The sequence below is a fragment of the Caulobacter sp. 1776 genome (assembly GCF_040545685.1).
Lineage (GTDB): Bacteria > Pseudomonadota > Alphaproteobacteria > Caulobacterales > Caulobacteraceae > Caulobacter.
The window spans coordinates 57,672-114,664 of sequence record NZ_JBEPMI010000003.1; the positions used below are offsets into that span (position 1 = coordinate 57,672).

General features: G+C 68.8%; 48 protein-coding genes and 1 tRNA gene (2 of these 49 cut by a window edge). 31 read left to right on the top strand and 18 right to left on the bottom strand.

All coding sequences use genetic code 11. The features are described 5' to 3' along the window. Positions 1-92 carry the 3' portion of an indolepyruvate ferredoxin oxidoreductase family protein gene (locus tag ABIC66_RS08800; protein WP_354069479.1) on the top strand. It extends 3,352 nt beyond the left edge of the window, so 92 of the gene's 3,444 nt are visible here — the last part of the coding sequence; the start codon falls outside the window, past its left edge; its stop codon occupies positions 90-92. Between the two features lie 6 nt (positions 93-98). Here ABIC66_RS08800 and ABIC66_RS08805 read toward each other — a convergent pair whose 3' ends face one another. Further along, positions 99-1,022: a hypothetical protein gene (locus tag ABIC66_RS08805; RefSeq protein ID WP_354069481.1), complete on the bottom strand. Its 924-nt coding sequence runs from the start codon at positions 1,020-1,022 to the stop codon at positions 99-101. Between ABIC66_RS08805 and ABIC66_RS08810 the strand changes: the two genes are divergently transcribed. The 6 genes from ABIC66_RS08810 to ABIC66_RS08835 all read left to right on the top strand — a co-directional run bounded on the left by ABIC66_RS08810 (position 1,021) and on the right by ABIC66_RS08835 (position 7,920). Then, entirely contained in the window at positions 1,021-1,317 is a 297-nt protein-coding gene (locus tag ABIC66_RS08810; RefSeq protein ID WP_354069482.1) for a hypothetical protein, read from the top strand. The genes ABIC66_RS08805 and ABIC66_RS08810 overlap by 2 nt on opposite strands. 7 nt (positions 1,318-1,324) lie before the next feature. Next, positions 1,325-2,437 (top strand): NAD(P)/FAD-dependent oxidoreductase, encoded by a 1,113-nt coding sequence (locus tag ABIC66_RS08815; RefSeq protein ID WP_354069484.1) that lies wholly within the window; start codon positions 1,325-1,327, stop codon positions 2,435-2,437. A gap of 244 nt (positions 2,438-2,681) precedes the next feature. Further along, positions 2,682-5,927 (top strand): S41 family peptidase, encoded by a 3,246-nt coding sequence (locus tag ABIC66_RS08820; protein WP_354069486.1) that lies wholly within the window; start codon positions 2,682-2,684, stop codon positions 5,925-5,927. 205 nt (positions 5,928-6,132) lie between these two features. Beyond that, positions 6,133-7,194, top strand: coding sequence for a glycosyltransferase (locus ABIC66_RS08825; RefSeq protein WP_354069487.1), 1,062 nt, complete (start codon positions 6,133-6,135; stop codon positions 7,192-7,194). A 106-nt stretch (positions 7,195-7,300) separates the two neighbouring features. Continuing rightward, a tRNA-Met gene (locus ABIC66_RS08830) sits at positions 7,301-7,377 on the top strand. 81 nt (positions 7,378-7,458) lie between these two features. Next, the gene (locus tag ABIC66_RS08835; protein ID WP_354069489.1) at positions 7,459-7,920 is read left to right on the top strand and encodes a hypothetical protein; all 462 of its coding nucleotides are present in this window, start codon (positions 7,459-7,461) and stop codon (positions 7,918-7,920) included. Here ABIC66_RS08835 and ABIC66_RS08840 read toward each other — a convergent pair. The 4 genes from ABIC66_RS08840 to ABIC66_RS08855 form a co-directional block, all read right to left on the bottom strand. After that, complete coding sequence (locus tag ABIC66_RS08840) at positions 7,853-8,857, bottom strand: glycerophosphodiester phosphodiesterase family protein (RefSeq protein ID WP_354069490.1); 1,005 nt, start codon at positions 8,855-8,857, stop codon at positions 7,853-7,855. The two genes, ABIC66_RS08835 and ABIC66_RS08840, sit on opposite strands and share 68 nt — an antisense overlap. Before the next feature lie 138 nt (positions 8,858-8,995). Then, positions 8,996-10,393 carry a glycoside hydrolase family 47 protein gene (locus ABIC66_RS08845; protein WP_354069492.1) on the bottom strand — a complete coding sequence of 466 codons (1,398 nt, stop codon included), beginning with the start codon at positions 10,391-10,393 and terminating at the stop codon, positions 8,996-8,998. Positions 10,394-10,583: 190 nt separating this feature from the next. Further along, complete coding sequence (locus ABIC66_RS08850) at positions 10,584-12,011, bottom strand: sensor histidine kinase (RefSeq protein WP_354069493.1); 1,428 nt, start codon at positions 12,009-12,011, stop codon at positions 10,584-10,586. A gap of 104 nt (positions 12,012-12,115) precedes the next feature. Beyond that, complete coding sequence (locus tag ABIC66_RS08855) at positions 12,116-12,574, bottom strand: Lrp/AsnC family transcriptional regulator (RefSeq protein ID WP_354069495.1); 459 nt, start codon at positions 12,572-12,574, stop codon at positions 12,116-12,118. 120 nt (positions 12,575-12,694) lie between these two features. On the opposite strand from ABIC66_RS08855, the gene ABIC66_RS08860 reads away from it, so the two are divergent. Beyond that, positions 12,695-13,900 carry a methionine gamma-lyase gene (locus ABIC66_RS08860; protein ID WP_354069496.1) on the top strand — a complete coding sequence of 402 codons (1,206 nt, stop codon included), beginning with the start codon at positions 12,695-12,697 and terminating at the stop codon, positions 13,898-13,900. A gap of 124 nt (positions 13,901-14,024) precedes the next feature. Here the strand turns inward: ABIC66_RS08860 and ABIC66_RS08865 are convergent, their stop codons facing one another. Further along, positions 14,025-14,996 (bottom strand): glucokinase, encoded by a 972-nt coding sequence (locus ABIC66_RS08865; RefSeq protein WP_354069497.1) that lies wholly within the window; start codon positions 14,994-14,996, stop codon positions 14,025-14,027. 217 nt (positions 14,997-15,213) lie between these two features. On the opposite strand from ABIC66_RS08865, the gene ABIC66_RS08870 reads away from it, so the two are divergent. Then, on the top strand, positions 15,214-15,567 hold the full coding sequence (locus ABIC66_RS08870) for a PilZ domain-containing protein (RefSeq protein WP_354069499.1): 354 nt from the start codon (positions 15,214-15,216) through the stop codon (positions 15,565-15,567). Positions 15,568-15,650: 83 nt separating this feature from the next. On the opposite strand, the gene ABIC66_RS08875 is transcribed toward ABIC66_RS08870, so the two are convergent. The 3 genes from ABIC66_RS08875 to ABIC66_RS08885 all read right to left on the bottom strand — a co-directional run bounded on the left by ABIC66_RS08875 (position 15,651) and on the right by ABIC66_RS08885 (position 20,948). Continuing rightward, on the bottom strand, positions 15,651-16,085 hold the full coding sequence (locus ABIC66_RS08875; protein ID WP_354069500.1) for a helix-turn-helix domain-containing protein: 435 nt from the start codon (positions 16,083-16,085) through the stop codon (positions 15,651-15,653). A 304-nt stretch (positions 16,086-16,389) separates the two neighbouring features. Next, entirely contained in the window at positions 16,390-17,916 is a 1,527-nt protein-coding gene (locus ABIC66_RS08880; protein WP_354069502.1) for a response regulator, read from the bottom strand. A 197-nt stretch (positions 17,917-18,113) separates the two neighbouring features. Further along, on the bottom strand, positions 18,114-20,948 hold the full coding sequence (locus tag ABIC66_RS08885) for a TonB-dependent receptor (RefSeq protein ID WP_354069503.1): 2,835 nt from the start codon (positions 20,946-20,948) through the stop codon (positions 18,114-18,116). A 483-nt stretch (positions 20,949-21,431) separates the two neighbouring features. Between ABIC66_RS08885 and queC the strand changes: the two genes are divergently transcribed. From queC to ABIC66_RS08900, 3 genes are all read left to right on the top strand, one after another. After that, positions 21,432-22,160: a 7-cyano-7-deazaguanine synthase QueC gene (queC, locus tag ABIC66_RS08890; RefSeq protein WP_354069505.1), complete on the top strand. Its 729-nt coding sequence runs from the start codon at positions 21,432-21,434 to the stop codon at positions 22,158-22,160. Between the two features lie 116 nt (positions 22,161-22,276). Next, positions 22,277-22,909 (top strand): 7-carboxy-7-deazaguanine synthase, encoded by a 633-nt coding sequence (queE, locus tag ABIC66_RS08895; protein WP_354069507.1) that lies wholly within the window; start codon positions 22,277-22,279, stop codon positions 22,907-22,909. A gap of 75 nt (positions 22,910-22,984) precedes the next feature. After that, positions 22,985-23,350 carry a 6-pyruvoyl trahydropterin synthase family protein gene (locus tag ABIC66_RS08900; protein ID WP_354069509.1) on the top strand — a complete coding sequence of 122 codons (366 nt, stop codon included), beginning with the start codon at positions 22,985-22,987 and terminating at the stop codon, positions 23,348-23,350. 39 nt (positions 23,351-23,389) lie between these two features. Here ABIC66_RS08900 and ABIC66_RS08905 read toward each other — a convergent pair whose 3' ends face one another. The 7 genes from ABIC66_RS08905 to ABIC66_RS08935 form a co-directional block, all read right to left on the bottom strand. Further along, positions 23,390-23,617, bottom strand: coding sequence for a hypothetical protein (locus ABIC66_RS08905; protein ID WP_354069510.1), 228 nt, complete (start codon positions 23,615-23,617; stop codon positions 23,390-23,392). Positions 23,618-23,665: 48 nt separating this feature from the next. Then, a complete protein-coding gene (locus tag ABIC66_RS08910) occupies positions 23,666-24,211 on the bottom strand; it encodes a response regulator (protein ID WP_354069512.1) in 546 nt (181 codons plus the stop codon). Between the two features lie 179 nt (positions 24,212-24,390). Next, on the bottom strand, positions 24,391-25,506 hold the full coding sequence (aroC, locus tag ABIC66_RS08915; RefSeq protein WP_354069514.1) for a chorismate synthase: 1,116 nt from the start codon (positions 25,504-25,506) through the stop codon (positions 24,391-24,393). 164 nt (positions 25,507-25,670) lie between these two features. Then, a complete protein-coding gene (locus ABIC66_RS08920) occupies positions 25,671-27,026 on the bottom strand; it encodes a pectate lyase family protein (protein WP_354069516.1) in 1,356 nt (451 codons plus the stop codon). Positions 27,027-27,245: 219 nt separating this feature from the next. Continuing rightward, a complete protein-coding gene (locus tag ABIC66_RS08925; protein WP_354069518.1) occupies positions 27,246-28,592 on the bottom strand; it encodes a M56 family metallopeptidase in 1,347 nt (448 codons plus the stop codon). Positions 28,593-28,604: 12 nt separating this feature from the next. After that, positions 28,605-30,230: a M56 family metallopeptidase gene (locus ABIC66_RS08930; protein WP_354069519.1), complete on the bottom strand. Its 1,626-nt coding sequence runs from the start codon at positions 30,228-30,230 to the stop codon at positions 28,605-28,607. Further along, the gene (locus ABIC66_RS08935; RefSeq protein ID WP_354069521.1) at positions 30,230-30,601 is read right to left on the bottom strand and encodes a BlaI/MecI/CopY family transcriptional regulator; all 372 of its coding nucleotides are present in this window, start codon (positions 30,599-30,601) and stop codon (positions 30,230-30,232) included. Before ABIC66_RS08935 ends, ABIC66_RS08930 begins: the two co-directional genes overlap by 1 nt. 151 nt (positions 30,602-30,752) lie before the next feature. On the opposite strand from ABIC66_RS08935, the gene ABIC66_RS08940 reads away from it, so the two are divergent. Beyond that, a complete protein-coding gene (locus ABIC66_RS08940) occupies positions 30,753-31,238 on the top strand; it encodes a hypothetical protein (protein WP_354069522.1) in 486 nt (161 codons plus the stop codon). A gap of 82 nt (positions 31,239-31,320) precedes the next feature. Beyond that, on the top strand, positions 31,321-32,277 hold the full coding sequence (locus ABIC66_RS08945; protein WP_354069523.1) for a bifunctional helix-turn-helix transcriptional regulator/GNAT family N-acetyltransferase: 957 nt from the start codon (positions 31,321-31,323) through the stop codon (positions 32,275-32,277). On the opposite strand, the gene ABIC66_RS08950 is transcribed toward ABIC66_RS08945, so the two are convergent. Continuing rightward, positions 32,274-33,419, bottom strand: coding sequence for an acyltransferase family protein (locus tag ABIC66_RS08950; RefSeq protein ID WP_354069525.1), 1,146 nt, complete (start codon positions 33,417-33,419; stop codon positions 32,274-32,276). The genes ABIC66_RS08945 and ABIC66_RS08950 overlap by 4 nt on opposite strands. Before the next feature lie 201 nt (positions 33,420-33,620). Between ABIC66_RS08950 and ABIC66_RS08955 the strand changes: the two genes are divergently transcribed. Together ABIC66_RS08955 and ABIC66_RS08960 are read left to right on the top strand one after the other, a co-directional pair. After that, a complete protein-coding gene (locus ABIC66_RS08955) occupies positions 33,621-34,535 on the top strand; it encodes a glycoside hydrolase family 19 protein (RefSeq protein ID WP_354069526.1) in 915 nt (304 codons plus the stop codon). A gap of 40 nt (positions 34,536-34,575) precedes the next feature. After that, on the top strand, positions 34,576-35,139 hold the full coding sequence (locus tag ABIC66_RS08960) for a hypothetical protein (protein WP_354069528.1): 564 nt from the start codon (positions 34,576-34,578) through the stop codon (positions 35,137-35,139). On the opposite strand, the gene aptA is transcribed toward ABIC66_RS08960, so the two are convergent. Then, a complete protein-coding gene (aptA, locus tag ABIC66_RS08965; RefSeq protein WP_502910332.1) occupies positions 35,136-36,473 on the bottom strand; it encodes an omega-aminotransferase AptA in 1,338 nt (445 codons plus the stop codon). The genes ABIC66_RS08960 and aptA overlap by 4 nt on opposite strands. Positions 36,474-36,637: 164 nt before the next feature. Here aptA and ABIC66_RS08970 point away from each other — a divergent pair, with 164 nt between their 5' ends. From ABIC66_RS08970 to ABIC66_RS09045, 15 genes are all read left to right on the top strand, one after another. Then, complete coding sequence (locus ABIC66_RS08970; RefSeq protein WP_354069531.1) at positions 36,638-37,327, top strand: GntR family transcriptional regulator; 690 nt, start codon at positions 36,638-36,640, stop codon at positions 37,325-37,327. A 6-nt stretch (positions 37,328-37,333) separates the two neighbouring features. Continuing rightward, positions 37,334-38,884 carry an aldehyde dehydrogenase gene (locus ABIC66_RS08975; RefSeq protein WP_354069533.1) on the top strand — a complete coding sequence of 517 codons (1,551 nt, stop codon included), beginning with the start codon at positions 37,334-37,336 and terminating at the stop codon, positions 38,882-38,884. Then, positions 38,881-40,332: an NAD-dependent succinate-semialdehyde dehydrogenase gene (locus ABIC66_RS08980; RefSeq protein ID WP_354069535.1), complete on the top strand. Its 1,452-nt coding sequence runs from the start codon at positions 38,881-38,883 to the stop codon at positions 40,330-40,332. Before ABIC66_RS08975 ends, ABIC66_RS08980 begins: the two co-directional genes overlap by 4 nt. 142 nt (positions 40,333-40,474) lie before the next feature. Further along, positions 40,475-41,836 (top strand): aspartate aminotransferase family protein, encoded by a 1,362-nt coding sequence (locus ABIC66_RS08985; RefSeq protein ID WP_354069537.1) that lies wholly within the window; start codon positions 40,475-40,477, stop codon positions 41,834-41,836. 145 nt (positions 41,837-41,981) lie between these two features. Then, positions 41,982-43,355, top strand: coding sequence for a glutamine synthetase family protein (locus tag ABIC66_RS08995; protein ID WP_354069539.1), 1,374 nt, complete (start codon positions 41,982-41,984; stop codon positions 43,353-43,355). Between the two features lie 53 nt (positions 43,356-43,408). After that, positions 43,409-44,503, top strand: a complete 1,095-nt coding sequence (locus tag ABIC66_RS09000; protein ID WP_354069541.1) for an ABC transporter substrate-binding protein — start codon at positions 43,409-43,411, stop codon at positions 44,501-44,503. 127 nt (positions 44,504-44,630) lie between these two features. Next, positions 44,631-45,539, top strand: a complete 909-nt coding sequence (locus ABIC66_RS09005; RefSeq protein WP_354069543.1) for an ABC transporter permease — start codon at positions 44,631-44,633, stop codon at positions 45,537-45,539. Positions 45,540-45,675: 136 nt separating this feature from the next. Continuing rightward, positions 45,676-46,530 (top strand): ABC transporter permease, encoded by an 855-nt coding sequence (locus ABIC66_RS09010; protein ID WP_354069545.1) that lies wholly within the window; start codon positions 45,676-45,678, stop codon positions 46,528-46,530. 193 nt (positions 46,531-46,723) lie between these two features. After that, positions 46,724-47,791, top strand: a complete 1,068-nt coding sequence (locus tag ABIC66_RS09015) for an ABC transporter ATP-binding protein (RefSeq protein WP_354070294.1) — start codon at positions 46,724-46,726, stop codon at positions 47,789-47,791. A 149-nt stretch (positions 47,792-47,940) separates the two neighbouring features. After that, complete coding sequence (locus ABIC66_RS09020; RefSeq protein WP_354069547.1) at positions 47,941-49,344, top strand: aspartate aminotransferase family protein; 1,404 nt, start codon at positions 47,941-47,943, stop codon at positions 49,342-49,344. Between the two features lie 133 nt (positions 49,345-49,477). Then, complete coding sequence (locus ABIC66_RS09025) at positions 49,478-50,878, top strand: glutamine synthetase family protein (protein WP_354069549.1); 1,401 nt, start codon at positions 49,478-49,480, stop codon at positions 50,876-50,878. A 117-nt stretch (positions 50,879-50,995) separates the two neighbouring features. Then, positions 50,996-52,246 carry an NAD(P)/FAD-dependent oxidoreductase gene (locus ABIC66_RS09030; RefSeq protein WP_354070295.1) on the top strand — a complete coding sequence of 417 codons (1,251 nt, stop codon included), beginning with the start codon at positions 50,996-50,998 and terminating at the stop codon, positions 52,244-52,246. Positions 52,247-52,301: 55 nt separating this feature from the next. Next, a complete protein-coding gene (locus tag ABIC66_RS09035) occupies positions 52,302-54,323 on the top strand; it encodes a tetratricopeptide repeat-containing sulfotransferase family protein (protein WP_354069551.1) in 2,022 nt (673 codons plus the stop codon). A 129-nt stretch (positions 54,324-54,452) separates the two neighbouring features. Further along, entirely contained in the window at positions 54,453-56,819 is a 2,367-nt protein-coding gene (locus ABIC66_RS09040) for a TonB-dependent receptor (protein ID WP_354069553.1), read from the top strand. Positions 56,820-56,975: 156 nt separating this feature from the next. Next, positions 56,976-56,993, top strand: the 5' portion of a protein-coding gene (locus ABIC66_RS09045; protein WP_354069555.1) for an amino acid permease. 1,287 nt of this gene lie beyond the right edge of the window; 18 of the gene's 1,305 nt are visible here — the first part of the coding sequence; the start codon lies at positions 56,976-56,978; its stop codon lies beyond the right edge, outside the window.

The following is a 56,993-nucleotide window of genomic DNA, read 5'->3' on the forward strand; positions in this document are numbered from 1 at the left end:
AGATCCGCGGCTACGGCCACGTCAAGGAAGCCTCGGTGGTCACCGCCAAGGCGGCCGAGGCGAAGCTGTGGGCGCAGTGGGGCGGGGCGTGAGGCGTCTTAGGGAGCCTTGTCGACCTCGGCGGCGATGATCGCCTGAGCAGCCTTGGTCAGGTTCGGCCAGTCGTAGACGATCGCCACGATAGCCGGCGCGACTGCATCGTCGCTGCCATAGCGCTTGGGCGACTTTAGTCCAGGCAACGTCTTGCCGACGGCGGCGAGAACGCGCGGGTTGTTCTCGCCTTCCATCTGGCAGGTCTCGAAGCGGCCTGCGACGGTTAGGCGGCAGTATAGGGTCGAGATCCCCGTCGTCTGGCCCGCCGCGAGGATGATCGGCGCGATCTCCTCCAGTGGCGGGGTGTCGTTCCAGTAGAAGGGGCGGGCCTCGCAGATGGCTGTCTTGTCCGCGCCGACTGGGCACTGGATCTTCTTGGACCCGACCTTGTTTTCGACGACCGGCGAGACGGTGAAGGATGGGGCGCCCGGGGCGTAGGACATGACGGGCGTGCCGACATCAGGTGAGCCGATGACGAGCGGGATCAACACCGTACCCCCTTCGACGGGCTCGCCGTCCTTAGTCAGGAGCTTCAACTTGAAGATTGGAGCCAGCCGAAGGGCAACCTTGCCCATGTCGCCGGGATCAGGCGACTCGATGATCACCCGGCAGCGCGTCAGGTTGCCCTTGGCGGTGGCATGGCATTTGAGCAGCGCCCAGCCGACCGGCTGACCACGGCTTACGACTTGGTCCAGCACATTGGCGATGTCGGCGCCCGTGGGTTTGCGGTCCCATTCTGGATGGGTAAGGCGGCGCTCGCCTGCCTGGGTCTGGGCGCTCGCCAAGACGGGAATGAGCAGAGCCGCCGTCAGCCATGTCCAAAATCGCACGTCGTCCATCCCCGATTCAATCCAAGGGTGAACAGCGCGGGCTCGCTTGGCAAGCCGGCCGATGGCGTAGCGGGAGGTTCGTGCTAGGCTTTCCGCCATGACCAAGTCCGCCGACACCCGCCCCGTCACCGTCCGTCTCACCCCCGAGGACGCCGCCGACCTGCGGGCGCGGGTCGAGCGGGGCGAGTTCGCCTCGCTGGACGAGGGCGTCGCGGCCGAACTGGCCGAGCTGAACTATCGCCGGGCGGCGGAGATCGTCGGCGGGGCCGAGAAGCTCGAGGCCCTGCTGGACAAGCTGGAAGTGGTCGAGACCCAGGACCCCGCCGACTGGGTGGGCGGCAAGCGCTCGCTGTCCGACATGCTGGCGGACCTGAAGGCGCGGGCCGGGTCGTAGGCGCTCCATGACCGACTTCGATTTCGACGCCGTCGTCGTCGGCGCGGGCGCCGTGGGCCTGGCCTGCGGCTACGCCCTGTCCAAGCGCGGCCTGATCGTCGCGGTGCTGGAAAGCGAGGCCCACATTGGCCAGGGCGTGTCGTCGCGCAATTCCGAGGTGATCCACGGCGGGCTCTACTATCCGACCGGCTCGCTGAAGGCCCAGCTGTGCGTGCAGGGGCGGCGGCTGCTGTACGCGTTCCTCGACACGCACGGCGTCGCCTACAAGCGGTGCGGCAAGCTGGTGGTGGGCACCTCGGACGAGGAGATCCCGCGCCTCGACGCGATCTGGGACCAGGCCCTGGCCAACGACGTCGAGGGCATGGAGCGGCTGACCGGCGAGCAGGCGCGGGCCATGGAGCCAGGCCTCAACGCCCACGCGGCGCTGCTGTCGCCGCAGAGCGGCGTCTTCGCCAGCCACGACTACATGCTGGCCCTGCAGGGCGAGATCGAGGCCGCCGGCGGGGCGGTGGTGCTGTCGACGCCGTTCGAGGGCGCCGAAGCGCTGCCCGGCGGCGGCTTCACGGTGCGGGCGGGCGGCGCGGATCCGACCAGCCTGACCTGCCGCCTGCTGGTCACCGCGCCGGGCCTGTCCTCGCAGGAGGTCGCCGGCCGCATCGACGGCTATCCGGCCGACCACATCCCCAAGGCCCACTACGGCAAGGGCGTCTATTTCCGCCTGATCGGCAAGGCGCCGTTCCAGCGGCTGATCTATCCGCCGCCGATCCACGGGGCCCTGGGCACCCACTACCGCAACGACCTGGGCGGCCAGGCGGTGTTCGGCCCGGACCTGGAATACGTCCCCGCGCCCGACTATTCGGTGGACCCGGCCAAGGCCGACGCCTTCGCCGCCTATATCCGCAAGTTCTGGCCGGACCTGCCCGACGGCGCCCTGACTCCCGACTACGCCGGCGTGCGGCCCAAGCTGCACGGTCCCGACGAGCCGCAGCCCGATTTCCAGCTGCGCGGGGCCGAGGACCACGGCCTGGAAGGGCTGATGGCCCTGTTCGGCATCGAGAGCCCGGGCCTGACCAGCTCGCTGGCGATCGGCGAGGCGGTGGCGGCGCGGTTGCTGGGCTAGTTCCATCCTCCGCGCCCCCGGCGAAAGCCGGGGTCCAGACCTCAACGCGCTTTGGGTGACTGGAATAGCGCCGCCCTCCTAGAACCCACCCCAGCGCTCTTCCATCTGGGTCCCGGCTTTCGCCGGGAAGAGCGGGGAAGGGGGCGTGAAAAAATGGGCCAGCATGAACCTTTGTTCACGATCGGCCTCACCGAACCCCGTGCTAGCAATTCCGACATCGGAGTTTCCGGGACGAGGGGCGTTCATGGGTCTGGGGTTCCCAGTGGGATTTAGGGCGCTGCTGAGCGCCGTGTCGGCGGCCGCGCTGAGCGTGGCGATCGCTTCCACCGCATGGGCCGCCGAGGGGCTGCCGTCGTTCGCCGAGCCGGCCCTGTCGCCGGACGGGAGCGAGATCGCTTTCGCCTCGGGCGGTGACCTCTGGACCGTCCCCGCCGCGGGCGGCCAGGCGCGCCTGCTGGTCACCGACGAAGCCACGGAGTCGCGACCGCTCTATTCGCCCGACGGCAAGTCGCTGGCCTTCGTCTCGACCCGTTCGGGCGTCGCCAACCTCCACCTGCTGACCCTGGCCACCGGCGAGGTGCGCCGCCTGACCTATGGCGACAGCCCCGAAAGCCTGGACGGCTGGTCGCGGGATGGGAAATGGATCTATTTCACCTCGGGCGTGAACGACGTCTCGCGCCTGGGCGACATCTATCGCGTCGCCGCCAGCGGCGGCACCCCTCTAGAAGTCAGCCGCGAGCGCTATCTGAACGAATTCCAGAGCGCGCCGTCGCCGGACGGCAAGTCGATCGCCCTGATGGCCAAGGGCATGTCCAGCGCCCAGTGGTGGCGCAACGGCCACTCACACATCGACGAGAGCGAGCTGTGGCTGAAAGCCATCGACGGCGCGGGCTATCAGCGGCTGCTGCCGGCCGGCGCCAAGCATTCGTGGCCCATGTGGACGCCCGACGGCAAGGCGCTCTGGTACATGAGCGACGAGAGCGGGACCGAGAACCTGTGGCGGCTACCGCTGGGTGGGACGCCCCAGCAGGTGACCCGCTTCACCGACGGCCGGCTGCTGTGGCCGACCATCGGCTATGACGGCAAGACGATCGTCTTCGAGCGCGACTTCGCCGTCTGGTCGCTAGACACCGCCAGCGGCAAGGCGACCAAGCTTCCGATCGCCCTGCACGGCGCCCCCGCCGCGGCCGGCGAGGAGCACAAGAACGAGACCAGCTTCGACAGCCTGGCCCTGTCGCCCGACGGCAAGAAGGCCGCGATCATCGCCCATGGCGAGGTGTTCGCGGTCTCGACCAAGGACGGCGGCGCGGCCCAGCGCGTCACCCGCACGCCGATCCTGGAGCGCGACCCGGTGTGGTCGCCCGACAGCAAGAAGCTGATCTACGTCTCCGAGCGCGACCGGGCCGCCAACCTCTATGTTTACGACTTCGCGACGGGACAGGAGACGGCGCTGACCACCGGCGGGGCCCGCAACACGGTTCCGGTCTGGTCGCCGGACGGCAAGGTCCTGGCCTATGTCCGCGATGGCAAGGAGGTCCGGACGATGACCTTCGACGCGGCCGGCAAGGTCGCGGCCGACCGGGTGCTGTATCAGGGCCCGCTGGGCGGCTTCGACGAGCAGCCGCTGACCTGGTCGCCCGACGGCCGCTGGATCGCGTTTACCGTCACCGACCGCAAGGCGTTCGACAACGTCAACGTCGTGTCGCTGGATGGCGGGGCGGCGCGGCCGGTGACGTTCCTGGCCAATGGCCAAGTGGGCAAGGTCGCCTGGGCGCCGGATGGCAAGTACCTGCTGGTCGCCATGGGCCAGCGCAGCGAGGACGCCAGGATGCTGCGCGTCGACCTGCTGCCCAACGTGCCCAAGTACCGCGAGGACGCCTTCCGCGACCTGTTCAAGCCGGCCGACACGCCCGACAAGCCCGCCGACCCCAAGGCCGAGCCGGCCAAGACCGACACGCCGGCCAAGCCCGTCGCCGACACCAAGCCGGCCGCGCCGAAGAAGAAGGCCGAGCCGGTCCGCATCGTATTCGACGGCCTGCGCGAGCGGGCCAGCTTCCTGCCGCTGGCGGGGATGGACGTCGGTGACGCCTTGATCAGCCCCGACGGCAAGACCCTGGTGTTCCGCGCCCGCCAAGCCGGCCAGACCAACTTCTACACCTACAGCCTGGACGAGCTGGCCAAGGAGCCGGCCGTGCCGGTGCAGCTGACCTCGACCCGCAAGCCCAAGGGCGACATCGCCTTCTCGCCCGACGGCAAGGAGGTCTGGTTCCTGGAGGGCGGCGCGATCGTCTCGACCCCGATCGATACGCCCAAGCCCAAGCCCCTGGCGGTCAACGCCGAGCTGGATGTCGACTTCGACGTCGAGAAGACCGTGGTGTTCGAGCAGGCCTGGGGCGTGCTGGATCGCGGCTTCTACGACGCCAAGTTCCACGGCGCCGACTGGGGCAAGCTGCGCGAGCGCTGGGCGCCGTATATCGCCGGGGCGCGGACCGGCGACGAGCTGCGCCGGAACATCAACCTGCTGATCGGCGAACTGAACGCCTCGCACTCGGGCATCAGCAAGCCGGCGGATCCGGCGGCCCAGATCGTGCGCGCCGCCAATCTTGGCCTGCGCTTCGACCGCGACGCCTACGAGGCCGGCAAGGGCCTGGTGATCCGCGAGGTCATCGCCCTGGGCCCGGCGGCGCTGGAAGGTTCGATCAAGCCGGGCGAGACCCTGGTCGCGGTCAATGGCGAGACGCTGTCGCCGGGCGTCAATCTCGACCGCCTGCTGCGCGGCGCGGCCGGCAAGCGGACGGTGCTGACCGTCGGTGACGCCGCCGGCAAGACCCGCGAGGCGATCGTGCGTCCGGTCGCCACCACCACGGCCACGGGCCTGCTGGATCGCCAGTGGGTCAATGACCGCCGCGCCTATGTCGACAAGGTCAGCGGCGGCAAGCTGGGCTATGTCCACATCGCCGACATGTCGGACGGCTCGCTGGCCCAGCTCTATATCGACCTCGACGCCCAGAACCAGGGCAAGCAGGGCGTGATCGTCGACGTGCGCAACAACAACGGCGGCTATGTGAACGGCCACGTGATCGACGTGTTCGCGCGCCGCAACTACCTGATGATGACCCCGCGCGACCGCTTCCCGGTGCCGTCCCGCCAGAACCTGGGCCAGCGCGCCCTGGGCCTGCCGACCGTGCTGGTCACCAACGAGTCGTCGCTGTCTGACGCCGAGGACTTCACCGAGGGTTACCGCGCGCTCGGCCTGGGCAAGGTGGTCGGCAAGCCGACGGCCGGCTGGATCATCTTCACCGGCGGCCGCCAGCTGATCGACGGCTCGAACGTGCGCCTGCCGTTCATCCGCATCGAGGATCTGCGCGGCCAGAACATGGAGCTCAATCCCCGGCCGGTGGACGTGGATGTCGAGCGCCCGCTGGGCGAGACCCTGGCGGGGACCGACGCCCAGCTGGACGCGGCGGTGAAGACGCTGCTGGGACGGTAGGCTCAGCAGGCCCCCCCTGGCCTGCTGCGCAGGCCGTCCGCCCCCGGAGGGGGCAGAAGGTGCGGATCCTTCTTCCCCCTCCGGGGGAGGAGCGCCGGAGGCGCGGAGGGGGCCTGTGCGGCATCTAACTTCACGGCTCCCGCGTTGACACCACGGCCGCCTCCCACGATGGTCGCGGCCCGTACCGTCTCCGCCGGAGCCTGCCTTGACCAACATCCTGCACGCCATGCTGGGCAAGGGCTTGGGCGGCCTGGAGCAGGTGTTCCTGGACTATCAGCCGATCCTCGAGGCGTGGGCCGCCAAGCGCGGCGGTCGCTGCGTCGGGGTGGTTCGGGCGGGCGGCAAGATGGCGCTGGCCCAGGCCGGGCGGACGCCGCCGCTGGCGACCATGCCGGCCTTCACCGACTGGGACCCGATCACCGTCGGCGCCGCCCGCGCCCTGGTCCGGGCCAACGCGCCGAAGCTGATCCTCAGCCACGGCCAGCGCCCCGCGCGGGTGTTCGCCAAGGCCGCCCCGAAGGATGTGGTCCAAGCGGTCTGCGTCCACAAGCCCTCGTTCGACGTGACGCCGGGCGCGCACTATCTCTGCGTCGGCCAGCATCTGGCCAAGCTGGCGATCGAGCGCGGCGCGCCCGAGGACCACGTCCACGTCATCCCCAACGCCGTCGCGCCGCCGGCCGCCCACGCCGCGCCGTTCACGCGCCAGAAGGACGGGGAGGGCGAGGGCGCGCCGATCAAGATCGTCGCCGCCGGCCGCCTGCACACCAAGAAGGGCTTCGACGTCCTGATCCGCGCCGTCGGCAAGCTGCGCGCCTGGGACTACGACGTCACCTGCGAGATCGCCGGCGAGGGCGACGAGCGCGACGACCTTGAGGCCCTGATCGCGGAGCTGGACCTCGACCCTTGCGTGAAGCTGGTCGGCTGGACCGACGACGTCGCCGGCTTCCTGGCCACGGGCGACCTGTTCGCCTTCCCCTCGCATCAGGAGGGCTTCCCGTTGACCCTGCTGGAGGCCATGGCCGTCGGTCTGCCGGTGGTGGCGTCCGAGATCGATGGGCCGATCGAGATCCTCAAGGAGGGCGTCACCGGCCGCCTGGTCCCCGACGACGACCCCGACCGCCTGGGCGAGGCGCTGGGCGAGCTGATCAGCGACCGCGACACCGCCCGCCGCCTGGGCGCGGCGGCCCGCGATCTGGTGCTCAGCGAATATGGCCCGGTCGAGCTGACGCGGCGCCTGGAGGCGGCTTTGGACGGAATGTTGTCCTAGAGCGCGTCAGGCGAAAGTGTAGGCGGTTTCGCCGCCCGACACGCGCCAACTCTAAGGCTTGATACGGCGCGCGCTCGGAGGTATGACCCGCGTCCGTCCTGGCGATGGCTGGGTAGCTCAGATGGTTAGAGCGGTGGATTCATAACCCACAGGTCGGCGGTTCGATCCCGCCCCCCGCCACCAGGACGGACCGAATTCTCCTTACAATTTAGAGCCTTGGGCCTGGCTGGGGAACGCCGCCGCAGCGCCGCCCGTTCTCGCCCCATGGCGCGCGCTCCCAAGGTCTTCACGTGGTCGGACGGCTTTCACCGCTACACCGTGGCGGCGACGTCGCGCGTCAAGGCGCTGGAGGCCTGGGAGACCGATCGCGATCTGTTCAAGGAAGGCGTGGCCGCCGAAGCGCCCGACGCGCCCGACGCCAAGGCCGCGCTGGCCGCGCCGGGCGCGGTGATCCGCCGGGCCGAGGGCGGCTTGAAGTCGGCCGTCGACAAGCTGCCGAAGCCCAAGGTCAAGAAGGTCGACATCGCCGCCGAGGCCAAGCGCAAACAGGCCCTGGCCGAGGCGGAGGCCGAACTCGAAGCGGCGGAGGTCGAGCAACGCGACGCCGAGGCCGAGCTGGAACGCCGTCGACGCGCGCTGGACGCCGAGGCCGCCGCCCTCAGCGACTCCTGGACGACGCGCCGATCGCGGCTGGAGGCGGCGATCCGGCGTCTGCGACCGCGATAGCGGTTCCGCCGCGCAGGTTGCGGCGCTCCAGATAGTCCAGCAGGGCGGCCGGATAGTCGGTCTGGACGATGCTGACGCCCTGGTCGATCAGCCGGCCCCAGGCCTTGTGCGGATCGCGCAGGGCGGCGCGGTCGCCGGACTGGTCCAGCATCCCCTTCAGGCCTTTCTGCGCCAAGGTGTTGGTCCAGACGCGGATGCGGGCGGCGCGGGCGGCGTCGCGGACGGCCATGAAGCCCTGGCGCTTCAGCGCGACCATCTCCACGGCCGGGATCTGGCGCGCGCCCGAGGCCTGCAGGGTGGTGATCCGGCCCAGGCCGTCGGCGCGGCGGGCGGCCTTGCCCGCCACCATCGGCATGAACGCCAGGTCGCGGTAGAGCGGCTGGTCGGCGATCGGCGCCGCGCCCAGGCCGGCCTTGGCCTTGAACAGCACCCAGTCGGCGGCCCCGGCGCGGCGCGCGATCTCGGCGGCCTCGGCGGCGTAGGGGCCCTTCAGGTCGAGATTGATCAGGATGCGGCCGCGGGCGGCGGTCAGCAGGGCTTCCAGGGTCGGCGGCGCCTCGGCCCCGCCCTTCAGGCCCAGCGCCTGGATCTCGGGCAGGGTCAGGTCGGCGACGCGGCCCTTGCCGTCGGTGGTCCGGTCGACCTTGGCGTCGTGCATGACGACCAGGGCGCCGTCGCGGGTGCGGCGCACGTCGATCTCCACCAGGTCGACGCCCAGGGCGACGCAGCGCTCCAGGGCGGCCAGCGAATTTTCGGGAACGTCGTGTTCGAAGCCGCGGCTTGGGGCCGACCGGTGGCAGGCGCGGTGCGCCACGACCAGGACGCCGTCGGCCGGATCGTACAGCCGATCGCGCAGCGCGCCGGCCTGGGCCGAGCCCGCCGCCGCCAAGGCCGCTCCCCCAAGGACGAGGGCGATCGAAAACGCGGGAAGTCGCATGGTCTAAAAGCCCCCCGAGCTTTCTCCGCCTATGTCTGATTCACGCGACAGACATGCGGCGGTTCGGGCTCACTGGGATGACGTCGCCGGTTAACCTTTGCCGCAGGTGTGGGGGGCGACATTTTGGCGTTCACGCCCTCACACCTTCCTGAAACCCCGCAGGACGTTCGCTTCGGTGCTGAGCTGCAGCTTGGCGTAGTCGATGCGCGGCGTGTCCGAGAACAGCAGATAGTAATATTTCATCTGCTCCGACCACCAGTAGCCGGGGCAGTTGTCGCCCTGGGTCATCGGCTTGGTCGTGATGTCCTTCAGCGCCGTATAGCCATAGGCGGCGCGGCTGGTGGCCTTCATCTGGCGATAGTGGATGGCCGCCAGGGAACGATAGCGCTCGTCGCGGTCCAGCAGCCACAGGTTCAGGCAGGCGTCGGCATATTCGGGGCGCAGGCCGGTCGCCTTGCGACGCGGCTGGCGGGTGGCGATGTCGATCGATTCCGGAATGATCCCGAACGTCGCCTGCAGCTCGGTGAACGAGGCCAGATAGTCGTCGCCCTCGGCCTTGTGGCCGACCTGGCCCAGCAGGCCCGCATAGTAGGCGGCCAGCTCGCTCTGGGCGGTGTTCAGCACCGAGCCGGTCTCGTAGTCGACCATCGGGAACCATAGGCGGCCGTCGTAACGCTTGGCCTGGTGGGCCAGCTGGGCGGCGGCGCACTCCTGGGCCCAGCGCTTGCAGTCGGCGTCGCCGAACAGCGCCCAGGCGTCCCACAGGTACTCGTAGAAACTGTCGGCATAGACGTCGATGCTGGCCGCGCGGCTGATGTACTCGCCGGTGCGCGCGTCGATGTTGGCGGCCATCAGGCCGATCTTCGAGCGGCGGTCCAGGGCGTGCTTCATGGCCCGCTTGGCGATGTCGAAGTAGCGCTTGTCGCCGGTCAGCTGGCTCAGCACCCCGAACTCGGTGATGTAGGTGCCGATCTCGGCCAGGTTGGTCTCGGGGTCGCGGACCGCGCCCGTCTTCAAGTTCACATAGCGCCAGGGCAGGCCGTGGGGCGAGGCCTCGAAGGCCTTCAGGAGACGGTCGGCCAGATCCTTGGCCTTGGCCAGCAAGACAGGATCGCCGCAGGCCAGGTGGGCCGAGATCAGGCCCCCGACCAGGCGGATATTGGTCTCGAAGACCTGGGCCTCGCCATTGACGTCGAATGACAGATTGGTCTTCACCCAGTCGACCCCGGCCTGGAATTCGGCGTCCAGGCCCATCAGCCACAGGGTGTCCAAGGCCTCGACCAGGGACAGGCCCAGGTCATGGCCCTCGATGAAGAACGAGCTGGCCGTGCCGCTGACCGGATTGATCTCGTCCTTGCCCCAGGCCTTGGCGACATAGCCCCGCCAGGCCCATTGGAACTCGTTGCGGACGTCGGCGGCCAGAGCCTTCCAGTCCTCCTTGGCGGGCTTCGCGGCGGCGGAGGCCAGCCCCGGCGCGAGGCCGGCGGCGAGAGCGGCGGTCAGGGCGGAGCGGCGCGTGAGTCGGGCGAGCGTCATGGGCGCCAGCCTACCGATGGTCGAGCCTGGGATCGAGAGGGCTGAGAGGGCCGAGAAAAGGCCGGACGGGACTCACGACGCCCCGCCCGGCAAAGGCGCCCGGCGGGTGGGATGCGCCGGGGATCTCTAGCAACGATAGGACGACACAACCTTGACTAAACCGCCATAGCTGGATCGATCAATTTTTCTGTCAGGCGGGCGGCAGGGCCGAACTATCTTCCGGAATCTCGGGTAGGCGGGCGCGCAACAGGCAGCTCAGACCCGCTGGGCGATAGTCCATGGTCGCCGAGCCCTTCAGTTCGCCGCGCAGGCTGCGCTCGATCAGGCGCGAGCCGAAGCCTTTGCGAGTCGGCTCGGCCACCGTCGGGCCGCCGGCCTCGGTCCAGGTGACCTCCAGCACGCGGGTGTCGGAATCGTAGGTCCAGGACAGCGCCACCTGGCCGCCGCTATTGGCCAGGGCCCCGTACTTCAGGGCGTTGGTCGCCAGCTCGTGGAAGACCAGGGCCATGGTCAGCGCCCCGCCGGGCTGCAGCCGCACCGGTGGGCCCTCGATCGCGACCCGCGCGCCGGCCTCGTCGAACGGACGCAAGGCGCGCTGGGCCACCTCGCGCAGCTCGGCCCCGTGCCAGCTTTCGCGGGTCAGGATGTCGTGAACGCCCGACAGGCCCATCAGCCGCGCCTCGAACTTCTCGAAGGCGACTGTCGGGTCGGGTTCGTTGCGCAGCGTCTGGGCGGCCATCGACTGGACGGTGGCCAGGGTGTTCTTCACCCGGTGGTTCAGCTCGTTGATCAGCAGGCGCAGCTGGCTCTGGTGCTGCGCCTGCGCGTCCTCGGCCTGCTTGCGCAGGTTGATGTCGGAGACGATCACCAGCAGGCAGGCCGGTTCGTCCCCGGAGCGGACCAGCGAGACGGTCAGATGCAGCCACACCGTCTCGTCCGGCCGCGCGCCGACGAAGCGGCGGTCGGCCGAATAGGTGTCGATCTCGCCGCTCAGCAGGGCGCGGCCCTGGGCCAGGGCCATGTCGAGGTCGTCTGGATGGACCATGGTCGGCAGCCGCTGCCCCAGCAGGCCGTCGCGGTCACGGCGCAGGATGGCGCAGAAGCTGTCGTTAGCCTCCAGGATAACGGCGTCGGTCGACAGCCGCGCCACGCCCATCGCCGCCTGGTCGAACACGGCGCGATAGCGGGCCTCGGCCGCTTCGAGCTGCCGCCTCGCCTGGACCGTGGCGGTGACCACTTCGGTATAGAGCACCAGGCCGCCGATCTCGCCCCCGCCATTCTCGTTGGCGTCGGTGCGCCAGGGGGCCATGGACCAGCGGATCCACTGGATGCGCCCGTCGCGATCGACATAGGGGTCGCCCTCGTGACGCAGCTCGACGCCCTCGGCGATGACCCGGTCGTGCAGGTCGCGCCACTTCTGGGGCACCTCGGGAAAGACGTCGTAATGGCGCTGGCCGATCAGCGGCAGGTCGGCGGGCAGGTTCTGGTCAGTGAGATATTGTCGCGAGGCGGCCAGATAGCGCATCTGCCGATCGAAGATAGCGATGCCCAGCGGCGCGTGCTTGAGCGCGGTCGTGACGCTTGGGGAGGCTGAAAGGGGCGGCGCTTCGTCGATCATTGTTTCTTTATCGTACTGGCCCACGGCCAGGCTTCGACTGACTTTCGCGTGAGCCGTATCCACGGCGCGCCCTCTTTGCATATTTTCGTTTCTTACGCTGCGCGTCACCCCGCCACAGGAAACACGCGCGTCTGCTTGACGACGCCATAGGCGAAACTGGTGTCGATCGAGGCGATGCCGGGGATGGCGTGCAGCTTGCGGCGCATGAAATCCTCATAGGCTTCAAGGCTGTCGACGATAACGCGCAGCAGGTAGTCGTCGCTCCCGGCCAGCAGGAAGCAGTCCAGGATCTGGTCGATGCGCTGCACCTGCGCCTCGAAGCCGGTGATCAGGTCCTGGCTGGGGCTGTTCAGACGTACGCGGACGAAGACGGTGATCGGCAGGCCGTAGGCCTTCTGGTCCACGAGGGCGGTGTAGCCGGTGATCACCCCCTCGGCCTCCAGGTTGCGCACCCGGCGCAGGCAGGGGGAGGGCGACAGGTTCACCCGCTCGGCCAGGTCCTGGTTGGTCAGGCGGCCGTCCTTCTGCAGCTCGCGGATGATCTGGCGGTCCTTAGCGTCCATCGGGGGTGTCCATGTGCGACGTCTTGAGCAGAATCTGCCAAAACAAAGGTCCATCGTAGCAGACTTCGCAATCCATTGCGCCCGGCTCCACGCCAAAGTCGCGTCAGCAAGGAGTGAGACATGCGTAACGACGAGGCCGGTTTTTCCACTCGGGCGATCCATGCGGGCTACGACCCCGCCGACGAGCACGGGGCGCTGACGCCGCCGCTGCACCTGACGTCGACCTTCGCCTTCGACAGCGCCGAGGCCGGCGGCGAGATGTTCGCCGGAACGCGCGAGGGGCACTTCTATTCGCGGATCTCCAACCCGACGACGGACCTGCTGGAGCGTCGCCTGGCCAGCCTGGAGGGGGCGGAGGCCGCCGTGGCCACGGCCTCGGGCATGGGCGCGATCACCGCGACCTTGTGGAGCTTCCTGCGGGCCGGCGACGAGGTGATCACCGACCAGACCCTGTATGGCTGCACCTTCGCCTTCCTGCGCGACGGCCTGACCCGCTTCGGCGTCACGGTGCGCCAGGTCGACATGACCGATCCCGCGGCCCTGGCGGCGGCGATCTCGGACAAGACCCGGATCGTCTATTTCGAGACCCCGGCCAATCCGAACATGCGCCTGGTCGACATCGCCGCGATCAGCGCCATCGCCCATGAGGCGGGGGCCAAGGTGGTGGTCGACAACACCTACGCCACGCCTTTGCTGACGAGGCCTCTCGGCCTCGGAGCGGATGTCGTCGTCCACTCGGCCACCAAGTACCTGGGCGGCCATGGCGACCTGGTCGGCGGGATCGCCGCCGGCGGGGTCGAGGACATGGCCCGCGTGCGCCTGGTGGGCGTCAAGGACATGACCGGCGCGGTGATGTCGCCGTTCACGGCCTTCCTGGTGCTGCGGGGCCTGAAGACCCTGGCGCTGCGCATGGCGCGGCACTGCGAAAGCGGCGAGGCCGTCGCCCGCTGGCTGGAAGCGCATCCGGCGGTCGCGAGCGTCCGCTATCCGGGCCTGGAAAGCTTCCCGCAGCGCGACCTGGCCGCGCGGCAGATGGCCCGCGGCGGCGGCATGATCGCCTTCGAACTGAAGGGCGGCCACGCGGCGGGGGTGGCGGCCATGAACCGCCTGACCATGATCCGCCGGGCCGTCTCGCTGGGCGACGCCGAGACCTTGATCCAGCACCCGGCCAGCATGACCCACTCGCCCTACACGCTGGCGGAGCGCGCGGCGGCGGGCATCGGCGAAGGGCTGGTGCGGCTGTCGGTGGGGCTGGAGGACGTGGCGGATATTCTGGGGGATCTGGAGCGGGCGCTGGAGATGGCGAAGGTGGCGGAGGGGGTCTAGCCGTGCGCCTCGTCACGGCGCGTATCCGCGCCGCGCCTCCTCCCCCGCTTCGCGAGGGAGGAGGGATGTCATCCTCCCCCGTTGCAACAGGGAGGTGGCCCGGAGGGGGCGCTTACGCCGCCCCTCAGCAATCCAAGAACTTCACCTCTTCGGCCGAGTACTTCATGTCGCTGGCGCTGAAGAGGCCCGACAGGCCCAGCAGGGTGCAGCGGCCGACGGCCAGATAGACCGGGATGTCCTTGAGGTAGGCGCTCATCCGGCCCTTGTCGGCGAAGCGCCGGGCGAAGGCGGCGTGGTCCAGCAGGCCGTCGATGCGCTCCATCAGCGGGCTGTTGACATAGACCCCGCCGCGGGCGGCGAACAGCAGGGCCAGGTCGCCGGCATAGGCGCCCAACAAGGCGCTGAAGATCGACACCGCCTCGCGCGCGATCGCGTCGCCATCGCGCAGCCGCGACAGGATCAGGTCGTCGTTGTCGGTTTCGCCGCCGCCGAGCGCCCAATGGATGTCGGTCAGGCCCGGCTGGGACAGGAAGTGCTCCGCCGAGACCCTGCCGTACTTCTTCTGCAGGGCGTCGAACACCGGGACCTCGCGTGGTTCGCCCGGCGTGAAGTCGATATGGCCGCCCTCGCTGACCACCGGGACCCAGCCGTCGACGCGATGCGGCGACAGGCCCGCGACCCCGAGGCCGAGATTGGGGCCGATCACCGCGATCTGCGCGTTCTTGGCCGGCTTGCCGTCGTGAATGATGGTCATGGCCGAGGGCGCCAAGCGCGGCGCGCCCAGGGCGCAGGCCGCGAAATCGTTGAGCAGGGCGACGCGCGGGGTCTTCAGCACCGCCCGCAGCCAGGACTGGGTCAGGGTGAAGTCGCCGGCGGTCATGGCGATCGCGCCGTCGATCTCGGGGCCCGCGCCGCAGACCGCCGCCCCGACCAGCTCGCCGTGGCCGGCCATGGCCGCGGTCAAGTGCTGCTCCAGCTCGCGCAACGAGGCGCAGGACAGCTCCTGATGATCGCGCGGCGGATCGCCGGGGCGTACGACCGCCACCGCCAGGTCGCGCCCGTTCACATCGGCCAGTAGGACCGATCCCTTCGCCATGTCGTTTCCTCTCGAGCCGGTTTCGCTTCGGCTTCAGATCATTTGTTGTACCGGTAACATTGCCCGGTAAACGCAAGCTTTCCCTGAGAAAGCGCGCCGCGACAAGGTTGTCATTTTGAACGCCCGCGCCCCGGTCCAGGTTCGAAGCCCGTTAACCTTCCCTACAAAAATCCTAAATTTGCACGGGCGATTAACCGCGCCGTGCGTTTATCCCGGCATGGCGAAGTACGCGTCAGGCGTGGACAACGATCGGCGGACAGCGGTCCGCATACAAACACAGCGGTCCGGCAAGGTCCTCTGCGGCGCCTTCGCGTGGGATTGCGTGATCCGGGATCTGTCTAGCAGCGGCGCGCGCATCCAGATGCTGTCGAACACAGCGCCGCCCGGGAAAGTTCAGCTGGTCGACCTGGCCGCCGGCCTGGCGCACGACGTGACGGTGGCCTGGCAGCGCGACCGCGACGTTGGCCTGCGCGTCCTGCGCACCTACGACCTGCGCGGCCTGGCCCCGGCCGCCGCGGGCATGGCCAAGCGGATCTGGCTGGCGTCGCAGTCGGACGTGTCGACAGGCTGAGCGCGCCCCCAGAAACGACAAAGACCCCGGCCCGCCGACCGAGGTCCCGTCTCAATCACGCCGCGGGTCGCGCGGCGAGCCGTCTAGGCGGCGTCGCCGCGGGCGGCTTCGTCGGCCATCGCGCGCACCAGGTCCAGGACCTGGCGACGGACGCGGCCGCGGCCGATGCGCGGGAACACCTCGGCCAGCTCCAGGCCTTCGGGCGTGGTCAGGAACTCTTGGACCACGCGCTCGGCGTGCTGGGCGGCGTCATCGACTTCCGCGCCGCTCATGGGATCGGCCAGGCCGTCGAAGAAGAACGACACCGGGACCTGCAAGGTCTTGGCGATCTCGTACAGCTTCGAGGCGCTGACGCGGTTGGCGCCGCGCTCGTACTTCTGCACCTGTTGGAAGGTCAGGCCCAAGGAATCCGCCAACTGCTCCTGGCTCACGCCCAGCAGCTTGCGACGCATCCGGACGCGACCGCCGACGTGCAGGTCGACGGGGTTGGGGCGTCGGCCTTCAGTTTCTTCACTCATCGTTTTTCCGCCTCCAACGGTTGTTCGGGGAAAATGACACGACCGTGACGCTGGTGGAAGCAAGGGACCACTGTGCGCGGCGTTACGTCGCGATGGTTTAGCTTCCATCCCCGATTCGAGGAGGCTAGTCGCCCGAGAGGCGATTCGCCGCCAACCGACGCGCGACCAGCTTTCGTCAAGCGAGTATCGCGAGCGGGTTGGGGCTTTAAATGCTGTCATCCCGGACTCACGCGTGAAGCCGGCGATCTTCCGGTATCCGCTCTTTCCGCGAGTTCAGGGATCTAAGGCTTCCGCGGCAGCCGCCTCAGGCCGCTTCCTCGGCCTCGTCCTCGCCGCCCAGCAGGGCGCTCAGCACCACGGCCAGGCGTTCGGGCTTGATCGGCTTTTCGACGACATCCTGCATGCCGGCGGCGACATAGGTCTGAACGTCGGCGGGGTCGGCGTTGGCGGTCAGGGCCACGATCGGGACCGAGCCGCCGCGGCCGGCCATGTCGCGGATGGCGCGGGTGGCGGCGATGCCGTCCATGCGCGGCATCTTGATGTCCATCAGGATCAGGTCGTAGCGGCCGCTCTTGGCCATCTCGACGGCCTCGACGCCGTCGACGGCCTGTTCCGAGGTGCACTCGAACATGTCGCACAGCGCCTCGGCGACCATGCGGTTGGTGGCGTTGTCGTCGACGATCAGGATGTGCGCCGCGCGGCCGGCGGGGGCGCTGTCGGTGTCGGGCGCCTCGGCCTGGGTCGACGCCGCCTCGGCCGAGAGCGAGAAGCCGACGGTCAGGCCGGCGCCGCGATTGGCTTCGGCGTGCAGCGGGCCGCCCATGGCGCGCAGCACGCGGTGGGCGAGGGCCAGGCCGACGCCGAGGGCCATCTCGTTGCTGTCCCGCAGGCTGACGGGGCCCAGTGGGTCGTTGATCCGCGCCAGGCGCTCGTCGGTGTGGCCGCCGGTATTGTCGCGCACCAGGCCTTCCAGATGGACGATCTCGCCTTCGCAGCGGGCGGTCAGGCGGGTCTCGATCATGCCGCGGCCGGCGGCCAGGGCGTTTTCGATCAGGACGTCGAACACCTGCAGCAGGCGCTCGCCGTCGACCTGGACGCCGCATTCCGGATCGCCGTCATAGGAGACCAGCAGGGTCGAGCCGCCTTCCTGGGCGCGGGCGGCCCAGCGGGCCTCTACCGCGTCGGCGAAGTCGCGCAGGCGGGTGGGGGCGGGAGCCAGGGTCAGCTGGCCTCGGGCCGAGCGGTGCAGGTCGATGGCCCGGGCGACCGTCGCGCTCATGTCGCGGCTGGTGTCGCCGATGGCGCGGACGAAGGCCGAGGCGTCGGGCGTCAGGCGTTGCTGCTCGAGGCGCTCGGTGATGGCCAGGACGCCGTCCAGGTGCGCGCCGATGTCGCCGGCCAGGCGCTCGACCATGGCCATGGCGTCGCGCGCGTCGCGCTGGCGGCGACGGTGCGAGGCGAGCAGCGAGCCCAGGCCGCCGACGCCGGCGTAGCGGCCGGCGGCGTCGACGGCGACGTAGGCGGTGCGGAACACTGGGGTCGGGCTGTCGGCCAGGCCGTTGACGAACAGGTCGGCGGCGGTCGCGGCCGAGACGACTCGCGGCTCGGCGTCCATGATTTCGGAGATCGGCTTGTCGATCAGGTGCGGGCCGGCCACGCGCATCATGCCCTGCAGCACGTCGCGATAGACCAGACCGACGGGCGCGTCGCCCTCGACGACGGCCAGCGCGGGCAGGGCCGGATCGGCGTCGAACATCGCCGCGACCGCGCCGGACGGCGTGTCCGGAGAGATCGGCGCGCGAGTATCGATCAGACGAGTGAGCGTTTCCATGCGGCGCTTCGCTGGGACTTTGGACGGGCACCTTGCCCTGGGCGCCCTTGCGGAGTCGTTAAGTTGGTCGCGCTCTCAGCGCGGTAGCATCGGAAAGCGTTCGCTTTTTCGTTTCGGGAGCGCCGGCGGAAGCAAAGCGGAAGAAAAAAGGGCGGCGATTGTCCGCCGCCCCTCTAGAGATTCCTCGCGGAACCGGACTACCAGGACTTGGTGATCGCCACGCCATAGAGGCGCGGTTCGGCTGTGATGATGTTGGTGAACAGGCCCGAGCTGTCGTCCGTCGTATAGGCGTCGACGATCGGGGTCTTGTTGCCGATGTTCTTGACGTAGGCGTCGATCGACACGCCCCATTCGGGCTTCTCGACCTTCAGGGTGATGTTGCCGTTGTCCCAGGACTTCAGGGTGTCGTAGGCGGTGTTGTAGACGCGGGCGAACTGCTTGGTCTGGCGGTAGTAGTCGCCGCGCAGGGTCGCCGACCAGCCGTTGGCCAAGTCGAAGGTGTACTGGGCGCCGACCGAGGTGGTCCAGTGCGGCGAGTTGGGCAGCTGGTTGCCCGACAGATTGGCCGTCGTACCTTCGATCGAATAGCCCGCGCCGTAGGCGTAGAGGCCGGTGCCGTTGGCCAGGAACGCAGCCGTGGCGGCGGGCAGGCCCGCGCCGCCTAGGGCGGCCGGCGTGGCCAGGAAGCCTTGGTAGGCGGCCGCGCCGGAGCAGGCGAACGGCAGGGTGGCTCCCGCGCCGGCGGCCAGGATGGTCGCCACGCCGGCCGTGGTCAGCACGCAGTTGGCGCCGACCGACGAGGCGTTGGGCCCCACCTTCACGACCGTGTAGGCCGGGTTGGACTGGGTGCGGTTCATGGTGTCGATCGAGGTGACGCCGTCGCCGATCTTGGTGTGCAGATAGCCGATGTTGGCGTTGAGCTTCAGATTGTGGACCGGCGACCAGATGCTCTCGATCTCGAAGCCATAGACCTTGGCGTCGACGTTCTCGTTCACCGAGGTGCGGTTCACGATCTTGGAAATCTGATAGCCCTTGTAGTCGTAGGTGAAGCCGGTGGCGTTGAAGAGCAGGCTGCCGCCCAGCATCGTGTTCTTGGTGCCGACTTCGATGGCGTTGACGAACTCTGGCCCGAAGGTCTGCTTGACGCCGATCGCGCCAGCCGGAACACCCGGATTGATGCCGCCGCCCTTGTAGCCCTTGGAATAGAAGGCATAGAGCAGGGTGTCGTCGGTGAAGCCCAGGTGGGCCTTGTAGTCGACGCCGAAGCGGCCGGTGGTCTCGCTGAAGCGGGCCCGCTGGTCGGGATTGGTCGGGCTCAGGGTCAGGCCGTAGCCGGGGGCCAAGAGCACGGTCGAGTAGTTCTTGACCGCCTTCTTGTCGCGGGTCTGGCGCAGGCCCAGGGTGAATTTGAGGTCGTCGTTGACCTGGTAGTAGACCTCGCCGAACAGGGCGTCCGACACCAGGGTGTAGGGCGTGCGGTTGTCATAGTAGTTGTGACCGTCGCCGGTCGGATTGGCCGCCGTGTCGATGCCGATGCAGCTGGTCGGCAGGGTGGCCGGATTGCAGTTCGGATTGCCGGTCTTGGAGAAGTTCAGGGCCAGCGACGACAGGGTCAGCGAGTTGCCGATCACGTAGTAGTCGGTCAGCGTCCGGTAGGTGAAATGGATGCCGCCGACGTTGAAGTTCAGCGGGCCCTCGAAGTTCGACTGCAGCCGCAGCTCCTGGCTGAACTGCTCGGACCGGCCCGACGAGATGTCGATCGTCGTGAACTTGTTGGTATTGCCCACCTGCGGGTCGTTGAAGAAGCCGCCGGGCGTGAACGGTGTATTGTTGAACGGGACCGCCGAGACGTTGCGGTTGTAGTCCTGCTTCGTCCAGACGCTGCCCTTGCCGTACGAGGTCATGGCCGTGAAGGTCAGTTCGTCGGAAATGTCGTAGTTCAGGGTGAACTGATAGGTGTTCGAGCCCGAGGTGTAGACCGGATCCAGCGCGGTCTCGATCTCGCGCAAGTTGGTCGAGGTGGTGTCGCCGGCGTTCACGTCACCGGGGGTGAAGCCGAAGATGTTGCCCAGCAAGCCGGTCAGCGAGCCCGACGAATTGACCGTGCCATAGGCCGTGGGCGCGTATAGCGAACCGGGCAGGCAGCCCTGGGTCAGGAAGACCCGGGACGCGCCGGTCGGCACGCCGCCGACGGTGGCCGGTCCGTTGTCCTTGGTGCAGAGCTGCTTGCCGGTGCGGGCCCGGTTGTCGTTCTCGTGGAAGCGTTCCCACAGGAAGTTGGTGCGCAGCTTCTCGGTCGGATTGAACATCACCTGGACGCGGGTCGAATAGAGGTCCCGGTCGTCGACCTTGTGGCCGTTGAAGGTGTTGGTGACGAAGCCGTCGCGCTTCAGCGTCGTGCCGGCCAGGCGGACGGCCAGCTTGTCGCCGAAGATCGGCACGTTGACCATGCCGCGGAACTTGGTCGAGTTGTGGTTGCCGTACTCGGCGCGGATGTTGGCCTCGAACTGGTCGACCGGCTTGGCGGTGATCACATTGACCACGCCGCCGGTGGCGTTGCGGCCGTACAGCGTGCCCTGCGGGCCGCGCAGCACCTCGACGCGCTCCACGTCGTAGAACTCGGCCTCGAACAGGTTGCCCGACTGCTGCGGGGCGTTGTTCATGTGGACGCCGACGCCCTGGTCGGCCGAGGCCCCGACGGCCTTGGCCCCGATGCCGCGAATCTGGAAGTTGAAGCTGTTGGTGAAGTTGCTCTTGGCGAAGGTGACGTTCGGGATCGCCAGCTGCAGGTTAGGGCCGCCGTCGATCTTCTGCGCTTCCAGGCTGTCCTGGCTGAAGGCCGACACCGCGATCGGCACGTCCTGAAGCGCTTCTTCCTTCTTCTGAGCCGTGACGACCAGCTCTTCGATGACGGTGGTGTTCTGTTGGGCAGGCTTGGCCTGCTGGGCGAAAGCGGGGACCGCGAAGCCGGAGATCGCCAGCGCCGAAGCGCCCATGACCAGCAGGCTCCGCATACGCGGAGTTTGCGACATTGAATTCCCTCCCTGAACCCAAGCGGCGCCTTATGGGTGGAGCCTGCGAGGGTCGATGTTTCCTCGGCGCCGTACTGTTTTTCACCACGCGGGCGTACGGCGAGCCCCTCGCAGCATTCGCGGATTGCATACTTGCGTTTGAAAGCTGTCAACTGGCCTGATCATAAGTGAACGGCGATAGGTTACAGCTTTTCACTTTCCGGGAGGTGGTGTTCTCCTGTCGCGGGTAAGTTTCGATCGCATTAGAAGGTTGGGTTTGGGGCTTCCCTAACGGAACGTCGACGCGTGAAACGCCCACGGGCCTGGCCATGACGGAGAGAAGCTTTGCTTCGCGGACGAAAGACTTCGTCTTGGTTCGTCGTCGGAGTATCGCGCCAGTCGCGCCTTTCGCCGCCTCGGCCTGGCCCCACTGTTCCGGTGCGGCCTTGCCTCGTGTAGAGGAGGGGCCATGTTCCCCCTCCTTGTGGAAGTCGAGTGCCTCGCATGAGCCCCCATGCTAGCGAAGCGGCCCTGGTTCTGTTTTCCGGCGGCCAGGACAGCAGCGTCTGCCTGGCCTGGGCGCTGGAGCGCTACGGCCGCGTCGAGACCGTCGGCTTCGACTACGGCCAGCGCCACGTGGTCGAGATGGAGGCCCGCCAGGCCGTGCGCCGCGAGATCGCCGCGCGCTTCCCGCGGTGGGCCGACCGCCTGGGCGAGGACCACGTGCTGGACATTCGAAGCTTCGGCCAAGTGGCCCAGTCGGCCCTGACCGCCGACCGCGCCATCGAGATGACCGAGCGCGGCCTGCCCTCGACCTTCGTGCCCGGCCGCAACCTGGTGTTCCTGATCTACGCCGCCGCCCTGGCCGACCGCCGGGGCGTCGACGCCCTGGTCGGCGGCATGTGCGAGACCGACTTCTCGGGCTATCCCGACTGTCGCCGCGATACGCTGGACGCGATGCAGAACGCCCTGAACCTGGGCATGGACCGGAACTTCCGCGTCGAGACCCCGCTGATGTGGCTGACCAAGGCGCAGACCTGGGGCCTGTCCAAGGCGCTGGGCGGCGAGGACCTGGTCCGGCTGATCGTCGAGGAAAGCCACACCTGCTACCAGGGCGAACGCGGCCAGCTGCACAGCTGGGGCCACGGCTGCGGGACCTGCCCGGCCTGCGCGCTGCGCGAGAAGGGTTATGTCGAGTGGGACGCTGGCGGGCGCGAGGCGCTCAATGCGTAGCATCAACAACGCTTGTCATCCCGGAAGCGCGCAGCGCTATCCGGGACCGCCGGAAACGCAAGCCCTTGCCGCGGTCCCGGCTCTCCGCTGCGCTGCGGCCGGGATGACAGTTTGAAATGACCTACTCCGTCAAAGAGATCTTCCTGACCCTGCAGGGCGAGGGCGGCCAGGCCGGCAAGGCGGCGGTGTTCTGCCGTTTCGCCGGCTGCAACCTGTGGACCGGCCGCGAGCAGGATCGGGCCAAGGCGGTCTGCACCTTCTGCGACACCGACTTCGTCGGGACCGACGGTGAGAACGGCGGCAAGTTCGCCACGGCCGATGACCTGGCCGCCGCCGTCGAGGCCCAGTGGACCGGCGGGCCGGACGACCGCCTGGTGGTCTGCACCGGCGGCGAGCCCTTCCTGCAGCTGGACGACGCCGCGATCGCGGCCCTGCACGCGCGCGGCTTCCAGATCGCGGTCGAGAGCAACGGCACGCTCGAAGCCCCGGCGGGGATCGACTGGATCTGCATCAGCCCCAAGGCCGACGCCCCCGTGGTCCAGACCTCGGGCCAGGAGCTGAAGCTGGTCTTCCCCCAGGACAAGGCCATGCCGGAGCGCTTCGCGGACCTGGATTTCGAGCGCTTCTACCTGCAGCCGATGGACGGGCCGGACCGCGACAGGAACACGCAATTGGCCGTCGCCTATTGCCTTTCCCACCCACAATGGCGTTTAAGCGTCCAAACGCACAAATATCTCGGCCTGCCCTGACGGATAAGGCGCTCGACTTGGTGACAGGGTCGATGCGCTAGAGCCTCCCAGGCCTAGTCAAAAGAAGCTACAGAGATGAAGCCCGTCTTCGAGATCACGAAGGCCGCGTTCTTCGACGCGGCCCATTTCATCGAGCAAGGTCCGTCGGACCACCGCTATCGCAAGCTGCACGGTCACTCGTTCAAGGTCGAGGCCAGCGTGCGCGGCGAGATGCAGGAAGCCGGCTGGGTCGCCGACCTCGACACCCTGGACGGCGCGCTGAAGGCCGTCGCGGCCGAGCTGGACCACGGCCTGCTGAACGACCGCCCGGGGCTGGAGACCCCGACCCTGGAGCGCCTGTGCCTCTATTTCGCCGAGCGCCTGAAGGCCCAGTTCCCGGGCTTGTCGCGCGTGGTGCTGTCGCGCCCGACCATCGGCGAAAGCTGCGCGCTGAGCTTGTAGGTCTCGTAGATCCTCCCCCGCGCGCGGGGGAGGATCTCGTTAGCGCCGATACTCGTCGCGCTCGGCGCGGTCCTTCTTGCCGTCGCCGGGGATCACCGCCTTGCCGGTGGCCACGACCGCCTTGCCAGCGCCGCCGACGACCGCGCCGGTGACGCCGATGGCCGTGCCGGCCACCGTGCCGACCGCGGCGGCGGCCAGGCAGCCGGTCTGCGAGAGGGCGACCGTCGTCAGGACGGCGGCGATGGGGACGAAGCGGCGAAGGGTCATGGTGAAGCTCGTAAAACGCTGTTCACCACGTTCTACAGCCGCAAACGTTTAAATTCTCCGCGTCGGATGGCCGCGCCGGGCGGCGTCCTCGGGATCGTCCACGAAGGTCGCGCGGTCCTCTTCCCGCCGCCGGGGGCCGGCGTAGCGGGGGTCGTCGCGGCGGCGGCGGTCGGGGCCGAAATAGTCCTTGGCGCGCACGAACGGGCGCGGGTTCTCGATCAGCAGGGTCAGGCGGTGGATGACGCCGCGCGCGGTGACCGGCTTGACCAGGAACTCGTTGACCCCGGCGTCGCGGGCCTCGTGCACCCGGCGTTCAGTCGAGTGGCCGGTGATCATCACGATCGGCGCGAACGGGTTGGGGCTGTCGGGCGAGCGGCGCAGCAGGTTGGCGAAGTCGATGCCGTCCAGCCCGTTCATCGACAGGTCGGTGAACACCACGTCGATCGCGGTGGTCCGCATGATAGACAGGGCCTCGGCGCCGTCCATGGCCTCATAGACTTGACGCACGCCGATGGCCCGCAGGATCTCGATCAGCAGCATCCGCATGTGCTGGTTGTCGTCGACTAGCAGGATCTTCAGGAGATCGAACCGCACGCGATGAGCCCCCTCCGCCGCGTTGCCCTTGATCGCAACCTATGCGGGCGATGCTCGCTCGTCAGGGGATGCGCTTGGGCGAGCCTTATCCCTGCAATCGTCTGCACGTCAATAAAAAATCGAGCTAAATCAGTGGTAAGACCAATTTGGCTGAAGTTCTTTGACCTATGTTCGCGCTGTCATCGGCTCGCGCCAGGCGCGAACACCTGGCCGCCGGTCTGGGCGCGATGGCGCAGGAAGGCGTCGGCCAGCACGCAGGCGACCATGGCCTCGACCACCGGCACGCCGCGAATGCCAACGCACGGATCGTGGCGGCCCTTGGTGCGCAGGTCGATCTCCTCGCCGGCCTCGTTGAGGGTTTGGCGGGGGATCAGGATCGACGAGGTCGGCTTGAACGCGACGCGAGCCACCACCGGCTGGCCGGTCGAGATGCCGCCCAGCACGCCGCCGGCGTGGTTGCTGAGGAACACCGGGCCGTCCTCGCCCATCCGCATGGCGTCGGCGTTGTCCTCGCCGGTCAGGACGGCGCTGGCGAAGCCCTCGCCGATCTCGACGCCCTTGGCGGCGTTGATCGACATCAGGGCGGCGGCCAGCTCGGCGTCCAGCTTGCCGTAGAGCGGGGCGCCCCAGCCGGCGGGCACGCCGACGGCCTCGACCTCGACCACGGCGCCGGTCGAGGAGCCGGCCTTGCGGATCATCTCCAGGTGCTGTTCCCAGACCGGAATGATGGCGACGTCCGGCGACCAGTAGGGGTTCTGCTCGATCTGGGCCCAGTCCCAGTTATCGCGGTTGATCTTGTGCGGGCCGATCTGGACCAGGGCGGCGCGGATCGTCACGCCGGGGATCACCAGCCGGGCCACCGCGCCCGCCGCCACCCGCGCGGCGGTCTCGCGGGCCGAGCTGCGCCCCCCGCCGCGATAGTCGCGCACGCCGTACTTGGCGAAATAGGGATAGTCGGCGTGGCCCGGGCGAAAGGCCTGGGCGATCTCGCCGTAGTCCTTGGACCGCTGGTCGGTGTTCTCGATCATCAGGCTGATCGGCGTGCCGGTGGTCCGCTGGCCGTCGGTGCGCTCGTCCTCGAACACGCCCGACAGGATGCGCACCGCGTCCGGCTCCTGGCGCTGGGTCACGAACTTGCCGGCGCCTGGCCGGCGCTTGTCCAGGAACGCCTGGATCATCTCGGCCGTCAGGGCGATGCCGGGCGGCACGCCGTCGACGACGCAGCCCAAGGCCGGGCCGTGGCTTTCGCCCCAGGTGGTGACGCGGAATAGGTGACCGAAGGTGTTGTGCGACATGGGCGGGGTTTAGCGGAAAGCTGGGCGCGTCGCAAAAGGGGGCACGGCCATGCCGCCAAATCGTGTCATCCCGGCCGAAGCGTAGCGTAGAGCCGGGACCCAGGGGCCGTGCGCACCGCCCCTGGGTCCTGGATCAGCCTGTCGGCCGTCCGGGATGACACGCGTTAGTTTCGCACTTTCGCCGCGTCGGCCAGGTAGAGCTCCAGGTTCGTCCAGCCCGAGCCGTCCTTGGCCAAGGCGGCCCCGTCCGCTTTCCTCGGATCGAGCCCATGCGCCTTCTCCCAGGCGTCCGGCATGCCGTCGTCGTCGGTGTCCTTGGCCGCCTTGCCCGACGGTAGGGCCGGCCAGCCGCCGACGTCGGCCTGGGTGTCAATCACCTTGCCGGTACGCGTCTTGACGCCCTCGACGATCCGCTGGTCTACCGGATCGCGCCACACCGAGGCGCCGGCGTCGGCCAGGACGCGCTCATAGGCCTTATCGGCCGGCTCGGGCGCCACTGGGGCCACATCGATCGGCGCGGCCAGGCGGTAGCCGGCGGGCTCGGGGGTGGTGAAGGTCACCAAGCTCCATGGATCGGCCGGAACCACGCTGTCCATGCTGTTGCCGGCGAAATAGGCCTTGGCCAGCGTGTCGCTTTCCTTGAAGGCGATCGGCTTCTGCGAGTTGGGGCCGGGGATGTAGGCGTTGTCGACGAAGTTGTAGGCCGACAGGGTCGCCTTGTCGGCGTTGTAGCCTGACTTGTCGCTTCCCCAGTTATAGAAGACGTTCGAGCGGAAATCGAAGAACGCTCCGATCGGGTCCTTGTCCGGACCCTCGTAATTGCCCGGGCGCGGCGCGCGCGCCATGTGGTTGGCCCACAGATTGTGGTGGAAGCTGATCCTGCTGCCGTTTCCGCCGCGGATCAGGCTGCCATAGCCGTGATCGCCCTTGACGTGGATCGAATGGGCCAGGCTTTCGGCGATGATCGACCACTGGACGGTCAGGTCATAGAAGCCCTGGCCCTCCCGGTCGTAACGAGCCGAGGCCGACAGGGTCTCGTCGACGGACCAACTGGCCGAGACGTGGTCCAGGATGATCCGCCGGCCGCCCGAGATCCAGATCGCGTCGCCCTCGACCTTGCTCTCCGCGCCCAGGCGCGAGCGGATGAAGCGGATGACCACGTCGTCGGCCGCGACCACCAGGGTCTGGTCGCGCAGGGTGATCCCGCCGCCCGGCGCGGTCTGGCCGGCGAGGGTGATCTGGCCGTTGGCGATCTTCAGCTCGCGCTTGAGCGGGATCGTGCCGGCGACGTCGAACACCACGGTGCGCGGGCCCTTGGCCTCGATCGCGGCGCGCAGGGAGCCTGGACCAGCGTCGTTCAGGTTGGTGACCCGCAGCACCGCCCCGCCGCGTCCGCCGGCGCTGAACCGGCCCGCGCCCTCGGCGCCGGGAAAGGCCAGGATGTCGGCGGCGAAGGCGGGGGGCGCCGCGAGCGTCAGGGCGAGGACGCCGACGGCGGCGCGAAGGTGGCGGCTGAGCATGTTTCGTCCCCAGGGCTACGGCGTTCTCGGCGCCGCCGCTCGAGGTGAAAATGCAGGTCGGAACTGGCTTTGTCCACCGGTGTCATTTTGCGAATTGGCTCTTCCATGTCATCCCGGAAGCCTCGAAGAGGCTATCCGGGACCGCCGGAAGCGCTGGTTTTTGCCGCGGTCCCGGCTCTTCGCTGCGCTACGGCCGGGATGACAGCGAGGAAGAGGCCCCTACGCCCCCGGGGCCTTCATGATGATGTTCAAGGTCACCCGCGACGCGTCGCCTTCCATGCGGTTGACGACCTCGACCTGGTCGATCGCGCCCTTGGGCAGGGCGGTCGGGTCGAAGCCGGCGGGCGGCGTTTCGCCGTTCAGCAGGACCGTGGTCTCTGGCGCGCGCAGGCGGCCACGCACCTGGACATGGCCGTGATAGGTCGAGACCCGGCCGTCGGGGATCTTTAGCCGGCCATTGACCAGTTCGGCGTCGGTCACTCGGACGTAGTCCGAGCGGATGTCGACATACTGGCCGCTTTTGTCGTCGCTGATGATCGTGCGGCTGCGGCTGTGAGCCTCGCCCTGCTGAGCCAGGGCGACCGAGCCGACGGTCGCCAGGGCCACCGCCAACAGCCCGGCCAGGCCCAGTAGAGCCTTGCGGGTGAAGCCGGCGGGGTCGCGCGGGGCGGTGATGGCTTTCAGGCGCATCAGGGTGGGTCTCCGTCCCTTGCCGGTGAAGGCGGGGTGCAAGGTGGGCGCGGCGCGCATGCGCAGCACGTCGATCAGGTTCTCGGCGTAGCCGCGGCGCGCGGCCGGGCTGGCGCCGTCCAGGGCCAGGGCGTCGGCCATTTCCTCGCGCGTCGCGGCGGCGCGGGCGCGCAGGATCGCGAACGGCGGGACCATCCAGAACAGGCCGCCCAGCAGGTGCTCGTACAGCTGCCGCCAATTGTCGCCGTGTTTCAGGTGAGCCAGCTCGTGAGCGCAGATCGGCACGAGGCGGTCGGCGTCTAGGCGCGCCGCCAGGTCCGCGGGCAGCAGGATGACCGGCGTCGTCAGCCCGGCCAGCAGCGGTTGGTCGATCTGGTCGCTGATCCTCACCTCGGGCCGGCCGGTGTCGAGGCGGCGGGCGGCGGCGCGGACGGCCAGAACCAGATCCTGCGAGACCGGTCGCGCCGCGCTCACGATCCGCTTCAGCTTGGCGCGGCCGATCACCTGACGCGCGATCGCGACCGCCAGTCCGGCCAGGGCGGCCGAGATCAGGGCCGCGCCCAGAATCTCGACGCCATCGAGGCCGACGAGAGCCCGTGTCGAGGCCTGGTTCATCGCCGCCCCGGCGGCGGCCACGGCCTTGGCGGACAGGGCGGCCTGGTAGAGGGGGGCGGTGGTTTCCTCGGGCAGAGCCGAGACGCCGACCATCACCGCCAGCACCGTCGGCGGCAGGCCGACGGCCAGGTTCCAGGCTCGCGCCCGGGGCGCGGGATCGCCGGTCAGCCGGTCGGCCGCCCTACCCAGCAGCCAGCCCAGGCCGCTGGCGGGCCAGGCGGCGACCAGGCCCAGGGCGGCGGAAGCCAAGAGCGGGTTCATGGGGGCTCCTCCTCAACGATCCCAGGGCGTGGCGCGGTCGCTTTTCAGCACGACGTTGACGGCGATCCTGCCGTCGGTGGTGGCGCGGTTGTCGGTGACCTCGAGCCGTTCGATGGCCCCGAGCTTCAGGTCGCTGGGCTGGAAGCCGGCCCCGGCCGGTAGCCCGTTGACCTGTAGATTGACCTGCACCGGATCCAGTTTGCCCTTCACCGTCACGCTGCCGAGGAAGATCATCTGGCGTTGCGAGGGTATCGACTTCTGCATGTCGGCGATGACCTCGACCGCGCTGGACGGGCGGGGATTGGGCTGCGGATTCGGGTGGGGGTCGGGACGCGGGTCCGGACGCGGATCGGGCTGCGGATCTGGCGTGCGCATGGCGCGCGCTGGCTCGGCGGGCTGGGCGTCCGCCGCGGGTTCGGCCTGGGCGGCGATCTCGGCGACGGGGGCGGCCAGGGCGGCGGCGTCGGCGGCGACGGCGGCTTTCGCCTCGGCTGCCGCGGCGACCTGGGTCGAGATCGCGCGGGCGGCCTCGGCGGTGACAGGGGCCACGGCCGGGGAGGCGTCGGCCTCGACGTGCGCCAGGTGCGGCGGGGCCAGACGGCGGGCCTGGTCGGCCAGGGCGAGCGAGCCGGCGCCGGTCGCCGTCGTCAGCACGCCGCCCAGGGCGACCGCCAGACCGATCCGACCCCACGAGGCGGCGCCGCGCGGCTGCAGGATGGCCGCCAAGCGTAGGCTGACCAGGCTGCGGTCGCGGCCCGTGAACGCGGACTCGAAGGCCAGTCGCGGGGCGGGCTGGGCGTTCATCCGCAGGGCTTCGACCAGCACGCGGGCGTAGTCGCGACGAGCCTCGGGCGCGGCGCCGTCCAGGGCGGTCAGGTCGCAGACCGCCTCGCGGGCGGCCAGCATCCGGCCGCGCAGGGCGGCGACCGGCGGGGTCAGCCAGAACAGGCCCGCCAGGGCCTCCTCGGCCGGGATCCGCCAGTTGTCGCCGCGCCGCAGGTGGGCCAGTTCGTGGCCGCAGACCAGCGCCAGGCGTTCGGCGCCGGCGGTCTCGGCCAGCGCCTTGGGCAGCAGGATCACCGGGCGCCGGACGCCGGCCAGCAGCGGCTCGGCGATCGCGGCGCTGATCCGCACGCGCGGAGCCTTGACGCCCAGGCGGGCGGCGCGGGCGCGGACGGACTCGATCAGGGCGTAGTCCTGGCAGGGCTCGGCGGCGGCGCGGACGGCGGCCAGGCGACGGCGGCCCCGGTTCCAGCGCCAGCCGCGAGTCAGCAGACCGGCCGCCGACAGGCCGACCAGGCTCCAGGCCAGGCCGTTCGACAGGATCGGCGACGGCGTCCAGGCGGGCGCGGCGGCCGTCGGCCGGGCAGGAGCGTCGGCCATGTCCGCGACGACCATGCGCACCGGTCCGGGAACCGCGACCGGCGAGGCCTTCGGCGCGGTGACCGGCGAGAAGGTCAGGGCCACGGTGGCGGCCAGGGCGCCGGCGGGCAGGGCGTAGGCCAGGCTCCAGGCGGCGGCGCGCGGGCGCGGATCGTCGGTCAGGCGCTCGACCAGGCGGCCGAGGCCGAAGCCCAGGGCGCCGACGGGCCAGGCGGCGACCAGGCCAAGCGCGGTGGAGGCGAGCAGCGGATGCATCACTTGGGCTCCGTCTTGCTGGTGTTGAGCAGGGCTTCCAGTTCCTCGATCTCGGTCTCGGACAGGATCTGGCTGCCGGCGAAGGCCGAGGCGGGCAGGCGGCCGTCGATCTCGAGCAGGCCGCGCAGGCGGTTCAGCACCCCGCCGATCACGTCGACCTTGGCCTTGTGAGCCTCGTAGACCGCCAGGCCGTGCACCGAGCGGCGGACCAGCAGGCCCTTGGCCACCATCCGCTCCAGCACGGTGCGGGTGGTCGAGGCGCTCCAGCCCAGTTCGGGCTCGATCAAGGCTTGGGCTTCCCGAGCGCTCATCGCGCCGCCGCGCCAGAAGGCTTTCAGCACTTCCAGTTCGAGATCGGAGGGTTCGGTCATGGCTGCGAGTCCTCTCGGGACCTTTCTGATGTCGCGGGTACGCTACAAATGTAACGAGGCGGCGTCAAGCGTGGTGACCAATGTTCTCGGATGACAGATGTAGTCTGTTGATTTACAGTTGTACATCTACCTGGCGTGGCGAGGCTCAACCATGGCGTCCGAGGACATCCAGATCGTCAAACTGCCGCTCGAGGAGCCGGTCCGTCACCAAGCGCGACGGATGGCGATGATCCTCGGCCTGACCCTGCTGGTCTGCGGGCCGGGCTTCGCGATGCTCGTCTACGACCAGCAGGCCAAGCGCGCCGCCCTCGACGCCTTCTGGCGCGTCGACGGCCGACCTTGCGCGCCGCTTGATCCCGGCCGTTTCCGGCGCGTGTCGCAGCGGGCCTCGGTCACGCCCTACGACGGCGCGCGCTTCGAGCGCCATGGCGGGGCGATGACCTGCACCCACCGCACGGACGAGATCGGCGGCGTTCTGGTGCGCTATCCGGTCTGCAAGTTCGATTCTCCGGACTATCTGGGCGTGACGGCGGGCGGACAGGAGCGGTTCTACGACCTGACCATGGGCCGGGCGGCGGCGGTCGGGGTGGTGAACGGCCAGGTCCGCTGCGTGGTGACGCCGGCGTTCGAGATGTAGGAGGCTCCCCATCTCGCCCCTTGCGCTCTCCTGCATTCCATAGCTAGCTATATAGCGCGCTATGCAACAAGGAGGGCGCGGCATGGAAGTCGATCTTCTGGCGGGGTTTGGCGTGGGGTTCCTGGGCAGCCGGCTCAAGCGGCTGGCCGAGCGGATGCAGGCCGACGCGGCCGAGGTGGCGCGCTCGGTGGACGTGCCGGTGCAGCCGGCCCAGATGGCCTATCTAATGACCATTCGCCTGCACGGTCCCATGGCGGTCGGCGAGCTGGCCGAGCGCCTGCAGCTGGCCCAGCCCACCGTCACCCGCGCCCTGGGAACCCTGGGCGAGTTCGTCGAGGCGCGGCCCATGCCCGGCGACGGACGTTCGAAACGCCTGGCCTTGACGGAGAAGGGCGAGGCGCTGCTGGCTCGGGTCCAGACCGAACTGCTGCCCCGCATCGAGGCCGCCGCCGCCGAGCTGGTCGCGGGTCTTTCGGGCGACTTCATGCAAGGGCTCGCCAAGGTCGAGACGCGGCTGACGGAAAAGTCGCTGCTGGCACGCGTCCAGGACGCCGGCCCGCCGACCATGTGGGCCCGCGACTTCTCCGACGACCTGGCCGAGGCGTTCTACCGGATCAACGCCGACTGGATCAGCGACATGTTCTCGCTGGAGCAGAACGACATCGACCTGCTGTCGCGGCCGCGCGAGCTGATCCTCGACAAGGGCGGGGTGGTGCTGTTCGCCGAAACGCCTGACCTGGGCGTGGTCGGCACGGCGGCGTTGATGGTGTCCAAGGACGGCTGGGTCGAGCTGACAAAGATGGGCGTGACGCCCGAGGCGCGGGGCCGCAAGGTCGGCGAGTACCTGCTGGCCAAGACCCTGGAGCGCGCCGCCAGCCTGGGCATGGACAAGGTCTATCTGCTGACCAACCGCAAGTGCGCGGCCGCCATCCATCTCTACGAGAAGCTGGGCTTCGTCCACGACGCCGAGATCATGCGGCTGTTCGGGGCGCGGTACGAGCGCTGCGACGTGGCGATGGTGTTCTCGCCGCCCCGCTAGGCGCGCGCGAGGACCCGCCTGGCCAGCCAGCGCCGGGCGGGTTCGTCGAGCAGCTTGAGGCAGGCATAGGCGATGGTGACCGCCAGCACGAAGACGCCGGCCCCGACCATCGCCCCCTGGGCCGGCCCGACCTTCCGGTCCACGACCCAGCCCGTGTAGATGTAGATCAGCGGATAGTGGGTGATGTAGAGCGGATAGGAGAGGTCGCCGAAGAAGCGAGCGATCCGCACGCTGGGCCCGTCGGCGTCCTTCTCGCCGGCTCCGATGGCCACGATCAGCGGGAACAGCAGGATCACGCAGGCCGCCTCGTAGAGGCCGTTGATCCACAGTCGCTCGGTCCCACCGAAGCGGGGCAGGGACAGCGCCAGGACCAGCAGCAGGCTGCACACGGCGAAGGCGTTCCGGACCTTGATCCGCTTGCCCAGGCGCATCAGCAGGACGCCGGCGAAGAACGGGAACATCACCCGGCTCAGGCCGATCCGCACGCCCTGGGCGTCCAGCGCCCAGCCGCCGACCACGTCGCCGCGCGGGCCCATCACCAGCAGGCCGACCAGCGCCACGGCCGCCACGGCGACCAGCGCGCCCAGCCAGCGGTTTGACAGCTTCCGCAGGCCCACGGCGTAGAGGATGTTGGCGACGTACTCGTAGAACAGAGACCATTGCGGGCCGTTCAGCGGATAGATCTCGCCCCAGCCGCGCGGCTCGGCCGACGGGGCCATCGGGATCATCATGACGCCCAGCAGTATGATCCCCAGCAGCTGCAAGGCGGTGACCGTCTCCAGCTTGGGGAACAGCGACCAGTGCTGGAGGCCCAGCAGGGCCGCGCCGATCAGCGTGCCGACGACGATCATCGGCTGCAGCCGGACCAGACGGCGCTTGTAGAAGGCCCACTGGCTCATGCCGCCCCAGCGGTCGTCATAGGCGTAGGCGACGACGAAGCCCGACAGCAGGAAGAAGAAGTCCACCGCCAGATAGCCGTGATTGATGATCTGCTTGTGCGGACTGCCGCCGGCATGGGCCTCGAACAGATGGAAGGCCACCACCATCAGGGCGGCGACGCCGCGCAGGCCGTCGAGGATGACGTAGTGGCTTTTCGCGGGTGCGGTCGCGTCGGTCGAGGTCGCGGCGGCCGGAGACGTCATGCGGTGTCTGGGCCTCCCCGCCCTCTTCTTTGTTCGCGCGGGAGGGTTGCGGTGTTCGCCGCCGGGCCACAAGAGGCTTTTGGCGTTTGTCCGGAGGACAAATGCGGTGCGGCGACGGATTTTTTAGCGCGCTTTCTCTCAGTGAAGCGGAGCCGTCGGCGGCGTCGCGCGTTCTGGCCAAGGCTGGAACGGGGCTCAACCATGGCGCGACGCACCCTCCACGGACTGGAGCTGCATGACCGCGGGCGGACCTATGTCCTGGCCCCGACCACTTGCATGCGGCCTCGCGAATGTCGGCCGATATCGTGGCTGGAGGCGCTGGAGCTTTTCCAGAGTTTGTGGCTGAGCCCCTCGACCCTCTGGGAACTGCGCCTGTTCTGGGCCCGCGAGCGCCCGGGCGAGTTCTGCACGCCCAGCCCTCCCATGACGGTCGCCGAGCTCAAGAAGGCGATCCTGGCCATGCTCGCGGGCGGCCATGCGACCCTGGGCGTGAAGGCCGGCGGGCTGACCGCCGAGCAGTTGAAGGCGATCATGCCAAACGCCCGGCAGGCGGACATCGACGCCGCCCTGGCGCCGCTGAACACCGCCATGGACAAGCACGGCATCGATACGGCCCCCAAGCGCGCGGCCTTCCTGGCCCAACTGACCGTCGAATCCCAGCAGCTGTCGCACACGGTCGAAAGCCTGCGCTACACCCATGCCGAGCGGCTGAAGGACGTTTTCGGATCGAAGTATTTCCCGACCGTGGAGTCGGCCAAGCCGTACGTGAAGAACGCCGAGAAGCTGGCGAACTACGTCTATGGCGGAAAGAACGGCAACAATCAGCCGGGCGACGGCTGGGCCTATCGCGGGCGGGGCTATATCCAGGTGACCGGGCGGGCGAACTATCGCGATGTCGGCTACGAGACCAATCCGGACGCGCTGCTGACCCCGGCCGGTGCGGCGGATTCCGCCGCCGCCTACTGGGAGAAGCGCAAGCTGAACGCGGCGTCGGCGACCTGGCTCGAGCGCCCCGAATTCGACTTGGTGACCAAGAAGGTCAACGCCAAGAAGCTGGAGGCCACGGCGCGGTGGCAAGCCTATCAGCGCGCCAAAAAAGCCTTGTCGCCCAAATAGAAATCCGCCTCCTATTCCATCGAACCCACGGAGCCGTCGCATGGCCGTTCGTCCAATCTCCGCGCTTGTCCTGTTGGCCGTGCTGGCCGGCTGCGGTCAACGCCAGGCGGCGGCGGAGTCCAAGGCGCCCAAGGCCCAGGCGGTTCGCGTCGACCGCGCCGCCGACGCGGGACCGCGTTGCGGTCCAGGCGAGCGGCCGGTCTATGTGTGCCCGTTCAAGCAGAAGACGGTGTCGGTCTGCGTCACCGATCGCACGGCGACCTATCGCTACGGCCCGGCCGGCAAGACGGACCTGACCATCGCCAGCAATGGCGCCGACGGGCGCGCTCACCTCGGCACGGCGCGAGGGCCGGGCCGCGGTGGCGAGCAGACCAGCCTGCGCTTCTCCAACGGCGGCTACGAATACATCGTCTATTCGGCGATCGGCGGCACGGACACCGCCGTCCCGGGGCGTCACTGGTCCGGGCTGGTGGTCATGAAGGGCGCCGACGAGGTCTCCAGCATGGAGTGCCCCGCCCGCGGCCCGGCCCAGCGGTTCACGCTCGACACCGCGCCGTCGTTCCTGCCGCGGGAGGACAATCCCGACTACGAAGCCTGGTTCTAGTCCACCCTGGCCAGCACCGATCGGATCGTCTCGACCATCCGGTCGACGTGGGCCTTCTCCAGGATCAGCGGCGGCGACAGGGCGATGATGTCGCCGGTCACGCGGATCAGCAGCCCTTCGTCGAAGCAAGTCTCGAACACCTCCATAGCCCGCGCCGTGGCCGCGCCGGGGCGGGGCTCCAGCTCGATCCCGGCGACCAGGCCCAGGTCGCGGATGTCGATCACGTGCCGGGCGTCGGCCAGGCTGTGCATCGCCGCCTGCCAGTAGCGCTCCATGCCGGCGGCGCGGGCGAACAGGTCGTCCTCCTGGTAGGTCTCCAGGGTCGCGATCCCGGCCGCGCAGGCCAGCGGGTGGGCCGAATAGGTGTAACCGTGGAAGAGCTCGATCGGCGCGTCGGCCCCTTCGAGCATCGCCTCGTAGATCTTGGTCGAGGCCGCCACCGCGCCGCACGGAACGGTGGCGTTGGTCAGGCCCTTGGCCAGGCACATCAGGTCGGGCGTGACCCCGAACCGGTCGGCCGCGAACGGCGCGGCCAGGCGTCCGAAGCCGGTGATCACCTCGTCGAAGATCAGCAGGATGTCGTGCTTGTCGCAGATGGCCCGCAGGCGCTCGAGATAGCCCTTGGGCGGGACCAGCACGCCGGTCGAGCCGGCCACCGGCTCGACGATCACGGCGGCGATGTTCGAGGCGTCGTGCAGGGCCACGATCCGCTCCAGGTCGTCGGCCAGGAGGGCGCCGTGCTCGGGCTGGCCCTTGGCGAACAGGTTGCCGGCCACGCCATGGGTGTGGGGCAGGTGGTCGACGCCGGTCAGCAAGCTGCCGAAGTACTTGCGGTTGGTCGGGATGCCGCCCACGGAGATGCCCCCGAAGCCGACCCCATGATAGCCGCGCTCGCGGCCGATCAGCCGGGTCTTGGTCCCCTTGCCCCGGGCGCGGTGGTAGGCGAGGGCGATCTTCAGGGCGGTGTCGACCGCCTCCGAGCCGCTGTTGGTGAAGAAGATCCGGTCCAGCCCCTTCGGCGTCACCTGGGCCAGGCGCGAGGCGAACTGGAAGGCCAGCGGGTGGCCCATGTTGAAGCAGGGGGCGTAGTCCATCTCGGCCGCCTGCTTATGGATCGCCTCGCGAATCTTAGGCCGGTCGTGGCCGGCGTTGACGCACCAGAGGCCGGAGGTGGCGTCCAGCACCTGGCGGCCCTCGGGCGTGCGATAGACCATGCCGCTGGCCGACGACAGCATCCGCGGACGCGCCTTGAATCGCCGGTTCGGCGTGAACGGCATCCAGAAGGCGTCGAGATCGTTGGCGCTGGTCATGGGACTCTCCGCGAGGCCTTGCATTGTGATCGCAGTTGCGCACCAACTTGCAAGCCTCCTCAATCCGCTCATCCCCGCGAAAGCGGGGACCCAAGCGGACTTTCGGATGGGGACGCCGAGGGAATGGTCATGCCGAGCGCGATCCTGAGCACCCGCCTGGATCCCCGCTTTCGCGGGGATGAGCGGTGATGGGGAAACCCGCTCGCAAGCCCCTCGCCGACTCCCAGGCCGTCCACGACCAAGTCTACGACGCCATCCGCCAGGCGCTGATCACCGGCCGCATAGCGCCGGGCAAGGGCGTGTCCCTGCGCAGCCTGGCCGCCGAGCTAGGGGTCAGCCCCATGCCGGTGCGCGACGCCGTCCGCCGGCTGGTCGCCGAGCGGGCCCTGGCGATCAATCCGGCCAACAAGCGGCTGTCCGTGCCGTCCCTGACCGCCGAGCGGCTGGAGCAGCTGTCCCTCGCCCGGCTATGGGTCGAGCCCGAGCTGGCCGCCAGAGCCGTCACGAGGGCCGCCGCCCAAGCCGACGCCGGCCTGGTCCGCCAGCTGCAGGCCATCGACGCCGAGGTCGACGAAGCCCTGCGGCTGGGCGATGTCGACCGCTACATGACCGCCAACCACGCCTTCCATTTCGCCCTCTACGAGCGGGCGGGGGCCGAGGTGCTGCTATCGATGGCCGGCGGCCTGTGGCTGCAGGTCGGACCGTTCATGCGGGTGGTGTTCGGCCGGGTCGGGGCCGACGGCCTGGTCGCCGACCGCCACGCCGAGGCCATCGCGGCGCTGAAGGCCAAGGACGCCGACGGCGCCCGCCGCGCCATCGCCGCTGACCTGTCCGAAGGCATGGACAAGATGCGGGCGGCCGTGGAGTCGGGTCCGTAGAGTCGGGTGCTTGACACTGCCGACGCCTCGGCAAACTGTGATCACAATCATTACGGATCTTCCCGCGTGACCCTGCCCGCCGACATCACCGAGCGCCTCGCCCGTCTGGAGCTGCCCAGCCGGGCGGTGATCGACGGCGCGCTGGTCGAGGCGATCTCGGGCGCGACCTTCCACAATGTCTCGCCGCGCGACGGCCAGGTGCTGAATCTGGTGGCGGCTTGCCAGGCCGAGGATGTCGCCCTGGCCGTGTTCAGCGCCCGCACGGCGTTCGAGGACGGCCGCTGGCGCGACCTCCCGCCCCGTCAGAAGAAGAACATCCTGTTCCGCCTGGCCGAGCTGATGGAGCGCGACGCCGAGGACCTGGCCCTGCTGGAAAGCCTGGACGTCGGCAAGCCGATCTCGGACGCGCGCAATGTCGACGTGCCGCTGGCGATCAACACCTGCCGCTGGTACGCCGAGGCGCTGGACAAGGTCTATGGCGAGGTCGGCGCCTCGCCGATCGATCGCCTGAGCTACGCGGTCCACGAGCCGCTGGGCGTGATCGGCGCGATCGTGCCGTGGAACTTCCCGCTGCATATGGCGATGTGGAAGGTCGCGCCGGCCCTGGCCATGGGCAATTCGGTCGTGCTGAAGCCGGCCGAACAGTCGCCGCTGACGGCGCTGAAGCTGGGCGAATTGGCGCTCGAAGCCGGGCTGCCGGCCGGGGTGCTCAATGTCGTGCCGGGCCTGGGCGGCGTGGCCGGCGAGGCCCTGGCGCTGTCGATGGACGTCGACATGATCGCCTTCACCGGCTCGGGCCCGGTCGGCCGCAAGCTGATGGAATATTCGGCGCGCTCGAACCTTAAGCGCGTGTCGCTGGAGCTGGGCGGCAAGTCGCCCCAGATCGTCTTCGCCGACTGTCCCGACCTGGACGCCGCCGCCCAGGCCGCCGCCTGGGGCGTGTTCTATAACCAGGGCGAGGTCTGTACGGCCGCCTCGCGCCTGCTGGTCGAGGCCTCGATCAAGGACGCCTTCCTGGAGCGGGTGGTCGCCGTGGCCAGGGGCATCACGGTCGGTGACCCGCTGGATCCGAACACCCGGTTCGGGGCCATGGTCAGCGAGCGGCAGATGAACACCGCGCTGGACTACATCGCCACCGCCGACAGCCAGGGCGCCCGGCGGGTGCTGGGCGGTCAGAGGGCCCGGAAAGACAGCGGCGGTTTCTACGTCGAGCCAACCATCTTCGACCGCGTCGAGGCCGACCACACCCTGGCGCGCGAGGAAGTGTTCGGCCCGGTGCTGGGGGTGATCGGCTTCAGCGGCGAGGACGAGGCCATCCGCCTGGCCAACGACACCGTCTATGGCCTGGCCGCGGGCCTGTGGACGTCCGACGTCAACCGCGCCCTGCGCGGCGCGCGGCGGCTGAAGGCGGGCCTGGTCTGGGTCAATGGCTGGGACGCCTGCGACATCACCATGCCGTTCGGCGGCTTCAAGCAGTCGGGCTTCGGCCGCGACCGCAGCCTTCATGCGTTGCATAAGTACGCCGACCTGAAGTCGGTGTCCGTGACGCTGAGGTGATTTCCATGACCCTGAATCTCGTCGAAACCGAAGCCTTCATCGACGGCCTCTGGATCGAGGGCGACGCGACCTTCGCGGTGCTGAACCCGGCCGACGGGACGGTGATCGCCGAAGTCGCCGACCTGGGCGCCGGCGAGACCCGGGTGGCGATCGAGGCCGCTCATCGGGCGTTCCCGACCTGGGCCGGCAAGACCGCCAAGGAACGCGGCGCGATCCTGCGCCGGTGGAGCGACCTGATGCTGGCCCGGACCGAGGACCTGGCCCGGCTGATGACCGCCGAGCAGGGCAAGCCCTTGGCGGAGTCGCGGGGCGAGGTGGCCTATGGCGCGGCGTTCATCGACTGGTTCGCCGACGAGGCCAAGCGCGCCTACGGCCACACCATCCCGACCCCGATGCCGGGCAAGCGCCTGGCCTCGATTAAGCAGCCGGTCGGGGTCTGCGCGGCCATCGCGCCGTGGAACTTCCCGATCGCCATGATCACCCGCAAGGTCGGCCCGGCCCTGGCCGCCGGCTGCACGGTGGTGGTCAAGCCGGCCGCCGAGACGCCGCTGTGCGCCCTGGCCATCGCCCGGCTGGCGGTCGAGGCGGGCGTGCCGGCGGGCGTGCTCAACGTCGTCACCGGCAAGGATTCCAGCGCCATCGGCAAGGCGCTGTGCGACGACGCCCGGGTCCGCAAGCTGTCGTTCACGGGCTCGACGCCAGTCGGCAAGGTGCTCTACGCCCAGTGCGCCGGCACGATGAAGAAGCTCAGCCTGGAGCTGGGTGGCAACGCGCCGTTCATCGTCTTCGACGACGCCGACCTGGAGGCCGCCGTCGACGGCGCCATCGCCAGCAAGTACCGCAACACCGGCCAGACCTGCGTCTGCGCCAACCGCCTGATCGTCCAGGCCGGGATCCACGACGCCTTCGTCGCGCGGCTGGCCGAGAAGGTCGCGGCGATGAGGGTAGGCGCAGGGACGGGCGAGGGCGTGACGATCGGCCCGCTGATCAACGACAAGGCCATCGCCAAGGTCGAGAGCCTGGTCCGCGAGGCCGTCGCCGGCGGCGCCAAGGTGGTGGTCGGCGGCGACCGCCACGACCTGGGCGGCCTGTTCTACCAGCCCACCGTGCTGGTCGATGCGACGCCGGACATGCGCCTGTTCCAGGAGGAGATCTTCGGCCCCGTCGCCCCGATCGTGAAGTTCCACACCGAGGCGCAGGCGATCGAGCTGGCCAACGCCACGCCGTTCGGCCTGGCCGCCTATTTCTACAGCCGCGACGTCGGCCGCTGCTGGCGCGTGGCCGAGGCGATCGAGGCGGGCATGGTCGGCATCAACGAAGGCCTGATCTCGACCGAGGTCGCGCCGTTCGGCGGCGTCAAGGAATCGGGCCTTGGGCGGGAGGGGTCTTCCGAAGGCTTGGACGAGTATCTGGAGACGAAGTACCTGTGCTTTGGCGGGGTGGGATGATCGGTTTCCGCGCCATCAATACTGTCATCCCGGACAAGCGCGAAGCGCGCCGATCCGGGACCGCCGGAAGCGCTGAGTTTGCGGCAGTCCCGGCTCTCCGCTTCGCTGCGGCCGGGATGACAGTTTCGGCGGAGGTCGCGCCATGATCGCCGACCTCACCCGTACGCTCCCCGACCTCCTCGCCAGCGAACGCGCCCGCTTCCTCGCCGAGCATCCGCGCTCGGTCGCCATGGCCAAGGCCGCCTCGGCCGTGTGGCGCGGCGGGGCGCCGATGCACTGGATGAACGACTGGGCCAGTCCCAGCCCGATCTTCGCCGCCCAGGGCGTCGGGGCCCAGGTCACCGACGTTGATGGGAAGTTGTATGACGACTTCTGCCTGGGCGACACGCCGTCGATGTTCGGCCATGGCGACGCCTCGGTGGCCGCCGCCGTCGCCGACCAGGCCAAGCGCGGGGCGGGGTTCATGCTGCCGACCGCCTCGGCGGTGATCGTCGGCAAGCTGCTGGCCGAGCGCTTCGGCCTGCCGCTGTGGCAGACCGCGACCACGGCCAGCGACGCCAACCGGGCGGCGATTCGCTGGGCGCGGGCGGTGACCGGCCGACCGGTGATCCTGGTGTTCGACGGCGGCTATCACGGCATGGTCGACGACGCCTTCGTGGCGCTGAAGGACGGCGTCCCGACGATGAAGCCGGGTCTGCTAGGCCAGGTCCACGACCTGACCGCCACGACCCGCGTCGTTCCGTTCAACGACCTTGAAGCGCTGAAGGCCGCCCTGGCGCCGGGCGACGTCGCGGCCGTGCTGGCCGAGCCGGTGATGACCAACTGCGGGATGATCCTGCCCGAGCCCGGCTTCCACGACGCCCTGCGCCAGCTGACCCGCGAGGCCGGGACGCTGTTGATCCTCGACGAGACTCACACCCTCTCGACCGGCCCCGGCGGCTACACGCGGGCGCACGGCCTGGAGCCCGACGTCTTCGTGTTGGGCAAGGCCGTCGCCGGCGGCGTGCCGGCCGCCGTCTGGGGCGTGACCGCCGAACTCTCGGCGCGGATGGACGAGGCCCAGGCGCGGATCGGACCCGGGCAGTCGGGGATCGGCACGACGCTGTCCGGGAACGCCCTGGCCATGGCGGCCATGCGGGCCATGCTGTCCGAGGTGATGACCGAGGCGGCCTATGCCCGGATGCTGGCCGGGGCCGAGCGGCTGGTGGCGGGGCTGAAGCGCGTGATCGCGGCGCGGCGGCGCCCCTGGTCGGTGGCCCACGTTGGAGCCCGGGTCGAGCTGGTCTTCGCCGACCCGCCGCCGAAGGACGCCGCCGCGATGCGGAAAGCGCTGGACCATGAGACCGTGGAGGCGCTGCATCTATGGCTGATCAACCGAGGGGTGCTGATCGCGCCCTTCCACAACATGATGCTGGTCTCGCCCGTCACCGACGACGCGGCGGTGGATCGGCTGGTCGCGGCCGTGGATGGGTTCGCGGGCGCTATCGAGGGAATGAAACTGTGACTTTCAACGTGTCATCCCGGCCGCAGCGAAGCGGAGAGCCGGGACCCAGGGGCCACCGCACCGGGCTTAGCCCCTGGGTCCCGGATAGCCTCTGCGAGGCTTCCGGGATGACACGGATTGTGGGCGAAGGGGGATTCCCGTGGTGATGGTCGCCGACATTCAGGAATGCCGCGACTTCCTCGCCGCCCACCCGCAGGTGAAATATGTCGAGGTGTTCTTCACCAGCATGACCGGCGTGCCGCGCGGCAAGCGGTTGCGGGTGCATGAGCTGGAGGCGATCTACGATTACGGCCGGTTCCTGCCCGGCTCGATCCTGGTGGTCGACACCCTGGGCGCCGACTGCGAAGAGACAGGCCTGGTCTGGGAGGACGGCGACGCCGACCGCCGCGCGCGGCCCGTTCCCGGCACGCTCACGCTCGCGCCATGGCTGGGCCCCGACGTCGCCCAGGTCATGCTGTCGCTGTACGAGTTGGATGGAACGCCCAACGATCTTGACCCCCGCCACGTGCTGCAACGGGTGCTGGACCGCTACGCCGCCGACGGCCTGACGCCGGTCGCGGCCTGCGAGCTGGAATACTACCTGGTCGACCAGCAGCGCGGCCCGCGCGGCGAGCTGATGCCGGCCAAGTCGATGCAGACCGGCCAGCATCCCACGGGGATCCAGGTCTACGGCCTGCCGGAGCTGGAGGCCCACGCGCCGTTCTTGCGCGAGCTGTGGGACACCGCCGACGTGCTGGGCGTGCCGCTGGAAGGCGCGATCTCGGAGTTCGCGCCGGGCCAGGTCGAGCTGACCTTGAAGCACAAGCCCGACGCCCTGCGCGCCGCCGACGACGCGGTGCTGTACAAGCGCGCCGCCAAGGGCGTGGCTTTGCGCCATGGCTGCGAGGCGACCTTCATGGCCAAGCCGTGGAGCGACCGGGCCGGCAACGGCTTCCACGTCCATCTCAGCGTCAATGACGCGGACGGGAACAACCTGTGCGCGGCCGAGGATCTCGAAGGTTCGCAGCTGCTGAAGCATGCCATCGGCGGCATGAAGGCGCTGCTGGGCGAGGGCATGGCGATCCTAGCCCCGAACGCCAACAGCTATCGCCGTTTCAAGGCCAACAGCTACGCGCCCGTCGCCCCGACCTGGGGCGTCAACAACCGCACGGTCAGCCTGCGCGTGCCGGCCGGCCCGCCGAAGACGCGCCATGTCGAGCACCGCGTCGCCGGCGCCGACGCCAATCCATATCTGGTGCTCGCCGTACTGCTGGCCAGCGCCCACCACGGCATCGCCAACAGGCTGAGCCCCGGCCCGGCGGTGGTCGGCGACGGCTACGCGGCGGCGGCCAAGGAGAACATCCGCCTGCCCAGCAACTGGTTCGCGGCGGTCGATCTGTTCGAGACGTCGACGGTGCTGCGCGACTACCTGGGCGACCGCTTCGTGGACATGTTCGTCTCGGTCAAGCGCACCGAACAGGCGCGGTTCTTCGAGGTCGTCACCGAACTCGATTTCGATTGGTATCTCCGCAACGCCTGACGCCTGAGTAGCGGCCAAGGCCCCAAGTCACACGGAACACGAGGGAGTTTCGAATGAGCGGATACAGGAACGGCGGGGCCTCGCGGCGCTCGCTTCTCACGGCCTTCGGGGCGGCGGCCATCGGCCTGTCGTTCACCGCCTGCGGCCAGAAGCCGAAGGCCACGGGGGCGGGCGGCGAAGAGCCCAAGCTGAACTTCTACAACTGGGACACCTATATCGGCGAGACCACGCTGGGCGACTTCAAGAAGGCGACCGGCGTCGACGTGAACATGAGCCTGTTCGCGACCAATGACGAACTGTTCGCCAAGCTCAAGGCGGGCAATCCGGGCTTCGACGTGATCGTGCCGTCGAACGAGTTCGTCACCCGCATGGCCCAGGCCGGCATGCTGGAGCCGCTGGATCACGCCAAGATCCCGAACATGAAGAACATCGACCCGTCCTTCCTCAATCCGGACTTCGATCCGGGCCGGAAGTACTCGATGCCCTATACCTGGCTGCTGCTGGGCATCGGCTATCGCAAGAGCAAGGTCGACGGCGTTCCAGACAGCTGGAAGTGGCTGTTCGACAGCGACAAGTACAAGGATCGCATCGCCCTGCTGTCGGAAAGCGCTGACCTGGTGCGGCTGTGCGCGAAGTATCTGGGCCACTCGGTCAACGACATCCCGGCCGACATGATCCCCAAGATCGAGCAGATGCTGATCAAGCAGAAGCCGTTCGTGAAGGCCTTCCACGACGACAACGGTCAGGACCTGTTGGTGTCGAAGGAGGTCGACCTGGTCCTCGAATACAACGGCGACATCGCCCAGGTGATGAAGGACGACCCGGACATCGACTTCGTGGTGCCCAAGGAAGGCTCGCTGATCAATAGCGACACCCTGTGCATCCCCAAGGGCGCGCCGCGGCCGAACAACGCCCACGCCTTCATCAACTATCTGCTGGACGCCCAGGCCGGGGCCGAGATCACCAAGACGATCCTCTACCCGACCCCCAACGCGGCGGCCAAGGCGCTGATGCCGGAGAGCTATCGCGAGAACAAGGTCATCTTCCCGCCGGCCGACGTCATGGCCAAGTGCGAGTACGGGGCGTTCGAGGGCGCCGAAAAGGCCAGCCTGTACGAGGAAGTCATCACGCGGGTGCGGGCGGCTTAGTCCGTAGAAGCTGTCATCCCGGCCAAGCGCTAAGCGCGCCGAGCCGGGACCGCCGGAAGCTCCGAGTTTCCGGCGGTCCCGGGTCTCCGCTGCGCTCCGCCCGGGATGACAAGCCAGGGAGTGGGGAATGGAGCAATCCTGGAAACAGGCCAAGGCCGTCTTCGCCGCGGCGCTGGGACCGCCGCTGGTGTGGTTGGCGCTGTTCTTCCTGGCGCCGATGGCGATCGTCTGGGCCTACAGCTTCGGGCACAACGAGGGCCTGACGCAGATCGCCATCAGCGGCACGTTCCACAACTACGCCCGGGCGATCGAGCCGCTGTACCTGAAGATCTTCCTGAAGTCGGCCTGGGTGGCCGGGCTGACCACCGGCCTGTGCCTGGTGCTGGGCTTCCCGGTGGCCCTGGCCATCACCTTCGCGTCCGACAAGGCCAAGACCTGGCTGCTGCTGCTGATCATGCTGCCGTTCTGGACGAACCTCCTGATCCGCACCTACGCCCTGATCGCGGTGCTGCGGACCGAGGGCTATATCAACCAGAGCCTGGAATGGCTGTGGAAGGGCGGCGGCGGGCTGGCCGCGATGGTCGGGCTGCAGCCGCTGGGCGACTTCCAGCCGCTGGCCCTGCTGCACAACAATTTCGCGGTGATCCTGGGCCTCGTCTACGTCCACCTGCCGTTCATGGTGCTGCCGCTGTATTCGGCCCTGGACCGGCTGGACAAGTCGCTACTGGAGGCCAGTCTCGACCTTGGGGCCGGGCACATGCGGACCCTGTTCAAGGTCGTCGTGCCCCTGGCCCTGCCCGGCATCGCCTCGGGCATCCTGATCACCTTCATCCCGGCGCTCGGCGCCTATCTGACGCCCGACCTGCTGGGCGGCCCCGACAGCCAGATGATCGCCAACATCATCGAGCGCCAGTTCAAGCGCGCCAACGACTGGCCCTTCGGCGCGGCCATGTCGTTCGTGCTGATGTACCTGACCTTCATCGCCATCGCGATCCAGGCGGTGCTGGCCAAGCGGACGCCGGAGGCGAAGGGATGAGGCCGCTAGATCTGTCATCCCGGCCAAGCGCGTCAGCGCGCCGAGCCGGGACCGCCGCAAGCGCCGGCGTGTCCGGCGGTCCCGGGTCTCCGCTTCGCTGCGCCCGGGATGACAATCAAAAGGAGGGGGCGCTCCGATGACCAAGAAATCGCCCCCCGGTCCCCTCGAATATCTCCGCCGCTGGCCGATGCAGGCCTGGCTGCTGGGGGTGGGGATCTTCCTCTACGCGCCGCTGATCGCCCTGATGGCGTTCAGCTTCAACGACAGCCGGCGCAACATCGTCTGGCAGGGCTTCACGCTGAAGTACTACGACAAGCTGTTCAACGACTCCGCCCTGCTGGAAGCGTTCGGCAACAGCCTGACGATCGCGGCGGTCTCGACCGTGATCAGCCTGGCGCTCGGCGCGGCCGCCGCCCTGGTGCTGTGGCGGTTCCGCTTCCCCGGCAAGACGGCCCTGGACGGGGCCCTGGCCCTGCCGATCGTGGTGCCCGAGATCTGCATGGGCGTGGCCATGCTGGTGTTCTTCGCCCGCGTCATGCCCTGGCCGCAGGGCCTGGCCTGGCCGCTGAACCTGGGGGCGATCATCATCGCCCACGTGTCGTTCTCGTTCCCGTTCGTGGCGGTGGTGGTCCGCGCCCGGATGGCCAGCTTCAACCGCGAGATGGAGGAGGCCGCCCGCGATCTGGGGGCCGGCGAGTTCCGCACCATCCGCGACGTGATCCTGCCGCACATGGCCCCGTCGCTGGTGGCCGGCGCCCTGCTGGCCTTCACCCTGAGCCTGGACGACTTCGTCATCACCTTCTTCACGGCCGGGCCCGACACGGTGACCTTCCCGGTCAAGGTCTATTCGATGGTCCGCTTCTCGGTGACGCCGGAGGTCAACGCGGCCTCGACGGTGCTGATCGTGCTGACCGTGCTGCTGACCGCGGCGGCGCTGAAACTGCAGGGCGACCCGGCCGCGACCGCCGGGCATGGGGGCGAGAAGTCATGAGGGCTTCCCCCCAATCGCTCGTCCCCGCGAAAGCAGGGACCCAAGCCGAGCTGGCGGCTTCGCTCGGAATTCATCTGGCCATTTCCGCTTGGGTCCCTGCTTTCGCGGGGATGAGCGAGATTTTTGGAGCGCGCGCGTGAGCGACCCCAAACCGATCATCACCTTCGAGAACATCACCAAGCGTTTCGGCAAGATGGTGGCCGTCGACAACGTCTCGCTGACCATCAACGAGGGCGAGTTCTTCTCGCTGCTGGGGCCGTCGGGCTGCGGCAAGACCACGCTGCTGCGGATGCTGGCCGGCTTCGAGACCCCGACCGAGGGACGGATCCTGATCGACGGCCAGGACATCGTGAACGTGCCGCCTAACAAGCGGCCGGTGAACATGGTGTTCCAGTCCTACGCGGTGTTCCCGCACATGACCGTGGCCGACAACGTCGCCTACGGCCTGGTGGTCGACAAGGTCGGCAAGGCCGAGCGCCACCGGCGGGTCGAGGAGGCGCTGGAGCTGGTGCAACTGGGCGGCCTTGGTCATCGCAAGCCCGATCAGCTGTCGGGCGGCCAGCGCCAGCGCGTGGCCTTGGCCCGGGCCCTGGTCAAGCGCCCGCGCGTGCTGCTGCTGGACGAGCCGCTGTCGGCCCTGGACGCCAAGCTGCGCGAGCAGATGCGCACAGAGCTCTGCACCCTGCAGGAGAAGGTCGGCATCACCTTCATCATGGTCACCCACGACCAGGACGAGGCTCTTGCGCTCGCGAGCCGCTGCGCGGTGATGAACCGCGGCGTGCTGCAGCAGGTGGCCACGCCCAGCGACCTCTACGAGTTTCCCAACAGCCGCTTCGTGGCCGACTTCATCGGCAGCGTGAACCTGTTCGAAGGCGTGCTGGCCGTCGACGAGCCCAGCCACGCGGTGATCCGTTCGCCGGACCTGCCGGTCGACATCTTCCTGGACCATGGCGTCACCGGCCCGCGCGGCGGCGCGGTCTGGGCGGCGATCCGGCCCGAGAAGATCGAGCTGCACAAGAAGGAAGGCGAGACGCTGCCGAACCTCGGCGACTGCCCGCACGGGACCAACGCGGTGGCCGGGGTGATCAAGCACGAGGCCTATCTGGGCGGCCAGTCGACCTATGAGGTCGAAATCGCGGGCGGCCGCCGGATCAAGGTCCAGCGCTCGAACCTGACCCGCTGGGATCAGGAGGACTTCAAGCTGGGCGAGACCGTGTGGCTGTGCTGGCACGCGTGCTCGCCGGCGGTGCTGTTGTCATAGGGCCCACTGGCCCCCTCCGCGCTACGCGCTCCTCCCCCGAAGGGGGAAGAAGGACGCCGCGCGAACCTTCCGCCCCCTCCCGGGGGCGGACGACCGCGAAGCGGTCAGGTGGGGGCAAGTGATTGAGGAAATGCAGGAGTTACAGTGAAATGACCGTCCCGATCCGCAACCACGACATCGCCGAACTGCGACGCCTGGACCTGGCCCACCACCTGCCGGCCCAGGCCGATCACAAGGTCATCGCCGAGCTGGGCGGCAGCCGGATCATCACCCGGGCCGATGGCGTCTATATCCACGACGGGGAAGGCCACCAGATCCTGGACGGCATGGCCGGCCTGTGGTGCGTCAATGTCGGCTATGGTCGCACCGAGTTGGCCGAGGCGGCCTACGAGCAGATGCTGGAGCTGCCGTACTACAATACATTCTTCAAGACCGCGACGCCGCCGACGGTGACCTTGGCGGCCAAGATCGCCGAGAAGATGGGCGGCCATCTGACCCATGTGTTCTTCAACTCGTCGGGGTCGGAGGCCAACGACACGGTCTTCCGCCTGGTCCGCCACTATTGGAAACTCAAGGAACAGCCGCGGCGGACGGTCTTCATCAGCCGCTGGAACGCCTATCACGGTTCCACCGTGGCGGGGGTCTCGCTGGGCGGCATGAAGCACATGCACAAACAGGGCGACCTGCCGATCCCCGGGGTCGAGCACGTGATGCAGCCCTATGCGTTCGGCGATGGCTTCGGGGAGGATCCGGCCGCCTTCCGCGATCGCGCGGTGCGGGCGATCGAGGACAAGATCCTCGAGGTCGGGCCCGAGAACGTCGCGGCCTTCATCGGCGAGCCGGTGCAGGGGGCGGGCGGGGTGATCATTCCGCCCGACGGCTACTGGCCCGCGGTGGAAGCGCTCTGCCGCAAGTATGGGATCCTGCTGGTCTGCGACGAGGTGATCTGCGGCTTCGGGCGGCTGGGCGAATGGTTCGGCCACCAGCACTACGGGATCAAGCCGGACCTGATCGCCATGGCCAAGGGCCTGTCGTCCGGCTACCTGCCGATCTCGGCCGTCGGGGTCGCCGACCACATCGTCGCCGAGCTGCGCGAAAAGGGCGGCGACTTCATCCACGGCTTCACCTATTCGGGCCACCCGACCTGCGCGGCCGTGGCGCTGAAGAACATCGAGATCCTCGAGCGCGAAGGCCTGGTCGAGCGCACCCGCGACGACACCGGCCCCTATCTCGCCAAGGCGCTGGCCTCGCTGAACGACCATCCGCTGGTCGGCGAGACCCGTTCGCTCGGTTTGATCGGCGCCGTCGAGATCGTCCGCGAGAAGGGAACCAACCATCGCTTCCTCGACAAGGAGGGCGAGGCCGGGCCGATCGTGCGGGATCTGTGCATCAAGAACGGCCTGATGGTCCGCGCCATCCGCGACAGCATCGTCTGCTGCCCGCCGCTGATCATCACCCACGCCGAGATCGACAAGCTGGTCGCCATCATCCGCCAGTCCCTGGATGAGGCCGAGCCCGTGCTCCGCGCCTTGAAGCCGGAGGCGGTGTCATGAGTCTCCCCCATACTGTCATCCCGGCCGCAGCGAAGCGGAGAGCCGGGACCGCGACAGACTCAGAGCTTGCCGCGGTCCCGGCTCGGCGCGCCGCGCGCTTGGCCGGGATGACAGTTTTCAATGAGGCCGCGTCATGAAGCCCAAGCACAGCAAGGCCAAGCGCGACAGCATCCTCAATCGCGGGGTCTCGACCCTGGAGGAGGCGCAGAGCTGGTTCGCGCGCCAGGCCATCGAGGAGATCGAGTGCGTGGTGCCCGATCTGGCCGGGGTAGCGCGCGGCAAGATCATGCCGGTGCGCAAGTTCCTCGGCACGCCGTCGATGAACCTGCCGCTGGCGGTGTTCTACCAGACCATCACCGGCGACTTCCCCGAGTTCGAGGGCGCGGTGAACGCGGTGCAGTCGGACACCGACATCTTCCTGACCCCCGACTTCGCCACCCTGGCCGCCGTGCCGTGGGCCCAGGACCCCACCGCCCAGGTGATCCACGACGCCTTCCACCCCGACGGCCGGCCCGTCGAGGAGGCCCCGCGCCAGGTGCTGCGGCGGGTGCTGGCGCTCTATGCCGAGAAGGGCTGGGTGCCGATCGTCGCGCCGGAGATTGAGTTCTACCTGGTCGACAAGAACACCGATCCCGACTACCCGCTGAAACCGCCGATCGGCCGGTCGGGCCGGCCCGAGACCGGGCGGCAGGGCTATTCGATCAGCGCGGTCAACGAGTTCGATGCGCTGTTCGAGGACATGTACGAGTACTCGGAGCGCCAGGGCCTGGAGATCGACACCCTGATCCACGAAAGCGGCGTGGCCCAGATGGAGATCAACCTGCGGCACGGCAATCCGCTGGAGCTGGCCGACCAGGTGTTCATGTTCAAGCGCACCATCCGCGAGGTGGCGCTGGAGCACGAGATCTACGCCACCTTCATGGCCAAGCCGATGGCCAGCGAGCCGGGCAGCGCCATGCATATCCACCAGTCGATCGTCGACAAGGACGGCGACAACCTGTTCTCGCACCGCAAGACCGGCGAGGAGACGGCGCTGTTCCACGGCTTCATCGCCGGCCAGCAGACCTATCTGCCGGCGATCATGGCCATCCTGGCGCCGTACGTGAACAGCTATCGCCGGATCGCCAAGGACTCCGGCGCGCCGGTCAACACCCAGTGGGGCTACGACAATCGCACCTGCGGCCTGCGCGTGCCGCCGTCGGATCCGGCCAACCGCCGGCTGGAAAACCGCATTCCCTCGTCCGACGCCAACCCCTATCTGGCCATCGCCGCGTCGCTGGCGGCGGGCTATCTGGGCATGGTCCAGGCGCTGAAGCCCAGCGCGCCGGTCGACACCGACGCCAGCGTCCTGGGCGTGCAGCTGCCGCGCAGCCTGTCGGAATCCCTGAAGCTGTTCGAACAATGCGAGCCGCTGGTCGAGATCCTGGGTCCGATCTTCTGCCAGGCCTACGACCGCGTGAAACAGGCCGAGTACGAGACCTTCATGCGCACCATCAGCCCGTGGGAGCGGGAGTTCCTGCTGCTGAATGTGTGACGGCTTGCCCCCTCCGCGCCTTCGGCGCTCCTCCCCCGGAGGGGGAAGAAGGCCGACGTGCACCTTCCGCCCCCCTCGGGAGCGGACGACCGCGAAGCGGTCAGGTGGGGGCAAGTGATGGGCGGCAACTGGTACGAAGCCACCGCCCACGACCGCCCCGACCTAGCCCCGCTGACCGGCGACGCACAAGCCGAGGTGTGCGTCGTCGGCGCGGGCTTCACCGGACTCGGCGCGGCGCTGGCCCTGGGGCCGCGCGCGATCGTCCTCGAGGCCGATCGGATCGGCGCCGCCGCCACCGGCCGCAACGGCGGACAGGTCCATACCGGTCAGCGGCGCGACCAGGCCTGGCTGGAAAAGGCCGTCGGCCGCGACGACGCCCTGGCCCTGTGGCGGCTCTCCGAAGACGCCCGCGCCCACTTCAAGACCCTGACGGACACAATCCCCTGCGACTGGCGGCCGGGCATGATCCACGCCCGCCACAGGCGCGGGGGCGAGGCCGAGGAGGCGGCGTACATCGCGCTGATGGCCGAGCGCTACGGCTACGACCAACTCGACCTGATCGACGCGGCCGACCTGGCCGTCGAGCTGGGGACCGACGCCTATCACGGCGGGCTGGTCGATCGCGGCGGCGGTCATGTCCATCCGTTGAACCTGGCGTTGGGCATGGCGCGACGGGCTCTGTCCGCCGGGGCGACGATCCACGAGAACACCCGCGCCCGGGCGTGGCGGCGCGAGGGCGGCAAGATCGTGGTCGAAACGGCGACCGGCCGGGTCACCTGCGACCGGCTGATCCTGACCGGCGATGGCTCGCTCAACGCCATGGCCGGCGCGGCGCGGGCGCGGGTCATGCCGATCAACAACTTCATCGCCGTCACCGAACCGCTGGGCGACCTGGCCGAGGCGATCCTCCGCTCGAACGCGGCGGTGTCGGACAGCCGCTTCGTCGTGAACTATTTCCGCAAGACCGCCGACGGCCGGCTGCTGTTCGGCGGCGGCGAGAACTACCGGCCGGGCTTTCCGCGCGACATCGCCGGGCTGGTGCGGCGAAACCTGCTGAAGGTCTATCCGCGGCTGGCCGTCGTCGACATCACCCACGCGTGGGGCGGGACCTTGGGCATCACCATGAGCCGCATGCCGTTCGTCGGCGAGATCGCGCCGGGGGTGCGGGTCGCCTCGGGCTATTCGGGGCAGGGAGTGATGCTGGCGCCCTATGTCGGCAAGCTGCTGGCCGACGCGGCGCCAGGCGACGCCGTCGCGGTCGAGCTGCTGTCGCGCCTGCCGACCCCGCCGTTCCCGGGCGGCCGCCTTCTGCGCTGGCCGCTGACGGTGGCGGGGCTCAGCTGGTACGCGCTGCGGGACCGACTGTAGGGCGTCCAGCCGCGCCGGATTGACACGTCCGCCTTCGCCCCGCTCTCCTCACCGCATGAACGCCACGACCGCCCAGCCCGCCGTCAGCCTCGCCGCGGCGCTCGACCATGCCGAGCGGTTGCTGGAGGTCGATCCGCGCCTGGCGGCCGAGCAGGCGCGGGCGATCCTGGAGGCCGTGCCGCGCCACGCCGACACCACCCGCGTGCTGGCCGCCGCGCTGCGGCTGTCCGGCCAGCCGCAAGCGGCGCTCGACACCGTCGCGCCCCTGGCCCAGGCCCTGCCGAACCTGCCGCTGGCTCAGCTGGAGCTTGGTCTGTCGCTCGAGACGTTGGGCCGCACCGCCGAGGCCGTCCGAGCCTTCGACCGGGCCAGCGCGCTGGAGCCGAGGCTCTCCGAAGCCTGGCGCGGCCTGTCCGAAAACCTCGCGCTGTTGGGCGACGAGGCCGGCGCCGAGAAGGCCTTGGCCCGCCAGCTGCGCGCCTCGACCCGCGACCCGCTGCTGGTCGAGGCGGCCACCGCCTTGTCCGAGAACCGGCTGGGCGAGGCCGAGCGGCTGCTGCGCGAGCGGCTGAAGGCCGACGCCGGCGACGTCGCGGCCATCCGCATGCTGGCCGAGACCGGCGCGCGCCTGGGTCGCTACGCCGACGCCGAGAACCTGCTGACCCGCTGCGTCGAGCTGGCCCCCAACTTCGCCGCCGCCCGGCACAACCTGGCGACCATGCTGTACCGCCAGAACAAGACCCTCGAGGCCCTGGCCCAGATCGAGATGCTGACGGCCAAGGACGCCCGGCATCCCGGCTACGCCAATCTCCACGCCGCGATCCTGGCGCGGCTGGGCGAGTACGAGCAGGCCATCGCCGTCTACGACCGGGTGCTGGCCGACTATCCCAACCAGCCGAAGGGCTGGATGAGCTACGGCCACGCGCTGAAGACGGTGGGCCGCCAGGCCGACTGCATCGCGGCCTATCGTCGGGCGCTGGAGCAGGCGCCGACCCTGGGCGAGGTCTGGTGGAGCCTGGCCAACCTCAAGACCGTCAAGTTCACCGACGCCGATCTGGCGGCCATGACCGCGGCGCTGGAGGCGCCCGACCTGTCCGACGACGACCGGCTGCACCTGCACTACGCCCTGGGCAAGGCGCATGAGGACGCCGAATTCTGGGACGCGGCGTTCGAACACTATGCCGCCGGCGCGGCGATCCGCCGGAAGCAGCTGGACTACGATCCGGAGGAGAACGCGTCCGATACGGCGCGGACCAAGGCGGTGTTCACCCCGACCTTCGTGGCGGCGCGGGCGGGGCAGGGCTGCGCCGCGCCCGATCCGATCTTCGTCGTCGGCCTGCCGCGCTCGGGCTCGACCCTGGTCGAGCAGATCCTGGCCAGCCACTCGATGGTCGAGGGCACCATGGAGCTGCCCGACCTGATCGTCATGGCCCGCCGCCTGGGCGGCAAGACCGCGACCCGCGCCGAGTCGACCTATCCGGAATCGCTGGCCGAGCTCTCCGCCGCCGACCTGAAGGCGCTGGGCGAGGAGTTCCTGGAGCGCACCCGCATCCAGCGCAAGACCGACAAGCCGTTCTTCATCGACAAGATGCCGAACAACTTCGCCCATGCCGGGCTGATCCATCTGATCCTGCCGAACGCCAAGATCATCGACGCGCGCCGCCACCCGCTGGGCTGCTGCTTCTCGGGCTTCAAGCAGCACTTCGCCCGGGGCCAGGCCTTCAGCTACGACCTGACCGACATCGGCCGCTATTACGCCGACTATGTCGAGCTGATGGCCCACTTCGACGCGGTGCTGCCGGGCCGCGTCCACCGGGTGATCTACGAGCACATGATCGCCGATCCGGAACGTGAGATCCGCGCCCTGCTGGCCCACTGCGGCCTGCCATTCGAAGCGGCCTGCCTGTCGCCGCACGAGAACGACCGCGCCGTGCGCACCGCCAGTTCCGAGCAGGTCCGCCGTCCGATCTTCAAGGACGCGGTCGAGCACTGGCAGAAATTCGAATCGCACCTGGACCCGCTCAAGCAGGCATTGGGCCCTGTGTTGGACGCCTATCCGGGTGCGCCCGTTATTTGACCAACTGCTCCGAACCTTGCCATTTCTGCAACACTCACAGGAATTGGCGACGAACCGAAAATTCAACCTTGCCGGGACGTTAGGCGCAGGCCGAACATCGTTCCATCAGAACGGCAAGGGGAGCGACGAATGTCGTCGGGATCGGTTCGATTGAAGAAGGCTGGCGTCTGCTCCGCCGCCCTGTTGGCGTCCACCATGTTCACCAGCGCCGCCTACGCCCAGGCGCAGGCGAACCAGAACACCGCCCTGGAAGAGGTGGTGGTCACGGCCCAGAAGCGCAGCGAGAATCTGCAGGACGTGCCCGTCAGCATCCAGGCGCTGGGCGGCGAAAAGCTGGAACAGCTGCAGGTCGGCGCGTTCGTCGACTATGTGAAATACTTGCCCAGCGTCTCGTTCACGACGTCGGGCCCGGGCTTCGGCCAGGTCTATATGCGCGGCGTGGCCAGCGGCGGCGACGGCAACCACTCCGGGTCGCTGCCCAGCGTCGGCGTCTATCTGGACGAACAGCCGGTCACCACCATCCAGGGCGCCCTGGACATCCACGTCTACGACATCGCCCGGGTCGAGGCCCTGGCCGGCCCGCAGGGCACGCTGTACGGCGCCAGCTCCCAGGCCGGAACCCTGCGGATCATCACCAACAAGCCCTCGACGGCGGGCTATGCGGCCGGTGTCGATCTGGAGCTGAACCAGGTCGACCACGGCGGGACCGGACACACGCTGGAAGGCTTCGTCAACATCCCGCTGTCCGACAAGATCGCCGTCCGCATGGTCGGCTGGGACGTTCGCGACGCCGGCTATATCGACAACGTGGCGGGCTCGCGCACCTATACCCGCGGCGACACCGACCCGACCAACGACTACACGATCTACAACAAGGCCCGGGTCCGCGACGACTACAACACCGTCTACACCCAGGGCGGTCGCGCGGCCCTGCGCATCGAGCTGGACGACAACTGGGTGATCACGCCCAGCGTCATGGGCCAGGTGCAGAAGTCGGGCGGCCTGTTCGCCTTCGACCCCAAGGTCGGCGACCTGAAGGTCACCCACTTCTATCCGGAAAGCAGCAAGGACAAGTGGGTCCAGGCGGCCATGACGATCGAGGGCCAGGTGGCCAATCTCGACGTCACCTATTCGGGCTCGTACCTGAAGCGCAACGACGTCACCAACCAGGACTACACCGACTACTCGTACTTCTACGATCAGGTCGGCTACGGCTTCTACTGGACCGACAACGCCGGCAACCTGGTCAATCCCTCGCAGTACATCCAGGGCAAGGACCGCTACCGCAAGGAAAGCCACGAGATCCGCATCGCCTCGCCGCAGGACCAGCGTTTCCGGTTCGTGGTCGGCGGCTTCTACCAAAAGCAGAAGCACGGCATCTTCCAGAACTACAAGATCGATGGCCTGGGCAGCGACCTCTCGGTGCCGGGCTATACAGGCACGGTCTGGCTGACCAAGCAGAACCGCGTCGACCGCGACAAGGCCGTGTTCGGCCAGGCCGAGTTCGACATCACCGACAAGCTGATGCTGACCGCCGGCGTCCGGTTCTTCAAGGCGCACAACACCCTGGTCGGCTTCTACGGCTATGGCGCGGGCTACGGATCGACCGGCGAGAAGGCCTGCTTCAAGGGACCGGTGGTGGCGGGCTCCCCCTGCACCAACCTGGACAAGGGCGTGAAGGAAAGCGGCAACTCGCCGAAGGTGACGCTGACCTACAAGATCGACGGCGACAAGCTGATCTACGCCACCTATTCGAAGGGCTTCCGGCCGGGCGGCATCAACCGGCGCAGCACGCTGCCGCCGTACCACGCCGACTATCTGAAGAACTACGAGGCCGGCTGGAAGACCACCTGGCTGGACAACCGTTTCCGCTGGAACGGCGCGGTGTTCATGGAGGATTGGACGAACTTCCAGTTCTCGATCCTGGGCGCCAACGGCCTGACCGAGATCAAGAACGCCAACCAGGCCCGCATCAAGGGCGTGGAAAGCGACGTCACCTGGGTCCCGGTCCACGGCCTGACGTTCAACGCCTCGGCCGCCTATACCGACGCCAAGCTGACGGCCAACTACTGCGGCTTCACCGACGCCTCGGGCAATCCGGTCACCACCTGCGCCACGCCGCAGGCGCCGGACGGCACGGTGTTGCCCATCACCCCAAAGTTCAAGGCCAACCTGACGGTGCGCTACGACTTCAGCTGGGGCGAATGGGACGCCTACGTCCAGGGCTCGACCGTCGGCCAGACCAGCAACTGGACCGATCTGCGGATCGTCGAACGCGGCATCATCGGCAAGCAGAAGGGCTACCAGACCACCGACGTCTCCGGCGGGATCGACAAGGACGGCCTGTCCCTGACGCTCTACATGAAGAACGTCTTCGACAAGCGGGCCAGTCTGAACCGCTATGCCGAGTGCGCCGAGAGCGTCTGCGGAACCCAGTACTACATCGTCCCGAACCAGCCCCGCACGGTCGGGATCAAGATCGGGAAGAAGTTCTAGGAGAGCGGCTCCAACTCTTGTCATCCCGGCCAAGCGCGTAGCGCGCCGAGCCGGGACCGCAGGAAGCGCCGAGCTTTCCGTGGTCCCGGGTCTGCGCTGCGCTTCGCCCGGGATGACAAGAATGTTTGCGGTTGGGACGGGTGTTGACAGGCTAGAATGAAAACCCGAGCCGCC

Excerpts from the sequence above, each read along its gene's own strand:
- ABIC66_RS08875 (WP_354069500.1), bottom strand. The coding sequence starts at position 16,085 with ATGAGTGAAGAAACTGAAGGCCGACGCCCCAACCCCGTCGACCTGCAC.
- ABIC66_RS08845 (WP_354069492.1), bottom strand. The coding sequence starts at position 10,393 with ATGACGCTCGCCCGACTCACGCGCCGCTCCGCCCTGACCGCCGCTCTC.
- ABIC66_RS08865 (WP_354069497.1), bottom strand. The coding sequence starts at position 14,996 with ATGGCGAAGGGATCGGTCCTACTGGCCGATGTGAACGGGCGCGACCTG.
- ABIC66_RS09000 (WP_354069541.1), top strand. The coding sequence starts at position 43,409 with ATGAGCGGATACAGGAACGGCGGGGCCTCGCGGCGCTCGCTTCTCACG.
- ABIC66_RS09030 (WP_354070295.1), top strand. The coding sequence starts at position 50,996 with ATGGGCGGCAACTGGTACGAAGCCACCGCCCACGACCGCCCCGACCTA.
- ABIC66_RS09025 (WP_354069549.1), top strand. The coding sequence starts at position 49,478 with ATGAAGCCCAAGCACAGCAAGGCCAAGCGCGACAGCATCCTCAATCGC.
- ABIC66_RS08940 (WP_354069522.1), top strand. The coding sequence starts at position 30,753 with ATGGCGTCCGAGGACATCCAGATCGTCAAACTGCCGCTCGAGGAGCCG.
- ABIC66_RS08905 (WP_354069510.1), bottom strand. The coding sequence starts at position 23,617 with ATGACCCTTCGCCGCTTCGTCCCCATCGCCGCCGTCCTGACGACGGTC.
- ABIC66_RS08960 (WP_354069528.1), top strand. The coding sequence starts at position 34,576 with ATGGCCGTTCGTCCAATCTCCGCGCTTGTCCTGTTGGCCGTGCTGGCC.
- ABIC66_RS08995 (WP_354069539.1), top strand. The coding sequence starts at position 41,982 with ATGGTCGCCGACATTCAGGAATGCCGCGACTTCCTCGCCGCCCACCCG.
- queC (WP_354069505.1), top strand. The coding sequence starts at position 21,432 with ATGAGCCCCCATGCTAGCGAAGCGGCCCTGGTTCTGTTTTCCGGCGGC.
- ABIC66_RS08840 (WP_354069490.1), bottom strand. The coding sequence starts at position 8,857 with ATGCGACTTCCCGCGTTTTCGATCGCCCTCGTCCTTGGGGGAGCGGCC.
- aptA (WP_502910332.1), bottom strand. The coding sequence starts at position 36,473 with ATGCAAGGCCTCGCGGAGAGTCCCATGACCAGCGCCAACGATCTCGAC.
- queE (WP_354069507.1), top strand. The coding sequence starts at position 22,277 with ATGACCTACTCCGTCAAAGAGATCTTCCTGACCCTGCAGGGCGAGGGC.
- ABIC66_RS08835 (WP_354069489.1), top strand. The coding sequence starts at position 7,459 with ATGGCGCGCGCTCCCAAGGTCTTCACGTGGTCGGACGGCTTTCACCGC.
- ABIC66_RS08970 (WP_354069531.1), top strand. The coding sequence starts at position 36,638 with ATGGGGAAACCCGCTCGCAAGCCCCTCGCCGACTCCCAGGCCGTCCAC.
- ABIC66_RS08900 (WP_354069509.1), top strand. The coding sequence starts at position 22,985 with ATGAAGCCCGTCTTCGAGATCACGAAGGCCGCGTTCTTCGACGCGGCC.
- ABIC66_RS09015 (WP_354070294.1), top strand. The coding sequence starts at position 46,724 with ATGGTGGCCGTCGACAACGTCTCGCTGACCATCAACGAGGGCGAGTTC.
- ABIC66_RS09040 (WP_354069553.1), top strand. The coding sequence starts at position 54,453 with ATGTCGTCGGGATCGGTTCGATTGAAGAAGGCTGGCGTCTGCTCCGCC.
- ABIC66_RS09035 (WP_354069551.1), top strand. The coding sequence starts at position 52,302 with ATGAACGCCACGACCGCCCAGCCCGCCGTCAGCCTCGCCGCGGCGCTC.
- ABIC66_RS08925 (WP_354069518.1), bottom strand. The coding sequence starts at position 28,592 with ATGAACCCGCTCTTGGCTTCCGCCGCCCTGGGCCTGGTCGCCGCCTGG.
- ABIC66_RS08850 (WP_354069493.1), bottom strand. The coding sequence starts at position 12,011 with ATGATCGACGAAGCGCCGCCCCTTTCAGCCTCCCCAAGCGTCACGACC.
- ABIC66_RS09020 (WP_354069547.1), top strand. The coding sequence starts at position 47,941 with ATGACCGTCCCGATCCGCAACCACGACATCGCCGAACTGCGACGCCTG.
- ABIC66_RS08950 (WP_354069525.1), bottom strand. The coding sequence starts at position 33,419 with ATGACGTCTCCGGCCGCCGCGACCTCGACCGACGCGACCGCACCCGCG.
- ABIC66_RS08920 (WP_354069516.1), bottom strand. The coding sequence starts at position 27,026 with ATGCTCAGCCGCCACCTTCGCGCCGCCGTCGGCGTCCTCGCCCTGACG.
- ABIC66_RS08810 (WP_354069482.1), top strand. The coding sequence starts at position 1,021 with ATGACCAAGTCCGCCGACACCCGCCCCGTCACCGTCCGTCTCACCCCC.
- ABIC66_RS08985 (WP_354069537.1), top strand. The coding sequence starts at position 40,475 with ATGATCGCCGACCTCACCCGTACGCTCCCCGACCTCCTCGCCAGCGAA.
- ABIC66_RS08870 (WP_354069499.1), top strand. The coding sequence starts at position 15,214 with ATGGCGAAGTACGCGTCAGGCGTGGACAACGATCGGCGGACAGCGGTC.
- ABIC66_RS08860 (WP_354069496.1), top strand. The coding sequence starts at position 12,695 with ATGCGTAACGACGAGGCCGGTTTTTCCACTCGGGCGATCCATGCGGGC.
- ABIC66_RS08885 (WP_354069503.1), bottom strand. The coding sequence starts at position 20,948 with ATGTCGCAAACTCCGCGTATGCGGAGCCTGCTGGTCATGGGCGCTTCG.
- ABIC66_RS08855 (WP_354069495.1), bottom strand. The coding sequence starts at position 12,574 with ATGGACGCTAAGGACCGCCAGATCATCCGCGAGCTGCAGAAGGACGGC.
- ABIC66_RS08805 (WP_354069481.1), bottom strand. The coding sequence starts at position 1,022 with ATGGCGGAAAGCCTAGCACGAACCTCCCGCTACGCCATCGGCCGGCTT.
- ABIC66_RS08880 (WP_354069502.1), bottom strand. The coding sequence starts at position 17,916 with ATGGAAACGCTCACTCGTCTGATCGATACTCGCGCGCCGATCTCTCCG.
- ABIC66_RS08935 (WP_354069521.1), bottom strand. The coding sequence starts at position 30,601 with ATGACCGAACCCTCCGATCTCGAACTGGAAGTGCTGAAAGCCTTCTGG.
- aroC (WP_354069514.1), bottom strand. The coding sequence starts at position 25,506 with ATGTCGCACAACACCTTCGGTCACCTATTCCGCGTCACCACCTGGGGC.
- ABIC66_RS09010 (WP_354069545.1), top strand. The coding sequence starts at position 45,676 with ATGACCAAGAAATCGCCCCCCGGTCCCCTCGAATATCTCCGCCGCTGG.
- ABIC66_RS08930 (WP_354069519.1), bottom strand. The coding sequence starts at position 30,230 with ATGCATCCGCTGCTCGCCTCCACCGCGCTTGGCCTGGTCGCCGCCTGG.
- ABIC66_RS08955 (WP_354069526.1), top strand. The coding sequence starts at position 33,621 with ATGGCGCGACGCACCCTCCACGGACTGGAGCTGCATGACCGCGGGCGG.
- ABIC66_RS08815 (WP_354069484.1), top strand. The coding sequence starts at position 1,325 with ATGACCGACTTCGATTTCGACGCCGTCGTCGTCGGCGCGGGCGCCGTG.
- ABIC66_RS09005 (WP_354069543.1), top strand. The coding sequence starts at position 44,631 with ATGGAGCAATCCTGGAAACAGGCCAAGGCCGTCTTCGCCGCGGCGCTG.
- ABIC66_RS08945 (WP_354069523.1), top strand. The coding sequence starts at position 31,321 with ATGGAAGTCGATCTTCTGGCGGGGTTTGGCGTGGGGTTCCTGGGCAGC.
- ABIC66_RS08820 (WP_354069486.1), top strand. The coding sequence starts at position 2,682 with ATGGGTCTGGGGTTCCCAGTGGGATTTAGGGCGCTGCTGAGCGCCGTG.